Annotated in this window: 54 protein-coding genes and 5 tRNA genes (1 of these 59 running past the window's edge); 17 read left to right on the plus strand and 42 right to left on the minus strand. The window is 74.0% G+C overall.

Annotated features, from left to right (window positions below):
- The 16 genes from secF to NH342_RS02605 all read right to left on the minus strand — a co-directional run.
- A partial coding sequence (gene secF / locus NH342_RS02530; protein WP_253010943.1) for a protein translocase subunit SecF occupies positions 1-1,191 on the minus strand: 1,191 nt, incomplete at its 3' end.
- Positions 1,188-2,984: a protein translocase subunit SecD gene (gene secD / locus NH342_RS02535; protein WP_253010945.1), complete on the minus strand. Its 1,797-nt coding sequence runs from the start codon at positions 2,982-2,984 to the stop codon at positions 1,188-1,190. The genes secF and secD, both read right to left, overlap by 4 nt.
- Before the next feature lies 1 nt (position 2,985).
- Positions 2,986-3,360 carry a preprotein translocase subunit YajC gene (gene yajC / locus NH342_RS02540; protein WP_253010947.1) on the minus strand — a complete coding sequence of 125 codons (375 nt, stop codon included), beginning with the start codon at positions 3,358-3,360 and terminating at the stop codon, positions 2,986-2,988.
- Between the two features lie 153 nt (positions 3,361-3,513).
- The gene (gene ruvB / locus NH342_RS02545; protein WP_253010949.1) at positions 3,514-4,587 is read right to left on the minus strand and encodes a Holliday junction branch migration DNA helicase RuvB; all 1,074 of its coding nucleotides are present in this window, start codon (positions 4,585-4,587) and stop codon (positions 3,514-3,516) included.
- Entirely contained in the window at positions 4,584-5,234 is a 651-nt protein-coding gene (gene ruvA / locus NH342_RS02550; RefSeq protein WP_253010951.1) for a Holliday junction branch migration protein RuvA, read from the minus strand. The genes ruvB and ruvA overlap by 4 nt, the downstream gene beginning before the upstream one ends.
- Positions 5,231-5,839 carry a crossover junction endodeoxyribonuclease RuvC gene (gene ruvC, locus NH342_RS02555; protein ID WP_253010953.1) on the minus strand — a complete coding sequence of 203 codons (609 nt, stop codon included), beginning with the start codon at positions 5,837-5,839 and terminating at the stop codon, positions 5,231-5,233. Before ruvC ends, ruvA begins: the two co-directional genes overlap by 4 nt.
- A gap of 39 nt (positions 5,840-5,878) precedes the next feature.
- Positions 5,879-6,631, minus strand: coding sequence for a YebC/PmpR family DNA-binding transcriptional regulator (locus tag NH342_RS02560; RefSeq protein WP_253010955.1), 753 nt, complete (start codon positions 6,629-6,631; stop codon positions 5,879-5,881).
- Positions 6,628-7,266, minus strand: coding sequence for a pyridoxal 5'-phosphate synthase glutaminase subunit PdxT (gene pdxT / locus NH342_RS02565; RefSeq protein ID WP_253010957.1), 639 nt, complete (start codon positions 7,264-7,266; stop codon positions 6,628-6,630). The genes NH342_RS02560 and pdxT overlap by 4 nt, the downstream gene beginning before the upstream one ends.
- Positions 7,263-8,165, minus strand: coding sequence for a pyridoxal 5'-phosphate synthase lyase subunit PdxS (gene pdxS / locus NH342_RS02570; RefSeq protein ID WP_308200604.1), 903 nt, complete (start codon positions 8,163-8,165; stop codon positions 7,263-7,265). Before pdxS ends, pdxT begins: the two co-directional genes overlap by 4 nt.
- Before the next feature lie 53 nt (positions 8,166-8,218).
- Entirely contained in the window at positions 8,219-8,743 is a 525-nt protein-coding gene (locus NH342_RS02575; RefSeq protein ID WP_253010959.1) for a hypothetical protein, read from the minus strand.
- Between the two features lie 24 nt (positions 8,744-8,767).
- The gene (locus tag NH342_RS02580; protein WP_253010961.1) at positions 8,768-9,973 is read right to left on the minus strand and encodes a glycosyltransferase family 4 protein; all 1,206 of its coding nucleotides are present in this window, start codon (positions 9,971-9,973) and stop codon (positions 8,768-8,770) included.
- Positions 9,970-10,911, minus strand: a complete 942-nt coding sequence (locus NH342_RS02585; protein WP_253010963.1) for a phosphatidylinositol mannoside acyltransferase — start codon at positions 10,909-10,911, stop codon at positions 9,970-9,972. The genes NH342_RS02580 and NH342_RS02585 overlap by 4 nt, the downstream gene beginning before the upstream one ends.
- The gene (gene pgsA, locus NH342_RS02590) at positions 10,908-11,522 is read right to left on the minus strand and encodes a phosphatidylinositol phosphate synthase (RefSeq protein ID WP_253010965.1); all 615 of its coding nucleotides are present in this window, start codon (positions 11,520-11,522) and stop codon (positions 10,908-10,910) included. The genes NH342_RS02585 and pgsA overlap by 4 nt, the downstream gene beginning before the upstream one ends.
- On the minus strand, positions 11,522-12,046 hold the full coding sequence (locus NH342_RS02595; RefSeq protein WP_253010967.1) for an HIT domain-containing protein: 525 nt from the start codon (positions 12,044-12,046) through the stop codon (positions 11,522-11,524). Before NH342_RS02595 ends, pgsA begins: the two co-directional genes overlap by 1 nt.
- Positions 12,043-14,058, minus strand: coding sequence for a threonine--tRNA ligase (gene thrS, locus NH342_RS02600; protein WP_253010969.1), 2,016 nt, complete (start codon positions 14,056-14,058; stop codon positions 12,043-12,045). Before thrS ends, NH342_RS02595 begins: the two co-directional genes overlap by 4 nt.
- Positions 14,059-14,175: 117 nt before the next feature.
- Positions 14,176-14,547: an HNH endonuclease gene (locus NH342_RS02605; RefSeq protein WP_253010971.1), complete on the minus strand. Its 372-nt coding sequence runs from the start codon at positions 14,545-14,547 to the stop codon at positions 14,176-14,178.
- 59 nt (positions 14,548-14,606) lie between these two features.
- Here NH342_RS02605 and NH342_RS02610 point away from each other — a divergent pair, with 59 nt between their 5' ends.
- Entirely contained in the window at positions 14,607-15,176 is a 570-nt protein-coding gene (locus tag NH342_RS02610) for a dihydrofolate reductase family protein (RefSeq protein ID WP_253010973.1), read from the plus strand.
- 46 nt (positions 15,177-15,222) lie between these two features.
- Here NH342_RS02610 and NH342_RS02615 read toward each other — a convergent pair.
- The 4 genes from NH342_RS02615 to NH342_RS02630 form a co-directional block, all read right to left on the minus strand.
- Positions 15,223-15,294, minus strand: a tRNA-Val gene (locus tag NH342_RS02615).
- A gap of 32 nt (positions 15,295-15,326) precedes the next feature.
- Positions 15,327-15,716, minus strand: a complete 390-nt coding sequence (locus NH342_RS02620; RefSeq protein ID WP_256479239.1) for a TIGR02611 family protein — start codon at positions 15,714-15,716, stop codon at positions 15,327-15,329.
- 104 nt (positions 15,717-15,820) lie between these two features.
- Positions 15,821-16,648, minus strand: a complete 828-nt coding sequence (locus NH342_RS02625; RefSeq protein ID WP_253010977.1) for an anti-sigma factor domain-containing protein — start codon at positions 16,646-16,648, stop codon at positions 15,821-15,823.
- The gene (locus NH342_RS02630; RefSeq protein ID WP_253010979.1) at positions 16,645-17,268 is read right to left on the minus strand and encodes a sigma-70 family RNA polymerase sigma factor; all 624 of its coding nucleotides are present in this window, start codon (positions 17,266-17,268) and stop codon (positions 16,645-16,647) included. Before NH342_RS02630 ends, NH342_RS02625 begins: the two co-directional genes overlap by 4 nt.
- Positions 17,269-17,355: 87 nt before the next feature.
- Here NH342_RS02630 and NH342_RS02635 point away from each other — a divergent pair, with 87 nt between their 5' ends.
- The 4 genes from NH342_RS02635 (at position 17,356) to NH342_RS02650 (ending at position 18,251) form a co-directional block, all read left to right on the plus strand.
- Positions 17,356-17,862: an SsgA family sporulation/cell division regulator gene (locus NH342_RS02635; RefSeq protein WP_253010981.1), complete on the plus strand. Its 507-nt coding sequence runs from the start codon at positions 17,356-17,358 to the stop codon at positions 17,860-17,862.
- A gap of 92 nt (positions 17,863-17,954) precedes the next feature.
- Positions 17,955-18,026 (plus strand) — tRNA-Gly (locus NH342_RS02640).
- 39 nt (positions 18,027-18,065) lie between these two features.
- A tRNA-Cys gene (locus NH342_RS02645) sits at positions 18,066-18,136 on the plus strand.
- A gap of 40 nt (positions 18,137-18,176) precedes the next feature.
- Positions 18,177-18,251, plus strand: a tRNA-Val gene (locus NH342_RS02650).
- Positions 18,252-18,292: 41 nt separating this feature from the next.
- On the opposite strand, the gene coaE is transcribed toward NH342_RS02650, so the two are convergent.
- Entirely contained in the window at positions 18,293-18,889 is a 597-nt protein-coding gene (coaE, locus tag NH342_RS02655) for a dephospho-CoA kinase (protein WP_253010983.1), read from the minus strand.
- 174 nt (positions 18,890-19,063) lie between these two features.
- Between coaE and NH342_RS02660 the strand changes: the two genes are divergently transcribed.
- A complete protein-coding gene (locus NH342_RS02660) occupies positions 19,064-19,333 on the plus strand; it encodes a hypothetical protein (protein ID WP_253010985.1) in 270 nt (89 codons plus the stop codon).
- Between the two features lie 168 nt (positions 19,334-19,501).
- On the opposite strand, the gene rpsA is transcribed toward NH342_RS02660, so the two are convergent.
- A complete protein-coding gene (rpsA, locus tag NH342_RS02665; protein WP_253010987.1) occupies positions 19,502-20,983 on the minus strand; it encodes a 30S ribosomal protein S1 in 1,482 nt (493 codons plus the stop codon).
- 207 nt (positions 20,984-21,190) lie between these two features.
- Here rpsA and NH342_RS02670 point away from each other — a divergent pair, with 207 nt between their 5' ends.
- Positions 21,191-22,030, plus strand: coding sequence for a class I SAM-dependent methyltransferase (locus NH342_RS02670; protein ID WP_253010989.1), 840 nt, complete (start codon positions 21,191-21,193; stop codon positions 22,028-22,030).
- Here NH342_RS02670 and NH342_RS02675 read toward each other — a convergent pair.
- Complete coding sequence (locus NH342_RS02675; protein ID WP_253010991.1) at positions 21,987-23,657, minus strand: CocE/NonD family hydrolase; 1,671 nt, start codon at positions 23,655-23,657, stop codon at positions 21,987-21,989. The two genes, NH342_RS02670 and NH342_RS02675, sit on opposite strands and share 44 nt — an antisense overlap.
- A gap of 127 nt (positions 23,658-23,784) precedes the next feature.
- Positions 23,785-26,526, minus strand: coding sequence for a DNA polymerase I (gene polA / locus NH342_RS02680; protein ID WP_253010993.1), 2,742 nt, complete (start codon positions 26,524-26,526; stop codon positions 23,785-23,787).
- A 59-nt stretch (positions 26,527-26,585) separates the two neighbouring features.
- Between polA and NH342_RS02685 the strand changes: the two genes are divergently transcribed.
- From NH342_RS02685 to NH342_RS02715, 7 genes are all read left to right on the plus strand, one after another.
- The gene (locus NH342_RS02685) at positions 26,586-26,987 is read left to right on the plus strand and encodes a PaaI family thioesterase (protein ID WP_253010994.1); all 402 of its coding nucleotides are present in this window, start codon (positions 26,586-26,588) and stop codon (positions 26,985-26,987) included.
- A gap of 294 nt (positions 26,988-27,281) precedes the next feature.
- On the plus strand, positions 27,282-28,571 hold the full coding sequence (locus tag NH342_RS02690) for a branched-chain amino acid ABC transporter permease (protein WP_253010995.1): 1,290 nt from the start codon (positions 27,282-27,284) through the stop codon (positions 28,569-28,571).
- Between the two features lie 4 nt (positions 28,572-28,575).
- Entirely contained in the window at positions 28,576-29,574 is a 999-nt protein-coding gene (locus NH342_RS02695; RefSeq protein ID WP_253010996.1) for a branched-chain amino acid ABC transporter permease, read from the plus strand.
- Entirely contained in the window at positions 29,564-30,580 is a 1,017-nt protein-coding gene (locus tag NH342_RS02700) for an ABC transporter ATP-binding protein (protein ID WP_253010997.1), read from the plus strand. Before NH342_RS02695 ends, NH342_RS02700 begins: the two co-directional genes overlap by 11 nt.
- Positions 30,577-31,413, plus strand: coding sequence for an ABC transporter ATP-binding protein (locus NH342_RS02705; protein ID WP_253010998.1), 837 nt, complete (start codon positions 30,577-30,579; stop codon positions 31,411-31,413). The genes NH342_RS02700 and NH342_RS02705 overlap by 4 nt, the downstream gene beginning before the upstream one ends.
- Positions 31,414-31,517: 104 nt before the next feature.
- Complete coding sequence (locus tag NH342_RS02710; RefSeq protein ID WP_253010999.1) at positions 31,518-31,835, plus strand: hypothetical protein; 318 nt, start codon at positions 31,518-31,520, stop codon at positions 31,833-31,835.
- Positions 31,832-32,257: a DUF1772 domain-containing protein gene (locus tag NH342_RS02715; RefSeq protein WP_253011000.1), complete on the plus strand. Its 426-nt coding sequence runs from the start codon at positions 31,832-31,834 to the stop codon at positions 32,255-32,257. Before NH342_RS02710 ends, NH342_RS02715 begins: the two co-directional genes overlap by 4 nt.
- A 91-nt stretch (positions 32,258-32,348) precedes the next feature.
- Here the strand turns inward: NH342_RS02715 and NH342_RS02720 are convergent, their stop codons facing one another.
- Both NH342_RS02720 and NH342_RS02725 read right to left on the minus strand, forming a co-directional pair.
- A complete protein-coding gene (locus tag NH342_RS02720) occupies positions 32,349-33,683 on the minus strand; it encodes an ABC transporter substrate-binding protein (RefSeq protein ID WP_253011001.1) in 1,335 nt (444 codons plus the stop codon).
- A gap of 223 nt (positions 33,684-33,906) precedes the next feature.
- Complete coding sequence (locus tag NH342_RS02725; protein WP_253011003.1) at positions 33,907-34,506, minus strand: ANTAR domain-containing response regulator; 600 nt, start codon at positions 34,504-34,506, stop codon at positions 33,907-33,909.
- A 53-nt stretch (positions 34,507-34,559) separates the two neighbouring features.
- Between NH342_RS02725 and NH342_RS02730 the strand changes: the two genes are divergently transcribed.
- Positions 34,560-34,633 (plus strand) — tRNA-Leu (locus tag NH342_RS02730).
- A gap of 19 nt (positions 34,634-34,652) precedes the next feature.
- The gene (locus tag NH342_RS02735; protein ID WP_253011005.1) at positions 34,653-36,317 is read left to right on the plus strand and encodes an aminotransferase class V-fold PLP-dependent enzyme; all 1,665 of its coding nucleotides are present in this window, start codon (positions 34,653-34,655) and stop codon (positions 36,315-36,317) included.
- Here NH342_RS02735 and NH342_RS02740 read toward each other — a convergent pair.
- From NH342_RS02740 to NH342_RS02800, 13 genes are all read right to left on the minus strand, one after another.
- Positions 36,303-37,172 carry an acyl-CoA thioesterase II gene (locus tag NH342_RS02740; protein WP_253011006.1) on the minus strand — a complete coding sequence of 290 codons (870 nt, stop codon included), beginning with the start codon at positions 37,170-37,172 and terminating at the stop codon, positions 36,303-36,305. The two genes, NH342_RS02735 and NH342_RS02740, sit on opposite strands and share 15 nt — an antisense overlap.
- The gene (gene pyk / locus NH342_RS02745) at positions 37,165-38,580 is read right to left on the minus strand and encodes a pyruvate kinase (RefSeq protein ID WP_253011007.1); all 1,416 of its coding nucleotides are present in this window, start codon (positions 38,578-38,580) and stop codon (positions 37,165-37,167) included. Before pyk ends, NH342_RS02740 begins: the two co-directional genes overlap by 8 nt.
- Positions 38,581-38,676: 96 nt before the next feature.
- A complete protein-coding gene (locus NH342_RS02750) occupies positions 38,677-40,161 on the minus strand; it encodes a glutamate synthase subunit beta (RefSeq protein ID WP_253011008.1) in 1,485 nt (494 codons plus the stop codon).
- Positions 40,154-44,830 carry a glutamate synthase large subunit gene (gene gltB / locus NH342_RS02755; protein ID WP_253011009.1) on the minus strand — a complete coding sequence of 1,559 codons (4,677 nt, stop codon included), beginning with the start codon at positions 44,828-44,830 and terminating at the stop codon, positions 40,154-40,156. Before gltB ends, NH342_RS02750 begins: the two co-directional genes overlap by 8 nt.
- A 319-nt stretch (positions 44,831-45,149) precedes the next feature.
- A complete protein-coding gene (gene lgt / locus NH342_RS02760; protein WP_253011010.1) occupies positions 45,150-46,091 on the minus strand; it encodes a prolipoprotein diacylglyceryl transferase in 942 nt (313 codons plus the stop codon).
- Positions 46,088-46,900, minus strand: coding sequence for a tryptophan synthase subunit alpha (gene trpA, locus NH342_RS02765; protein WP_253011012.1), 813 nt, complete (start codon positions 46,898-46,900; stop codon positions 46,088-46,090). The genes lgt and trpA overlap by 4 nt, the downstream gene beginning before the upstream one ends.
- The gene (gene trpB / locus NH342_RS02770) at positions 46,897-48,216 is read right to left on the minus strand and encodes a tryptophan synthase subunit beta (protein WP_374209410.1); all 1,320 of its coding nucleotides are present in this window, start codon (positions 48,214-48,216) and stop codon (positions 46,897-46,899) included. Before trpB ends, trpA begins: the two co-directional genes overlap by 4 nt.
- A gap of 62 nt (positions 48,217-48,278) precedes the next feature.
- On the minus strand, positions 48,279-49,088 hold the full coding sequence (gene trpC / locus NH342_RS02775) for an indole-3-glycerol phosphate synthase TrpC (protein WP_253011014.1): 810 nt from the start codon (positions 49,086-49,088) through the stop codon (positions 48,279-48,281).
- A gap of 106 nt (positions 49,089-49,194) precedes the next feature.
- Positions 49,195-49,806, minus strand: coding sequence for a TIGR02234 family membrane protein (locus NH342_RS02780; protein WP_253011016.1), 612 nt, complete (start codon positions 49,804-49,806; stop codon positions 49,195-49,197).
- The gene (locus NH342_RS02785; protein ID WP_253011018.1) at positions 49,803-51,302 is read right to left on the minus strand and encodes an anthranilate synthase component I; all 1,500 of its coding nucleotides are present in this window, start codon (positions 51,300-51,302) and stop codon (positions 49,803-49,805) included. The genes NH342_RS02780 and NH342_RS02785 overlap by 4 nt, the downstream gene beginning before the upstream one ends.
- Entirely contained in the window at positions 51,289-51,642 is a 354-nt protein-coding gene (gene hisI, locus NH342_RS02790; RefSeq protein ID WP_253011020.1) for a phosphoribosyl-AMP cyclohydrolase, read from the minus strand. Before hisI ends, NH342_RS02785 begins: the two co-directional genes overlap by 14 nt.
- Before the next feature lie 21 nt (positions 51,643-51,663).
- The gene (locus NH342_RS02795; protein WP_253011022.1) at positions 51,664-53,322 is read right to left on the minus strand and encodes an FAD-binding dehydrogenase; all 1,659 of its coding nucleotides are present in this window, start codon (positions 53,320-53,322) and stop codon (positions 51,664-51,666) included.
- A 10-nt stretch (positions 53,323-53,332) separates the two neighbouring features.
- Entirely contained in the window at positions 53,333-53,803 is a 471-nt protein-coding gene (locus tag NH342_RS02800) for a hypothetical protein (protein ID WP_253011024.1), read from the minus strand.
- Positions 53,804-53,864: 61 nt separating this feature from the next.
- Between NH342_RS02800 and NH342_RS02805 the strand changes: the two genes are divergently transcribed.
- The gene (locus NH342_RS02805; RefSeq protein ID WP_253011026.1) at positions 53,865-54,269 is read left to right on the plus strand and encodes a cupin domain-containing protein; all 405 of its coding nucleotides are present in this window, start codon (positions 53,865-53,867) and stop codon (positions 54,267-54,269) included.
- A gap of 20 nt (positions 54,270-54,289) precedes the next feature.
- On the opposite strand, the gene NH342_RS02810 is transcribed toward NH342_RS02805, so the two are convergent.
- The 3 genes in view from NH342_RS02810 to NH342_RS02820 are tightly spaced (at most 48 nt apart) and all read right to left on the minus strand, a layout consistent with a single transcriptional unit that may run on beyond the window.
- Complete coding sequence (locus NH342_RS02810) at positions 54,290-54,709, minus strand: hypothetical protein (RefSeq protein WP_253011028.1); 420 nt, start codon at positions 54,707-54,709, stop codon at positions 54,290-54,292.
- A gap of 48 nt (positions 54,710-54,757) precedes the next feature.
- The gene (locus tag NH342_RS02815; protein WP_253011030.1) at positions 54,758-56,551 is read right to left on the minus strand and encodes an ABC transporter ATP-binding protein; all 1,794 of its coding nucleotides are present in this window, start codon (positions 56,549-56,551) and stop codon (positions 54,758-54,760) included.
- Positions 56,548-56,987, minus strand: partial view of an ABC transporter ATP-binding protein gene (locus NH342_RS02820; protein ID WP_253011032.1) — the 3' end only. The gene runs 1,456 nt beyond the window's last position; 440 of the gene's 1,896 nt are visible here — the last part of the coding sequence; the start codon falls outside the window, past its right edge — the gene reads right to left on this strand; its stop codon occupies positions 56,548-56,550. Before NH342_RS02820 ends, NH342_RS02815 begins: the two co-directional genes overlap by 4 nt.

The following is a 56,987-nucleotide window of genomic DNA, read 5'->3' on the forward strand; positions in this document are numbered from 1 at the left end:
CGCGACGGGGCCGGCGGGTGCACCGGTGCGGGCCGCGCGGGCGTCGGCGGCACGCCGGGCCTGCACCCGCTTGGCCAGCGCCTGCACACCGGGCTCGCGGGCCTTGAGGTCGGCCAGCACCGGCGTCGCCAGGAAGATCGAGCTGTAGGTGCCGGCCGCCAGCCCCACGGTGAGCACCAACGCCAGGTCCTGCAGCGTGCCGACGCCGAGCAGGCCGACGCCGATGACGAGCAGCCCGAGCACCGGCAGCAGCGCGATCACCGACGTGTTGATCGACCGCATCAGCGTCTGGTTGACCGCGAGGTTGGCCGCCTCGCCCCAGGTCATCCGGGCGCCCTTCTCCAGGTCCTTGACGTTCTCGTCGACCTTGTCGAAGACCACGACGGTGTCGTAGAGGCTGAACCCGAGGATGGTGAGGAACCCGATGACGGTGGACGGGGTGACCTCGAACCCGACCAGCGAGTAGATGCCGGCGGTGAGCACGATGTCGTGCACCAGGGCGGCGATCGCACCCACGGCCATCTTCGGCTGGAACCGGATGGCCAGGAAGACCACGACGGCGGCCAGGAAGACCACCAGGGCGATCAGCGCCTGGTCGGTGATGTCGCGACCCCAGTCGGCGCTCACCGCCTCGGAGGTGACCTGGCCGGCCGGCACGCCGGCGGCCTCGGCGATCGCCGCGGACACCGCGGACTCGGCGTCGTTGCCCAGCGCGCCGGTGCGCAGCAGGATCGTGTCGCCGCCGACGATCTGCGCCGTCGACACCTGCGCGCCGGCGCCCTCGGCGGCGTCCTGGACGGCCGTCAGCTGCTGGGAGGTGCCCGACACCCGGAAGCTGTTGCCGCCCTCGAAGTCGATGCCGAAGTTGAAGCCGCGGAACACCATCGAGGCGATGCAGACCAGCATCACCACGGCGGTGACCTTGTACCAGAACCGGCTGCGGCCGACGACGTCCAGGCCGGCCTCGCCGTTGTAGAGGCGGTGGGCCAGCGAGGCCCTGCGCCGCGGCGGGGCGGAGCGGCCGTCCTCGGTGGGCAGGCCGGCCTCGGCGAGCGCGGAGTCGTCGGCGTCGGCCGCGGCGTCCGCGCGCACCTCGTCGTCGGCCAGCGCGTCGTCGGTCAGCGCGTCCTCGGTCGGCGCGCCGTCGGTCAGCTCGTCGTCGGTGCGGCCCTCGCGGGGGGTGCCGGTCATCGGTCGCTCCTGTCGCTGCTGGTGCCCGCCGCCACGGTCGGGCGCTGGCCGGGTCGCGGTGCGGTCGCCGCGCGCCGGGTGACGTCGACCGAGCCCAGGCCGGAGAACCGGTTGGTGCCGAAGCCCTTGAACCGGCTCAGGACCGCCAGCAGCGGGTGGGTCACGAGGAAGACGACGACCAGGTCGAGCACCGTGGACAGACCCAGGGTGAACGCGAAGCCCTTCACGTCGCCGATGGCCAGCACGTAGAGGATCGCCGCGGCCAGGAAGCTGACCGCGTCGGCCGACAGGATCGTCCGGCGGGCCCGCACCCACGCCCGCGGGACCGCGCTGCGCAGCGTGCGGCCCTCGCGGATCTCGTCCTTGAGGCGTTCGAAGTACACGACGAAGGAGTCGGCCGTGATGCCGATGCTGACGATGAAGCCGGCGATGCCGGCCAGGCTGAGGGTGAACCCGATCTCGCGGCCCAGCAGCACCAGGCTGGCGTAGACCACGACCGCGGACAGCGCCAGGCTGGCGATCATGACCAGGCCGAGCAGGCGGTAGTAGAGGAGCGCGTAGACGAAGACCAGCGCGATGCCGATGGCGCCGGCGATGAGGCCGGCCCGCAGCTGGTCGGCGCCCACCTCGGTGGTGATCGTCTGCGCGGTGGCCTGGGTGAAGGTCAGCGGCAGCGCGCCGTACTCCAGCTGGTTGGCCAGCGTCTGCGCCTCGGTCTGGGTGAAGTTGCCGGTGATCTGGGTGCTGCCGCCGGTGATGGCGCTCTGCACGGTGGGGGCGGAGACGACCCGGCCGTCGAGCACGATGGCCACGGCGCCGCCGGCCTGCGCCGCCTGGGCGGTGTAGGTGGCCCAGGTCGAGGAGGCCTGGGAGTTGAAGTCGACGGTGACGATCCACTCGCCGGTCTGGGCCAGGGTGCCGGCGCTGGCCGAGGTGATGTCGGTGCCCTCGATGACGGCCGGGCCGAGCAGGTACTTGGCGGTGCCGTCCTCGGAGCAGGCGGCCAGGTAGGAGTCGGGCAGGTCGACGTCCCCGGCGCCGGTCTGGCTGGCCGAGCAGGTCAGGGTCGCGTACTCCGCGGTGGCCTGCTCCTGGGTCACCGCGGTGGGCGCGGCGGCGCCGTCGGAGGACGGCGCACCGGAGGTGGGGGCGGCGTCGGTGGTGGGCGCGGCGTCGGTGGTGGGCGCGGCCGGCGTCGTGGTGTCCCCGGCGGCGAGCACGTCGGTCGGCGCGGGCGCGAAGGAGTTCGGTGCCGCGGTCGTCGCGGCCGGGTCGGTGGTGGGGGTCGCGCCGCCGTCGGTGGGCGAGGCGGGGGCCGCGGTGTCGCCCGGTGCCGTGGTGGGTGCGGATCCGTCGGTCGGCGCGCTGCCGTCGGTGGGGGTGGCCGACGGGGTGGCCGAGGGGTCGGCCGGGGTGGCCGCCTCGGGACCCTGGACCACGGGCCGGAACCGCAGCTGCGCGGTCTGCCCGAGCTGGCGGGCCTGGTCGCCGTCCTCACCGGGCACCGAGATGACGATGTTGGAGTCGCCCTCGGTCACCACCTCGGCCTCGGCGACGCCGAGGCCGTTGACGCGCTGCTCGATGATCTGCCGCGCCAGCTCCAGGTCCTCGCGGCTGGGTGTGCCGCCACCGGGCACCTGCGCGGTGAGCGTCACCGTGGTGCCGCCCTGCAGGTCCAGGCCCAGCTGCGGGGTGCGCTGCGAGCCGGTGAAGAAGATCAGGCCGTACATGACGGCCACGACCAGGACGAACGCCGCGAAGTAGCGCGACGCCCGGAGCGGGCGGGCAGCCATCTCAGGCCCTGCGGTCGGTCGGGTCGCCGTCGCCGTCGACCGCGCCCTCGACGGTGTCGGTGCGCTCGTCGCGGGGCGGGACGACCTCGCCGGCCTGGGCGTCGAGGACCGCGCCGTCGGGCGTGCGGACCTCCATGACCGCCGGGCGGGCGAAGGTGGCGACGACGCCCGGGGCGATCTCGATGTCGACGGTGCCCTCGCCGAAGCCGGCGACGGTGCCGTGCAGGCCGCTGGTCAGCATGACCGGGGTGCCGACGCTCAGGGACTCCTGCAGCTTCTGGGCGTTGGCGGCCATCTTCTTGCGCTGCCGGGCGGGCAGCACGATGAGCAGCGCGAAGGCCAGCACCAGCAGGATGAGCGGGAAGAACTGCTCCACGGTTGTCGTGCCTCTCCACCGCACCCGGTTCGGCGCGGTTGTGCGGCCACCGGGTGGCGGCCGCTTCGGGGACTGGAGGCTGCGGCGCGCCCGCGGGCGCGACCGCAGCAGGGCGCGCGCCACCCAGGGGCGGGCACACCAGCGCCGAGCAGTCTAGGCGTCGAACAGGGTGGGGGGTGCAGGCTGGTCGCCGGGCGCGCCCTGCGGGATGCCGCCGCGCAGCCACACGCCCTCGGGCACGGGCAGCCCCAGGTGCGCCCAGGCGGCCTCGGTGGCGACCCGGCCGCGGGGGGTGCGGGCCAGCAGCCCGGCCCGCACGAGGAAGGGCTCGCAGACCTCCTCGACGGTGTGCGGCTCCTCCCCCACGGCCACCGCCAGCGTCGCCACACCGACCGGCCCGCCGTTGAACTTGACCACCAGGGCGTGCAGCACCTCGCGGTCCAAGCGGTCCAGGCCGAGCTCGTCGACGTCGTAGAGGGCCAGCGCGGCGCGGGCGACGGGCTGGGTGATCCGGCCGTCGGCGCGCACCTCGGCGTAGTCGCGGACCCGGCGCAGCAACCGGTTGGCGATCCGTGGCGTGCCGCGGGAGCGGCCGGCGATCTCGGCCGACCCGTCCTCGTCGATGGCCACCCCCAGCAGGTCGGCGCTGCGGCGCAGCACCGACTGCAGGTCGGCGGTCGAGTAGAACTCCATCTGGCCGACGAAGCCGAACCGGTCGCGCAGCGGGCCGGTCAGGAGCCCGGCCCGGGTGGTGGCCCCGACCAGGGTGAACGGCGAGATCTCCAGCGGGATCGCGGTGGCACCGGGCCCCTTGCCGACGACGACGTCGACCCGGAAGTCCTCCATGGCCATGTAGAGCAGTTCCTCGGCGGGCCGGGCGATGCGGTGGATCTCGTCGATGAACAGCACGTCGCCCTCGCCGAGGTTGGACAGCATCGCCGCCAGGTCACCCGACCGCTCGATCGCCGGGCCGGAGGTGATCTTCACGGCGGTGCCGAGCTCGGCGCCGATGATGAGCGCCAGGGACGTCTTGCCCAGCCCGGGCGGGCCGGACAGCAGCACGTGGTCCGGCGGCCGGCCGCGCCGCTTGGCGCCCTCGAGCACCAGGTCCAGCTGCCGGGCGACCTTGGGCTGGCCGACGAACTCGGCCAGGGAGTGCGGGCGCAGCGCGGACTCGACGACCCGCTCCTCGTCACCGGCCCACGGCGAGGCGTCGGACCCGGTCACGACCGGCCCAGCAGCCGGAGGGCCTGCCGGAGGAGCACGGCGATGTCCACCGAGCCGGTGGCGGCGACCTGCTCCTCCACGACCGGGGCGAGCTGGGCCAGGGCGCCCTCGGCCTCGCGCACGGTCCAGCCCAGGCCGACCAGCGCGGTGGTGAGCTGGTCGCGCCAGGGCGCGACGGGGGCGACCGCGGCCGAGCCGGTGGCGCCGGCGGCGGCCGCGACGGCGTCCAGGCTGACGTCGCCGGTGGGGGCGCCCAGCCGGTCGCGCAGCTCCAGCACCAGCCGCTCGGCGCCCTTCTTCCCGATGCCGGGCACCTGCATCAGCGCCTTGAGGTCACCGGTGGCCACGGCGCGGCGCACGTCGCGCGGCGGGTGGATGGCCAGCACCGCCTGGGCCAGGCGCGGGCCCACGCCGTTGGCGGTCTGCAGCAGCTCGAACAGCTGGCGCTCGTCGTCGTCGGCGAACCCGTAGAGGGTGAGGGAGTCCTCGCGGACCACCAGGCTGGTGGCCAGCCGGGCGCTCTCCCCCACCTGCAGCCGGGCGATGGTGCCCGGCGTGCACTGCACGGCCAGGCCGATGCCGCCGACCTCGACGACCGCACCGTCGGGGCTGACCGCCGCCACCCGGCCGGCGACGCTGGCGATCACCGCCCGCTCCCGATGCCCTGCCAGCGGCCCGGCCGCACGGCCGAGCGGGTGGCCACCGACAGCGGCGCCGCACCGACCCCCGAGCCGACCCCGGCGCCGGCGGCCAGCGCGGCGACCCGCAGCCGGTCCTGGGTGGGCCCGCGCCACACGTGGCAGACGGCCAGGGCGAGGGCGTCGGCGGCGTCGGCCGGCTTCGGCGGCGAGTCCAGCCCGAGCACCCGGGTGACCATCAGCGTGACCTGCTCCTTGTCGGCCCGGCCGCTGCCGGAGATGGCGGCCTTGACCTCGCTCGGGGTGTGCCAGTGCACCGGCCGGCTGGCCTGCGCGGCGGCCAGGGCGGCGACGCCGGCGGCCTGCGCGGTGCCGGTCGCCGTCCCCTTGTTGTTCTGCTGGAAGACCCGCTCGACGGCGACCACGTCGGGCCGGTGCTCCCGGAGGAGCGCGGTGAGCGCGGTGTGCAGCTCGAGCAGCCGCAGCTCCAGGGCCAGGGTGTGGTCGCTGCGGACGACGCCGACGCCCACCGCGGTGGGCCGGGCACCGGGGCGGCCGTCGACCACGCCCCAGCCGCACCGGGTCAACCCCGGGTCGATCCCGAGCACGCGCACGAGCCACCCCCCTCGCTGTACGAACAAGCGTTCGACAGCTTAGGCGTCGATGGTCTCCATGACCTCGTCCGACACGTCGTAGTTGGCGTAGACGTTCTGCACGTCGTCGCAGTCCTCGAGCGCGTCGATCAGCTTGAACACCTTGGCCGCGGCGTCGGCGTCCAGCTCCACCTGCACGCTGGGCACGAACCCGGCCTCGGCGGAGTCGTAGTCGATGCCGGCGTCCTGCAGCGCGGTGCGGACGGCCACCAGGTCGGTGGGCTCGCACACGACCTCGAAGGTGTCGCCGAGGTCGCGCACCTCCTCGGCTCCGGCGTCGAGGACGGCGAGCATGACGTCGTCCTCGGTGGTGCCGGCGGCCGGGACCACGACGACGCCCTTGCGGCTGAACAGGTAGGACACCGACCCCGGGTCGGCCATCGAGCCGCCGTTGCGGGTCATGGCGGTGCGGACCTCCATGGCCGAGCGGTTCTTGTTGTCCGTCAGGCACTCGATGAGCACCGCGACCCCGGCCGCGGCGTAGCCCTCGTAGGTGATCGTGGAGTACTCGACCCCACCGGCCTCCAGGCCGGCGCCGCGCTTGACCGCGCGGTCGATGTTGTCGTTGGGCACCGAGGACTTCTTCGCCCGCTGGACGGCGTCGTAGAGCGTCGGGTTGCCGTTGACGTCACCGCCGCCGGTGCGGGCCGCGACCTCGATGTTCTTGATCAGCTTGGCGAAGAGCTTGCCCCGCTTGGCGTCGATGCCCGCCTTCTTGTGCTTCGTCGTCGCCCATTTGGAGTGGCCGCTCATGCTGTCTCCTCGCTCGCAGGTCGTCGTCCGCCCAGACGCTCGCGCACCAGATCCACGAAGAACCGGTGCATGCGGGTGTCGCCGGTGAGCTCCGGGTGGAAGCTGGTGGCGACCACGTCGCCCTGGCGGACCGCGACGATCCTACCGTCGGCCGCCCCGCCGGAGACCCGGCCGAGGACCTGCACCCCGGCGCCGGCCTCCTCCACCCACGGCGCGCGGATGAACACCGCGTGCACCGGACCGCCCACCAGGCCCGCGACGTCGACCTCGGACTCGAAGCTGTCGACCTGCCGGCCGAAGGCGTTGCGCCGCACCGTGACGTCCAGCCCGCCGATGGTCCGCTGGTCGGGCGGGGCGTCCAGCAGCCGCTCGGCGAGCAGGATCATCCCGGCGCAGGACCCGTAGGCGGGCAGGCCGCCGCGCACCGCCGCGCGCAGCGGCTCCAGCAGGCCCCAGCGGTCGGCGAGCTTGGCCATCGTCGTGGACTCACCGCCGGGCAGCACGAGGCCGTCGACGCCGGCCAGCTCCCCGGGCCGCCGGACCGCGACGGTGCGCGCACCCTGCTGCTCCAGGACCGCCCGGTGCTCCCGGACGTCGCCCTGCAGCGCCAGCACCCCGATGGTCGGGGCGCTCACCACCCGCGGGAGCTGTACTTCTGGTCCGCCGGCAGGGTGTCGACGTTGATGCCGACCATGGCCTCGCCCAGCCCGCGGCTGACCTTGGCGATGACCGCCGGGTCGTCGTGGAACGTGGTGGCCTGCACGATCGCCGCGGCGCGCTGCGCGGGGTCGCCGGACTTGAAGATGCCCGAGCCGACGAACACGCCCTCGGCGCCCAGCTGCATCATCATCGCCGCGTCGGCCGGGGTGGCGATGCCGCCGGCGGTGAACAGCACGACCGGCAGCTTGCCGGTGCGGGCGACCTCGGCCACCAACTCGTAGGGGGCCTGCAGCTCCTTGGCCGCGACGTACAGCTCGGTCTCGTCCATGGTCGTCAGGCGGCGGATGCCCGCGCGGAGCGCACGCATGTGCCGGGTGGCCTCGACGACGTTCCCGGTGCCGGCCTCGCCCTTGGAGCGGATCATCGCCGCGCCCTCGGAGATCCGGCGCAGCGCCTCGCCGAGGTTGGTCGCGCCGCACACGAAGGGCACGGTGAAGTCGGTCTTGACGATGTGGTGGGCCTCGTCGGCCGGGGTCAGCACCTCGGACTCGTCGACGTAGTCCACGCCCAGGGACTGCAGCACCTGGGCCTCGACGAAGTGGCCGATGCGGGCCTTGGCCATCACCGGGATGGAGACCGCGTCGATGATCCCCTGGATCATGTCCGGGTCGCTCATCCGGGCGATGCCGCCCTGCGCGCGGATGTCGGCCGGCACCCGCTCCAGCGCCATGACCGCGACGGCGCCGGCGTCCTCGGCGATGCGGGCCTGCGCGGCGTCGACGACGTCCATGATGACGCCGCCCTTGAGCTGCTCGGCCATGCCGCGCTTCACGCGGTCGGTGCCGGTGCTGGGGGTGACGGGGGTCTCGGACACGGTGCGCCTCGCTGGTTCGACTCCGGTTGCGGTCGACCCATCGTAGGAGCGGGTCAGTCGCGTCCGGCGGGCCCGGTGCCGACCACGGCGTCCAGGCCGTCGTCGATGTCGAAGAACCGGGGCAGCGGGCGGCCCGCGTGCAGCCGGAGCGCGCGGGGCCCGGGGCGGCGGCGCAGGGTCCGGGTGTCGCGGACGGCGTCGTTGTAGAACCGACGGGCCAGGCCGACCCGCCACCCGGCGTCGTCCAGCTCGGCGGCGCGCAGCGGCTCGGGCAGCTCGCGCACCAGCCGGCCCAGGGCGTTCTCGGTCACCTCGCGGTCCCCGCCGGCGGGCCGACCGGCCTGCGCCGCCGCACCGGCCAGCGCCTCGGCGTGCAGTGCTCCCAACACCCCGGCGTGCTCGCGCGCCACCGCACCGGCCAGCTCGGCCCGGCGGGCGAGCGCGCCGTCGAGGGCCGACCACGCCCGGTCGACCCGGCCCTCCAGCCGGCGCAGCCGGGCGAGGGTGAACACCGCCCAGGCGGCCAGCAGCACGACGACGACGCCGACGGCGAGCAGCACCCACTCCGTCGACGTCACCCCGGGGACGCTACCGGCGCGCGGTCAGGACCGGCGCAGCCACCGCGGCAGGAACCCCTCCGTCCGGGTGGGGAGCGGTTCGGCCGGTACGGGGTCCTCGTCGGCGCCGTGCGCGGTGACCTCGCCGCCGGGCCGGACGACGGTCTCGTAGACGGCGACCACCCGGGCGGCCAGGGTCGCCCAGTCGAAGTCCACGGCGCGCTCCCGCCCGGCGGTGGTCAGCGCATCCCGCCGGGCCGGGTCACCGAGCAGGTCGACCAGCTCCCGGGCCAGCGCTGTCGCGTCGCCGCGGCGCACCAGCACCCCGGCGGTGCCGTCGGCCAGCACCCGGGCGAAGGCGTCCAGGTCGGCGGCCACCACGGGCGCGCCGGCGGCCATGGCCTCCACCAGGACCACCCCGAAGCTCTCCCCCAGCAGGTTGGGCGCGCAGTAGACGTCGACGGTGCGCAGGAACGCCGCCTTGTCGGCCTCGTCCAGCTCGCCGAGCAGGGTGACCGCGGGCTCCAGGTCGGGGCCGACCAGCGCCCGCAGCTCGTCGGGGTCGCCGCGGCCGGCGACCAGCAGCCGGGCACCGGGCAGCTCGCGGACGACGGTGCGCATGGCCTCCAGCAGCACCGGCAGGCCCTTGCGCGGCTCGTCGTAGCGGCCCAGGAAGCCGACGGTCGGGCCGTCGTGCTCGGCGGCGGGCAGCCGCGGCCCCTCGGCGAAGGCGGCCACCTGCACGCCGTTGGGGATGACGACGGCGTCGCTGCCCAGGTGCTCGACCTGCAGGCGGCGGGCGAAGTCCGAGACCGCGATGCGGCCGGCGATCCGCTCCAGCCACGGCCGGACCACCGGTCCCCACGCGGCCAGCCACTTCGACCGCACCGACGCGGCGTGGAAGGTGGCCACGATCGGCCCGTCGGCGATCATGCAGACCAGCAGGGACACCGACGGCGGCGCGGGTTCGTGCACGTGCACGACGTCGAAGTGGCCCTCGCGCAACCAGCGCCGGGTGCGCGCGGCCGACAGCACGCCGAACTGGATGCTGGCCATCGAGCCGTTGTAGGGGATCGGCAGGGTGCGGCCGGCCCAGGTGGCCCCGGCCGGGACGGACGACTCGTGCTCGGCGGGGGTGAGCACGTCGACGTGGTGGCCCATCGCGCGCAGCGTCTGCGCCAGGTCGCGCACGTGGTACTGCACGCCGCCGGGGACGTCCCAGTTGTACGGGCAGACCAGCCCGACCCTCACGACGGCGCCACGGCGCGGCTCGCCCGCTCCGGGTCCGGCGGGACGTCGGCCCAGATCCGGCCCAGCTGGTGCCAGTCGACGGGGCGGGCGGCGATGCTCGCCGCGAAGGCGTCCGCGACGCCCTGCATGCCCGCGTGCACCCGGTCGCGCAGCCTCCCCGGCCCGTGCACGTCGACCTCGGGGTGCACGGTGTGCCGCCAGCCCCCGCCGTCGAAGTGCGACACCACGGGCAGCAGCGCGGCGCCGCTGCGCGCGGCCAGCAACGCCGGGCCCCCGGGCATCGTGGTGGCGCGGCCGAAGAAGGTGACCGGGATGCCCGAGGCCGACAGGTCGCGGTCCACCAGCAGGCAGGCCGACTTCCCGGCGGCCAGCCACTGCGCCAGCACCGCCGAGCTCGGCCGCTCCCCGCCGGTCAGCGGCACGACCCGGAAACCCAGGGACTCCCGGTAGGCCAGGAACCGCTCGTACAGGGCCTCCGGCCGCAGCCGCTCGGCCACCGTCATGAACGGCCCGCCCAGCCAGTCGACGAACCAGACCCCGGCGGCGTCCCAGTTGCCGCTGTGCGGCAGCGCGAGGACGACGGGCCGGCCCGCGGCCCGTGCGGCGTCCAGGTGCTCGCTGCCCACGACGGTGGTCCCGGCGAGCAGCCGCGGCACGCCGAGCGTGGGCAGCCGGAAGGCCTCCATCCAGTACCGGGCGTAGGACCGCACGGCGTCGCGGGTCAGCGTGTCCAGCGGCGGGCCGGAGAGCCCCGTGACCACGCGCAGGTTGGCCCGCAGCTGCCGGGTGCCCCTCCCGTCGCGGCCGGCCGCCCACCGGCCCGCGCGGTCGAACGCCGTCCGCGCCAGGGGCTCGGGCAGGGCCTTGACCGCGCCCCAGCCCGCGGCGTAGCCGGCGTCGACCAGCGCTTCGCCGAGCCGGTTGCCCAGCCCGCTCACGGCAGCGTGCGGCCCTGCGACTGCCGGTGCACCTCGGCGAAGCGCTGCCCGACGGTGATCGTGCTGCCGACCAGCAGCACCCACAGGCAGACCTGCAGGGCGTAGGGGATGCCGATGCCGGTGAAGCCGGTGCCGACCAGCACCAGGATCAGCCGCTCGGTGCGCTCGACGAGGCCGACGTCGCAGGTCAGGCCCATGCCCTCGGCGCGGGCCTTGACGTAGGAGGTGAGCACGCCCAGCACCAGGCAGGTCAGGGCGAGCCACACGACCATGCGGTTGTCGCCCTCGCCGGAGTACCACCAGGCCAGGGCCGCGAAGATGGCGGCGTCGGCGGCGCGGTCGCCGGTGGAGTCCAGCACCGCGCCGAACACCGACCCGCCGCCGCGGGCCCGGGCCAGGGCGCCGTCGAGCATGTCCAGCAGCACGAACAGGGTGACCGCGACCGCGCCCCACCACAGCCAGCCGTTGCCGACCAGGAAGACCGCCGACGCCACCGCGCCGACGGTGCCGAGCAGGGTGACGGTGTCGGCGGTGATCCCGGCCCGCAGGAGGGTGCGGACGACGGGTGCCCAGACGCGGGCGACCGCCGGCCGCAGGTTGACCCCCAGCATCAGGCGGCCGGCCAGGCGTCGGCGAGCAGCCCCCGGGTGTCGGTGAGGACCTGCGGCAGCACCCGGGTCAGGCCCAGGACCGGCATGAAGTTGGTGTCCCCGCCCCAGCGCGGCACGGCGTGCTGGTGCAGGTGGTCGGCGATGCCGGCACCGGCGACCGCGCCCTGGTTCATCCCGACGTTGAACCCGTGCGCGCCGCTGACCTGCCGGACCACCCGCATCGCGGTCTGGGTGAACGCGCCGAGCTCGGCGACCTCGGGGTCGGTCAGGTCGGTGTAGTCGGCGACGTGCCGGTAGGGCACGACCATGAGGTGACCGGCGTTGTAGGGGAACTTGTTGAGCACCGCGAACACCAGCTCGCCGCGGGCGACGACCAGACCGTCCTCGTCGCCCATGCGCGGGATCAGGCAGAACGGGCAGTCGTGGTCACCGGTCGGCTTGCCCTCGCCCTGGATGTAGGCCATCCGGTACGGGGTCCACAGCCGCTCGAAGACCGTCGTCGGCCCGCCGGCGTCGGGGTTCACGCGGTGCTCCCCTGCTCGGCCGGGGCCGTCGGGTCGTTGTTGCGCCGGTCGGCCACCCAGGCGGCGACCGCCTCGACGGCGTCGGCGACCGGGACGCCGTTGCGCTGGCTGCCGTCGCGGTAGCGGAAGGACACCGCACCGGCCTCGGCGTCGGTGGCCCCGGCGATGAGCACGAAGGGCACCTTCTGCTTGGAGGCGGTGCGGATCTTCTTCTGCATCCGGTCGTCGGAGTCGTCGACCTCCACCCGGATGCCGCGGGCCCGCAGCTGGCGGGCGACGCCCTCGAGGTAGGGCACCTGCTCGTCGGTGATCGGGATGCCGAGCACCTGCACCGGGGCGAGCCACGCCGGGAAGGCGCCGGCGTAGTGCTCGGTGAGCACCCCGAAGAACCGCTCGATGGAGCCGAACTTCGCCGAGTGGATCATCACCGGCTGCTGCCGGGTGCCGTCGGCGGCGCTGTACTCCAGGCCGAAGCGGGCGGGCTGGTTGAAGTCGTACTGGATGGTCGACATCTGCCAGGTGCGGCCGATGGCGTCGCGGGCCTGCACGGAGATCTTCGGCCCGTAGAACGCCGCGCCGCCCGGGTCGGGGACCAGCTCCAGGCCGGTCTCCTCCGCTGCCTCCCGCAGCACCGCGGTGGCGACCTCCCACTCCTCGTCGGAGCCGATAAACTTCTCCGACTCACCCCGGGTCGACAGCTCCAGGTAGTAGTCGTCGAGCCCGAAGTCCTTCAGCAGCCCGAGGACGAAGGCCAGCAGGTGCCGGATCTCCCCCGGCGCCCCCTCGGGGGTGGTGTAGGAGTGCGAGTCGTCCTGGGTCAGCCCGCGCACCCGGGTCAGGCCGTGCACCACGCCGGACTTCTCGTACCGGTACACCGAGCCGAACTCGAACAAGCGCAGCGGCAGCTCCCGGTAGGACCGCCCGCGCGACCGGAAGATCAGGTTGTGCATCGGGCAGTTCATGGCCTTGAGGTAGTACTTCGAGTTCTCCAGGTCCATGGCCGGGAACATGGTGTCCTCGTAGTACGGCAGGTGGCCCGAGGTCTCGAACAGCCCGCCCTTGGAGATGTGCGGGCTGCCGACGTAGGAGAAGCCCTCCTCGATGTGCCGGCGGCGGACGTAGTCCTCCATCTCGCGCTTGACCACCCCGCCCTTGGGGTGGAAGACGGCCAGACCGGAGCCGATCTCGTCGGGGAAGCTGAACAGGTCCAGCTCGGTGCCCAGCCGGCGGTGGTCGCGGCGCTCGGCCTCGGCCAGGTGGTCCTGGTGGGCCTTGAGCGCGTCCTTGGACTCCCACGCCGTGCCGTACACCCGCTGCAGCTGCGGGTTCCGCTCGCTGCCGCGCCAGTAGGCGGCCGCCACCCGGGTGAGCGCGAACGCCGGGATGCTCGAGGTGCGCGGCAGGTGCGGCCCGCGGCACAGGTCGGTCCAGACCCGCTCACCCGACCTGGGGTCGAGGTTGTCGTACATGGTCAGCTGGGCGCCGCCGACCTCGACGTCGGCGCCCTCGGCGGCGTCACCGGCCCCACCCTTCAGGCCGATCAGCTCGAGCTTGTACGGCTCGTGGGCGAGCTCCGCCCGGGCGTCGTCGTCGGAGATCTCCCGGCGGGCGAAGAACTGGCCCTCGCGGACGATGGCCTGCATCCGCTTCTCGATCGCCTGCAGGTCCTCGGGGGTGAAGGGCTTCTCGGGGTCGACGTCGTAGTAGAAGCCGTTCTCCACCGGCGGGCCGATGCCCAGCCGGGTGCCGGGGAAGAGGTCCTGCACGGCCTGGGCGAGCACGTGCGCGGTGGAGTGCCGGATGACCGCGCGGCCGTCCGGGCTGGACGCGGGGACCGGCTCCACCTCGGTGTCGACGTCGGGGGTCCAGGCCAGGTCCTTCAGCTCGCCGCCCACCCGGACCACCACCGCCGCGTCGGCGCCCTTCAGCGGCACCCCGGCGTCCTTGAGCGCCTGGGTCGCCGTGGTGCCACCCGGGACCTTCACGGTGGCGACGGCGGGCGCTGCGGGCACGGCTGGCACGGCGGGACTCCTCGGGAGGTGCGGGGTGCGCCGCGGGGGCGCGAGGCACCGCCGAGAGTACGGCCCGGGGGTGACCGCCCCACCTGCATTCCTCCCCGGCGGGCGGGGTCAGCCGGCCCGCAGCCGCCGCAGTTGGGCGTCCAGGTGCGGGCGGGCGCGCCGCTGGCCCCCGCGCACCGCCACCGCCGCGGCCAGGGGCTCCAGGGCCCGGGCGACCCGCCCGGCGTCCGGGGTCCACCCGCGGGCCCGGCACTCGGCCAGCCACTCGACTGCTCCGCGGTGCCCGCGGGCGGCGTTGCAGCGGCTGCACGCGGCGACCTCGTTCTCCGCCCAGGACGGCCCGCCGCGCACCCGGGGCACCACGTGCTCGGTGGTGGGCCGCACGTGCCGGTCGAAGGCCCGGCCGCACCAGACGCAGGTCGGCCCGTCCCGCTCGAGCGCGGCGGCCAGCCGGGCGGCGCGGTCGGGCTGGGCGGTCATGCCGACCATGGTCCGCCGGGTGCACCGATGATTCTCCCCGAGCGCGGGCGTCCTCCCCCGTGACAGCCCCCCGGACCGAGGAGCGGATGACCATGGGCAGCATCAAGGTGCACGAGTTCACCACCGTCGACGGCGTCGTGGACGCCCCGATGTGGACGATGGACTTCGGCTTCCCCGACGACCTGGCCGCCGCGATCGGCGCGCTCACCGCCGGCGCGGACGGCATCCTGCTGGGCCGCGCGACCTACGAGATGTTCGGCCCGGCGTGGTCCACCCGCACGGTCGCCGACGACCCGGGAGCGCCGTTCTTCAACGACACGACCAAGTACGTCGTCTCCGGGTCGCTGACCGACCCCGGATGGGGCCCGGCGGAGGTGCTCCCCTACGACGTCGACCGGCTGCGGGCGCTGCAGGCCGAGCACGACCTGTACGTCAGCGGCAGCGCGACGCTGGTGCGGGCGCTGCTGGCCGACGGCCTGGTCGACGAGCTGCACCTGTTCGTCTACCCGGTCGCGGTGCGCACCGGGATCCGGTTGTTCCCCGAGGGCGGGGACGCCGCCCGGCTGGCCCTGCTGGAGGCGACCAGGTTGAGCAACGGCGTGGCGCACCTGGTCTACGGCCCGGCCTGAGACGCCGACGGCCCCCGTCCTCGGGGAGGACGGGGGCCGTTCGGGGTGGGCGATACTGGGATCGAACCAGTGACCTCTTCGGTGTGAACGAAGCGCTCTACCGCTGAGCCAATCGCCCGGCTGCGGTGCGGCGACCAGTGTGCCAGACGCTCAGCGCCACACCGGCACCCACCCCGGCACCCACGAGGGGACGCCGAGGACGTGCAGCACGACCACGACCACCACGTAGACGAACGCCGCGGTGGCCAGGGCCACCAGCACCCGCACCCACACCGGCTGGCGGCCCAGCCAGTCGGTCCAGCGCTTGACGTTGCGCTTGGTGAACTCCAGCAGCCGCTCGGCCCAGGTGTACTCCGTGGCGAGCACGAACAGCGCCGCGATGACGGTCAGCCACCCGGGCCCGGGCAGCGGGATGGTGACGAGGCCGAAGACCAGCAGCAGCGCGCCGACCACGCCCACGCCGACCCGGTAGGCGGTGTCGGTCGTCTTGTTGGCGGCCAGCCGCCTGCGCCACCGACGCCGCCCGATGCGCTCGCGCAGGCTGACGACGTCGTCGCCGTCGTAGCGGGTGCGCCGCTGCTCCTCGGTCTCCCGGGGCCGGCGGGCCGCGGGCGCGGCGTCCCTCGTCCGGTTCTCGGTCTCGCTCAGCTGGTCACCTGTCCTCGGGCCACGACGTCGGTCGGCTCGCTGGGAGCCTGCCGGCCGGGCTCGAGGCTGATGGCGTACGCCGAGTAGTCGTCCAGCCCGGTCGCGTCGGAGCCTACGGTCCGCAGGTCCGTCGCGTCGGTCACCACGTCGAACGTCCCGATCGCCACCGGGCCGTCGTCGGTGAGCCCCCACAGCACGTAGGTGCTGTCCGCCGTGTCGTTGGTGGTCATGCCCTCGGTGACCACCTGCGCCTGGCCGTCGTGCGCGACGACGGTGGCGACGGTGGTGCCGTCGCTCTCCATCCGGGCCACCGACATCTGGCCCGGCGCGAGCAGCGCGGAGATCATCGACGCCTGGCTGGCCGCCGTGGCCCGGGCTGCGTCCCGGTCCTGGGTCAGCGCCACCGTCCAGGCACCCAGGCCCAGGACGGCGGCCACCCCGGCCGCGACGAGCAGCTGCGGCGCGCGGCGCCAGCCGGTGCGCCGCACCCGCAGGTCCACCGGCGCGGGCAGCGCGATGACCGCGGGCACACCGGTGCTCGCCGGCTCCGGCCGGTGCACCTGCTCGGTGGCGGCCACCGCAGCACGCAACCGCTCGCGGAGCTCGTCGGAGGGCTCGGCCGGCGGCAGGTCGGACGCCAGGGCGGCCATCACCTCGGTGGTGTCGGAGACGGTGCCTCGGCAGCGCGCGCAGCCGGCCAGGTGCGCCGTGAACGCCGTCTCGTCCTCGGGCTCGAGGGCGTGCATCGCCCACCCCACGGCCAGCTCGTCCCACTCCTGGTGCTCGTCGCGGCGTCGGGCGTCGCGCCGCTCGGCCCCGCTCACCGGGCACCCCCCTCGACCGCGAGGGAGCCCACGGCGCCGCCCAGGGTCTCCTTGAGCCGGCGCATCCCGGCCAGCATCCGGGTCTTCACCGTGCCCAGCGGGGTACCGGTGAGGGCGGCCACCTCGCGCTGGGTGTAGCCGCCGTAGTAGGCCAGCGTCAACGCCTCGCGCTGGGGGGCGGGCAGCGACTGCAGGGCGCTGCGCACCCGCTCGGAGACCACCCGCTCGGCGGCCTCGTCCTCGACGTCGCGCCGGGCGACGGGCTCGGACATCCGCAGGTCGTCCTCGGCCCGGGTCTGCCGGCGGCGGTGGGACTCCTCGCGCCGGACGGCGTCGACGGCCTTGTGGTGCACCATGGCCAGCAGCCAGGAGGCGACGCTCCCCCGCGCGGTGTCGAAGGCGCCGGGGTCCTTCCAGACGGCGAGGAAGACGTCCTGCAGGACGTCCTCGGCCAGCACGTCGTCGGCCAGCACCCGGCGGGCCAGGGCGAAGGCCGGACGCCGGAAGCGCTCGTAGAAGTCGTCGACGGCGCCCCGGTCGCCCGCCTGCAGCCGGCGGACCAGCTCGGCGTCGGCGGCGGCGTCGTCCGCTCGCCGGGCAGGCCTGGTCACGAGTCCCATGGTCACACGTCGGGTTCGCAGCCGGGGCGCTCCGCGGTTCGGTCGTGCCCGCGCGTCACCTCTCCGGGGGGTGCTCGTTGGATCGGCATGGGGAGACCTGCGGTGCCCGGGTGCTCGGCCCGGGCCGTGCTGCAGCTGGTGGGGCCGACGTCCTGGACCGAGGTCCCGGCGGTGCTGGAGTACGACCCGGGCGACCCCTTCGCCGTGCGGATCCGCTTCGGCGCCCGCCCGTCCCGGCCGGCCGTCGACGAGCGGCGGGCGCGGCACCCCGCCGCGACCGGGCGCCGCGCCGGCGAGGACGGGGGTGTCGAGTGGATGGTCGCCCGCGACCTGCTGCGCGCCGGGCTCTCCCACCCGGCCGGGGAGGGCGACGTGCGGCTGTGGCCGGCCCGCACGGCTGCCGACGTGCTGTTCCTGGAGCTGCGGGCCCCGTCCGGGCACGCGCTGTTCGAGCTGTCCCGGGCGGTGCTGGCCGGCTTCGTCGCCGACACCGAGCGGCTGGTGCCCACCGGCCGGGAGACCGAGGTGCTCGACGTGGACGACGGACTGCTGGCGCTGCTGCAGGGGGAGGGGCCCGAGACCGGCGGCCGCTGACCGTCTGACCTGCGGGGACACCGGGGACCCACCTCGTGGGGACCCCCCCGTGCGAACCCCCGCGGACGGTCGGTTAGAGTTGTCCACGCACTGCGGATGTGGCTCAGTGGTAGAGCATCACCTTGCCAAGGTGAGGGTCGCGGGTTCGAATCCCGTCATCCGCTCGGAACCGGGCGCTGGTCTCACGACCGGCGCTCATGTGCGGTGGAGTGGCCGAGAGGCGAGGCAACGGCCTGCAAAGCCGTCTACACGGGTTCAAATCCCGTCTCCACCTCGACGGCCCCCGGGTTCGATCGAGGGGGGTCGGGCAGCACGGGCGATTGGCGCAGCGGTAGCGCGCTTCCCTGACACGGAAGAGGTCACTGGTTCGATCCCAGTATCGCCCACCAGCACGACGGCCCCGGAGCAGCTGCTCCGGGGCCGTCGTCGTTCACCGGTCGGCGGGGGCGACCCGCGTGCGCCAGAACGCCTCGACCTGCGCGGCCAGCTCCTCCCGGGTGCCGTCGTTGTGCAGCAGGACGTCGGCGACGGCGGCCCGCTCCTCGTCGGTGGCCTGCCCGGCGATCCGCGCCCGCGCGTCGGCCTCCGTCATCCCCCGCTGCTCCAGCCGGGACAGCCGCACCGGCAGCGAGGCCTGCACCACCACCACCAGGTCGTAGGAGCCGGCCTGCCCGGTCTCCACGAGCAGCGGCACGTCCTGGACCACCACGGCGTCCGGCGGGGCCGCGGCGACCAGCTCAGCGGCCCGTGCGCGCACCAGGGGGTGCACCAGTGAGTCGAGCCGGGCGCGTTGCTGCGGGTCGGCGAATACCACCGCGGCCAGCGCCGGGCGGTCCAGCGCCCCGTCAAGGCCGAGCACGCCGTCCCCGAACGCCTCCACGACCGCAGCCAGGCCCGGTGTCCCGGGGGCCACCACCTCCCGGGCGAGGACGTCGGCGTCCACCAGCACCGCGCCGTGCTCGACGAGCAGGGTGGCCACGGTGCTCTTGCCCGACCCGATGCCCCCGGTCAACCCGATCCTCAGCATGGGCCGAACCCTCGCACACGAGGCCGCTCGACCACCTGCGGTCACGATCCGGTCACGACCGGCTCGTGTGCCCCAGCAGTCCGGCGCGTCGCACCAGTCACACGCGCCCCACGACCTAGGTTCTGCTCCGACGCCCCACGGATCGGGGCGCCACGCAGAGAGGCAGGCACCACGATGTCCCGTTCCACGACGCCGGAGCCCGCGGCCACGGCGGGCCGCCCCGCCCCGGGCCGGCACCGCTTCGACGTCCCGGGCGGCGTGCGCTGCGCCGACCTCCCCGCCGTCGCCGCGCGTCTGCAGCGGTCGTCCGCGCCCCGCACCGGCCTGCTCACGCTGCTGCGTGCGCTGCTGCCCTCGGTGCCCGCCGGCCGGCACACCTGGGACTTCCTGAACAACGCCGGTGGCCGTCCCCGGTCGGCGTTCGCGATCATCCTCAGCCTCTGAACCCCGGGCCGGCGCTGCCGGTCCGCCGTCCCCGTCCGGTCCGCACCGGACGGGGACGTCGGCGTGCCCTGGGCCGACCGGGCACGCCGAACGGCGGAGCGCCGCCCACCCCGGAGGGTGGACGGCGCTCCGTCGGTCGTGCGGTCCCGCGCGGTCAGCGCGGTGCGGTCACTCGCCGCCGGCGAGCTTGGCCCGCAGGGCCGCCAGCGCCTCGTCGGAGGCCAGCGTGCCGCCGCCGGAGGACGAGGTGGTGGACGAGCCGGCCTCGACCGGGGCGTCGCTGGAGTAGCTGCCACCGGCCGCAGCCTCGGCGTCGGCCTCGCGGGCCGCGACGATCTGCTTCTGGTGCGCCTCGAAGCGGGCCTGGGCCTCGGCGTACTGCCGCTCCCACGTCTCGCGGGCCTCGTCGTAGCCCTCGAGCCACTCGCCGGTCTCGGCGTCGAAGCCCTCGGGGTAGACGTAGTTGCCCTGCTCGTCGTAGGACGCGGCCATGCCGTAGGCGGCCGGGTCGAACTGGTCGTCCTCGGCGATGACGCCCTCGTTGGCCTGCTTCAGCGACAGCGAGATGCGGCGGCGGTCCAGGTCGATGTCGATGACCTTGACCAGGATCTCGTCGCCGACCTGGGCGACCTGCTCGGGGATCTCGACGTGGCGCTCGGCCAGCTCCGAGATGTGCACCAGACCCTCGATGCCCTCGTCGACGCGCACGAACGCACCGAAGGGCACCAGCTTGGTGACCTTGCCGGGCACGACCTGCCCGATCTGGTGCGTACGGGCGAACTGGCGCCACGGGTCCTCCTGCGTCGCCTTCAGCGACAGGGAGACCCGCTCGCGGTCCAGGTCGACGTCGAGGACCTCGACGGTGACCTCCTGACCGACCTCGACGACCTCGGAGGGGTGGTCGATGTGCTTCCAGGACAGCTCGGAGACGTGCACCAGGCCGTCGACGCCACCCAGGTCCACGAACGCACCGAAGTTGACGATCGAGGAGACCTGGCCGCTGCGGACCTGGCCCTTGGCGAGCTTGTTGAGGAACTCGCTGCGCACCTCGGACTGGGTCTGCTCCAGCCACTGGCGGCGGGACAGCACCACGTTGTTGCGGTTCTTGTCCAGCTCGATGATCTTCGCCTCGAGCTCGCGGCCCACGTAGGGCTGCAGGTCGCGGACGCGACGCATCTCGACCAGCGAGGCGGGGAGGAACCCGCGCAGGCCGATGTCGAGGATCAGGCCGCCCTTGACGACCTCGATGACGGTGCCGGTGACGACCTCGTCGGCTTCCTTCTTCGCCTCGATCGTGCCCCAGGCGCGCTCGTACTGCGCGCGCTTCTTGGACAGGATCAGCCGGCCTTCCTTGTCCTCCTTCTGGAGGACGAGGGCTTCCACCTCGTCGCCGACGGTGACGACCTCGTTGGGGTCGACGTCGTGCTTGATGGACAGCTCGCGCGAGGGGATGACGCCCTCGGTCTTGTAGCCGATGTCCAGCAGCACCTCGTCGCGGTCGACCTTGACGATGACGCCCTCGACGATGTCGCCGTCGTTGAAGTACTTGATCGTCTGGTCGATGGCCGCGAGGAAGTCCTCTTCGGTGCCGATGTCGTTCACGGCGACCTGCGGGGTGGTGCTGTCGGGACGGACCTGGGTGGAGGTCATGTGGTCGAGTGCTCCGGACGGGGGGTGTGGAGGGACAGGGACGACCCACGACCGACCGGCCGTGGACCACGGGAGAGGCTCGGGAGAGAACCCGCACGGGAGGGGGCTCAGCGCACAGACCTCTGGCGCCCCGCCATCGTACGCACCCGGCCGGGGCAGGGTCCACCGCCCTCCGGCCCTGCGCCGGCGCCGTGCCAGGATGCCCGGATGGCCGCCGTCCCGCTCCCCCTGGCCGATGACGGCTACCCCCGGGCCGGCGGGGTGGAGCGGCGCGCGGTGTCCGACGCGGAGTCGGTGCGGGCCAACCGCGGCTGGTGGGACGCAGCAGCACCGGCCTACCTGGCCGAGCACGGCGCCGACCTCGGCGACGCCGACTTCCTCTGGGGGCCCGAGGGGCTGCGGGAGCACGACGCGCACCTGCTGGGGGACGTCGCCGGGCGGCGGGTGCTGGAGGTGGGTTGCGGCTCCGCCCCCTGCGCCCGCTGGCTCACCGCGGCAGGAGCGCAGGTGGTGGCGCTGGACCTGTCGGCGGGGATGCTGGCCCGGGCGCGGGAGCTGAACGCGACCACCGGCCTGTCGCCCGCCCTGCTGCAGGCCGACGTGGGTGCGCTGCCCCTGGCCGAGGACGCCGTGGACCTGGCCTGCTCGGCGTTCGGCGGGCTGCCGTTCGTCGCCGACGTCCGGGGGGCGCTGCGCGAGGTGGCCCGGGTGCTGCGGCCCGGTGGCCGCTTCGTGGCCTCGGTGAACCACCCGCTGCGCTGGCCGTTCCCCGACTCCCCCGACCCGGCCGACCTGTCCGTGGTGGGCTCCTACTTCGACCGGACGCCGTACGTGGAGACCGACGGCGCGGGCACGGTGACCTACGTCGAGCACCACCGCACCGTGGGCGACTGGGTGCGCGACGTGGTGGCCGCCGGGTTCGTGCTCACCGACCTGCTCGAGCCGGAGTGGACGCCGGGCCGTACGCAGACGTGGGGGCAGTGGTCACCGGCGCGGGGGGCGCTCATCCCCGGGACGCTGGTCCTGGTGTGCGACCTGCCGGGCTGACCGGCAGCAGCAGCCGCGACGCCCCGCCCGCGACGGAGACCGTGCGGGTGGACCGCACGGTGCGCACCGCTGTCTCCGGTGGCTCCCCGGTACCGGTGTTGCGCGCCCAGTGCGGGTGGGAGGAGCCGGCCACGACCAGCCGGAGCCGGGACCCCGCGGGGAACCGGTGGGCGACGGCGTCCAGCTCCAGGCGCAGCGTGCCGCCGGCCGGGTCCGTGCCCGGGTCGCCGGGGACCAGCCGCAGGTAGCCGTCGCTGACGTTGCGGGACCGGCCACGGCGGTCGACCCGGGACAGCCGGACGGCGACGTCGACGTGGCCGACGTCGCTGCCGTGGTGCAGCTCCAGGACGGGCCGGCCCAGGACCTCGAGGTCGGCCGGGAGCGGCTCGGAGAACCAGGCGGCGACGTCGTCGCGGCCGGCCAGCGCGGTGTCGTCGGCGTAGCCGCCGCTGCGGTTGTCCAGCAGCCGGCCGCCGACGCTCGGGGTGGGCTCGGCGGGGTCGGCGACGAAGGTGGCGGGGGGTGCGTCCTCCCCGGGGGCCGTGTCGGACAGGCGCCCGCCGCCGGCGAGGAAGACCGTCCGCTGCTCGGTGGCCGGCGGCCAGTCCGGCATCCACCGCCACTCCCCTGCCCCGGTGACGTGGACGTGCACGCGCGCCGGGCGGGACCGCGGACCCGTCCCGGCCAGGTGCTCGCCGAGCCAGTCCAGCGACTCACGGGTGATGAGCCCGCCGCCGCGGGAGAGGGTCTCGGTGTGGGTCCAGGGACCCACCGTGAGCGCGACGTCCGCGCCGGCGTCCCTCAACCTCAGGTACTGGTCGAGGGTCTGCTCCAGGAACAGGTCCTGCCAGCCGCCGATCAGCAGGACCGGGACACCGGACCGGTCCAGGGCCCGGTCGAGCTGGACGGGGGTCCACCACGGGTCGCTGCGGTCGGGGTGGGCCACCCAGTCGCGGTACCAGCGCCCGCGGCCGGCGAGCAGCCGCTCCCCGGCGTCCCCGAGCGGGAGGGCGTCCAGCGCGGGCCCGAGCCGGCGGGGCCCGGTGACCTGGCGGAGGAGGCCACGCAGCCGGCCGGGGTCCTCCTGGTGGGCGACCAGGTCGCTCCAGCCGAGGAAGTCGTTGACGGTGAAGGCACCGGTGCCCCAGGTGGCGCGGGAGAAGTCGTGCGGCCCGACGAGGACGACGGAGGCCGCGAGGTCCTCGGGCGGGTCGGCGAGCAGGGCCCACTGCGTGAAGCCGAGGTAGGACAGGCCGACGGTGCCGAAGCTGCCGGTGTACCAGGGTTGGGCGCGCAGCCAGGCGACGGTGTCGGCGCCGTCGTCGACCTCGCGGAACATCGGCTGGAACTCGTCGCCGGACCCGTAGGTGCCCCGCACGCTCTGGAACACCACCTGGTAGCCGCGGGCGGCGAAGGCGGTGGCGAAGAACAGCGAGAAGGGGAACCCCCGGCCGTAGGGTCCGCGCACCAGCAGCGTGCCCCGCACCGGGCCGTCGGGTGAGTACCGGTCGGCGACCAGCTGCACGCCGTCCCGCATCGGCACCCTCAACCCGCGCTCGACGGTGTAGGCGGAGGTCGCCGGCGGCAACCCCAGCACCCGGGACGCCACCCGGTCCACAAGCCTCATGCCCGCATCCTCCCCCTCATCCGGACCTGCTGCGGAGCAGGTGCATCCACTGCAGCGACCCTTCCTCCGGGCCGTGGCAGGGAGGAAGGGTCCGCGGGACGGGTCGACCCACCCCGTGGACGCCGACTCAGTGCGCCGCGGCGTCCCAGCTCTGGCCCACACCCACCGAGACGTCCAGGGCCACCGACAGGTCGGCTGCGCCGGCCATCTGGGTGCGGACCAGCTCCTCCAGCTCCTCGCGCTCCCCCGGGGCGACCTCCAGCACGAGCTCGTCGTGCACCTGCAGCAGCATCCGGCTGGCCAGGCCGCGCTCGGCGATCGCACGCTCGACGTCGAGCATCGCGACCTTGATGACGTCGGCGGCCGAACCCTGGATGGGGGCGTTGAGCGCCATCCGCTCGGCCATGTCGCGGCGCTGCTTGTTGTCGCTGGTGAGGTCGGGCAGGTACCGGCGGCGGCCCATGGTCGTCTGGGTGTACCCGGTCTGCCGGGCGTCGTCGACGACGGTGTCGAGGTAGTCGCGGATGCCGCCGAAGCGCTCGAAGTAGGCCTGCATCTGCACGCGGGCCTCCTCCGGGGTGATCTTCAGCTGCTGGGACAGGCCGTAGGCGCTCAACCCGTAGGCCAGGCCGTAGCTCATCGCCTTGATCCGGCGGCGCATCTCGGGGTCGACCTGCTCGAGGGGGATGTCGAAGGCGCGGGCGGCGACGAAGGTGTGCAGGTCCTCCCCCGACGTGAACGCCTCGATCAGCCCGGCGTCCTCGGACAGGTGGGCCATGATCCGCATCTCGATCTGGCTGTAGTCGGCGGTCATCAGCGACTCGTAGCCCGCGCCGACCACGAACGCCTGCCGGATGCGGCGGCCCTCGGCCGACCGGATCGGGATGTTCTGCAGGTTGGGGTCGGTGGAGGACAGCCGGCCGGTGGCGGCGATGGTCTGCTGGAACGTGGTGTGGATGCGTCCGGCGTCGTCGACCATCGGGATGAGGCCGTCGATGACGGTGCGCAGCCGGGTGACGTCGCGGTGCCGCAGCAGCGCCTCGAGGAACGGGTGCGGGCTGGTCTCCTGCAGCCAGGCCAGCGCGTCGGCGTCGGTGGTGTAGCCGGTCTTGTTCTTCTTGGTCTTGGGCAGGCCGAGCTGGTCGAACAGCACCGCCTGCAGCTGCTTGGGCGAACCCAGGTTGATCTCGGTGCCGATGGCCTCGTAGGCGTCGGCCGCGGCCTCGGCGACCTTGCCGGCGAACTCCGACTGCAGGTCGTGCAGCAGCTCCAGGTCGGCGGCGATGCCGCGGGCCTCCATGCGCGCGAGCACCTTGGTCAGCGGCAGCTCCAGGCCGGTGAGCAGCTGGTCGCCGCCCTTCTGCCCCAGCAGCTGCTCGAGGGCGTCGGAGAGGTCGTTGACGGCGACGGCCTTGCGGGCGTCGGACACGGCGGCCTCGCGGGCCAGGTCGGCCTCGGTGGGGCCCATCCCGTCGAGGGTGAGCTGCTGGTCGGCGGGGGCCGCCTCGGCGAGCTCGCGCCGCAGGTAGCGGACGGACAGGTCGGCGAGGTCGAAGGACCGCTGCCCGGGCAGGGCGAGGTAGGCGGCGAGCGCGGTGTCGCTGACCTCGCCCTCGAGCTCCCACCCCCGGGCCCACACGGCCAGCAGCGGGCCCTTCTCCTCGTGCACGACCTTGGGCACGGCGGGGTCGGCCAGCCAGGCGGCCAGGGCCTGCTCGTCGGCGGTGTCGAGGTCGGGGCCGAGGTCGACGAAGACGGTGTGGTCGTCGGCGGCGGCCAGCGCGATGCCGGTCAGCTCCCCGGTGCCCCGGCCCCAGCGCCCGCGGAAGACGACGCCGGTGTGCCCGGCCCGCCCGTGCGAGTCCAGCCAGCCGGCCAGCTCCCCGGCGGCCACCTCGTCGACGGTGACCTCGAACCCGCCGTCGACCTCGGGCTCGGCGCTGGACAGCGTGGCGAAGAGCCGGTCGCGCAGCACCCGGAACTGCAGGTTGTCGAAGAGGGTGTGCACCTCGTTGCGGTCCCACGGCCGGACGGCGAGGTCGGTGGGGTGCAGCTCGAGGGCGACCGTGCGGTCGAGCTCGGTGAGCCGCCGGTTCTGCAGCACCGAGGACAGGTGCTCGCGCAGCTTCTCCCCCACCTTGCCCTTGACGGTGTCGACCTGGTCGACCAGCGCGTCGAGGGAGCCGTACTCGCGGACCCACTTGGCGGCGGTCTTCTCCCCCACGCTCGGGATGCCGGGCAGGTTGTCGGAGGGGTCGCCGCGCAGGGCCGCGAAGTCGGGGTACTGCACCGGGCTCAGGCCGTACTTCTCCTCGACCGCCTCCGGGGTGAACCGGGTCAGGTCGGAGACCCCCTTGCGGGGGTAGAGCACCGTGACGTGCTCGCCCACCAGCTGCAGCGCGTCGCGGTCACCTGTGCAGATGAGCACGTCCATGCCGGACTCGACGGCCTGCACGGTCAGGGTGGCGATGACGTCGTCGGCCTCGTACCCCTCGGCGGTGAGCACCGGGACGTGCAGGGCGGCCAGCACCTCCTGGATCAAGGAGACCTGACCGCGGAAGTCGGTGGGGCTCTCGGAGCGGTTGGCCTTGTACTCGGCGTAGATCTCGCTGCGGAAGGTCTTGCGGCCGACGTCGAAGGCCACGGCCAGGTGCGTCGGCGACTCGTCGCGCAGCACGTTGATCAGCATCGAGGTGAAGCCGTAGACGGCGTTGGTGGGCTGCCCGGTGGTGGTGGAGAAGTTCTCCACCGGCAGCGCGAAGAAGGCCCGGTAGGCCAGGGAGTGGCCGTCGAGCAGCAGCAGCCGCGGACGCCGGCCCTCGGGGGCCGCGGTGGATGGGGAGGCCGTCTCGGACACCGGTGCGCTCATCGCGGCCATCGTATGGCTGGGGTACGACAAGGCCCGGGCCGCTGGTTAGCGTGCCCGACGTGAGCACTCCCCGCCCCGACTGGGCGCCCGCCGACCTCAGCCCCCTGGACGCCAAGCTGGGCATCGAGATCGTGGACTTCGACCCCGACCGGCTGGTGGCCACGATGCCGGTGGCGGGCAACGAGCAGCCCTTCGGCCTGCTGCACGGCGGAGCCACCTGCGCGCTCGCCGAGACCGTCGGCTCCTGGGCGGGCGCGCTGCACGCGGGGCCGGGCGGCCAGGTGGTCGGCGTCGAGCTGAACGTGAGCTACCTGCGGGGGGCCACCGGGGGGACGGTCACCGCGGTCTGCACCCCGGTGCGGCGGGGCCGGACGCTGGCCACCTTCCTCATCCAGGTCACCGACGACGCGGGCCGGCCCACGGCCAGCGCGCGGCTGACCACGATGGTGCGCAGCCGCTGATCCATCCCCGAGGGCCCGAGCGCGCCCGGGTCGCACCGGCTGAGCCCGGTCCGGTAGGTCGCAGTTGTGTCACGGGACACGTCCGGGGACCCAGGACCGTCACACAGGTGGGCTAGGGTCCGCACCCGATCGTCCTGCGGTCACCGGCCGTCCACCGGGCCACCCCCGGCCGGGCACCGGCGTCCGCACCCCCCCACCGACGGCCCAGGAGGTCGAGTGACCCACGCACCCCACCGTGCCCAGGCGCACGGTGCCCGGACGGGCCCCCCGGGCCCCCGAGCACGGGGCCGGCGGGTGATCACCCGCACGGCCGACCGGGCCCGGCGACCGCTCGCCCTCACGCTCCTGCTCGCCGCGCTGGCCGCGGTCTTCGCGGTGCTGCTGCCCGCGGGCGTCGCCGCCGCCGAGGGCGAATCGGTGCGCGGCACCCTGCAGACCAGCCGGTCGGGCCCGATCGAGGGCGTCGAGGTCACCGTCACGACCCCCGGCGGCGACGAGGTCGGCACCGCCGAGACCGACGAGAACGGCCGCTGGGAGGTGGAGCTGCCGGGGCCGGGCCAGTACGTGGTCTCCATCGACGGCGACGCCCTGCCCGACGGCGTCGAGCTCAACGGCGAGGCCAGCCGCACGGTCACCGTCGACACCGGCCGCAACCAGCCGGTGAACATCGGGCTCAACGACGGCTCACGCAACTCCGGGGGCGGCAACGTCCGAGCCGTCCAGCTGTTCGTCGACGGCCTGCGGTTCGGGTTGATCATCGCCGTCTGCGCCGTCGGCCTGTCGCTCATCTTCGGCACCACCGGGCTGACCAACTTCGCGCACGGCGAGCTGGTCACCATCGGCGCCGTCGTGGCCTGGTACATCAACGTGCAGGGCGGGGTGCCGCTGATCGCGGCCACGCTCATCGCGATGGTGGCCGGCGCCGGGGTCGGGGCGCTCAACGAGCTCGCGCTCTGGCGGCCGCTGCGCCGGCGGGGCACCGGCCTGGTGGCCGCGCTGGTGGTCTCGATCGGGCTGTCGCTGCTGCTGCGCTACGCCATCCAGATCGTCTACGGCGGGTTCAGCAACCCCTACGCCGAGTACCAGTCGCAGCGGGCCGTCGACTACGGGGTCTTCACCCTGACCAACCGGGCGCTGGCCACCATCGTCATCGCGGTCGTCGTCCTGGTGCTGGTCGCCCTCATGCTGCAGCGCACCAAGATCGGCAAGGCGATGCGTGCGGTGTCGGACAACCGGGACCTGGCCGCCTCCTCCGGCATCGACGTCAACCGGGTGATCCTGGTCGTCTGGATGATGGGCGGCGCGCTGGCGGCGCTGGGCGGCGTCCTGCTCGGCCTGTCCGACCAGGTGCAGTGGGACATGGGCTTCCGCCTGCTGCTGCTCATGTTCGCCGGCGTCACCCTCGGTGGCCTGGGCACCGCCTACGGCGCCCTGGTCGGCAGCGTCATCATCGGTGTGTTCGTCCAGATGTCCACCCTGGTCATCCCGGACGACACCAAGTACGTCGGAGGTCTGCTCCTCTTGATCGTCATCCTCGTCATCCGGCCCCAGGGCATCCTGGGCAGCCGGGCCCGGATCGGTTGAGCCGATGAGCGACCTGATCGACGCCCTGCTCATCGGCGTGAAGGCCGGCCTGGGGTTCCAGGCCATCTTCTTCGCGCTGCTGGCCATCGGGATCAACGTCCACTTCGGCTACACCGGCCTGCTCAACTTCGGCCAGATCGCCTTCGCCATGCTCGGCGGCTTCGGCATCGCCATCTCCGTCAGCCAGTGGGGCCTGCCCTTCTGGGTCGGCGTGCTGGTGGGCATCGCGGCCGCGGTGGTGCTGGCCCTGCTGCTCGGCCTGCCCACGCTGCGGCTGCGCGCGGACTACCTGGCCATCGTCACCATCGCCACGGCCGAGGGGTTGCGGCTGCTGTTCCGGTCGGTCTCGGCCACGCCGGTCACCAACGGCACCCGCGGCCTGTCGGCGTTCAACCAGAGCTTCATCGCGCTGGCCCCGTGGGACACCCAGCGCCGCTACCGCATCCTGGGCACGTCCTGGAGCGGCGGTGAGCTGTGGGTGGCCCTCGTCGGCTGGATCATGGTGGCGCTGGCCTGCCTGCTGGTGTGGGCGCTGGTGCGCAGCCCGTGGGGCCGCGTGCTCAAGGCCATCCGCGAGGACGAGGACGCCGTCCGCGCCCTGGGCAAGAACGTCTACAGCTACAAGATGCAGGCCCTGGTGCTGGGCGCGGTCTTCGGTGCGCTCGGCGGCATGGTCTACGCCGTCGGCACCGGGTCGGCCATCCCCGACCAGTACCAGAACGCCAACACGTTCCTCGCCTACGCCGCCCTCATCCTGGGTGGCGCCGCGCGGGTGCTCGGCCCGGTCGTCGGGTCGATCATCCTGCTGTTCATCCTGCAGTTCGCCGACACCTTCCTGCGGGCACTGATCAGCAACGGCGTCATCCCCGACGCCCTGCTGTCCTCCACCGACGTCGCCCAGATCCGGTTCGTGCTGGTCGGGGTCGGGTTGATGCTGCTGCTGGTCTTCCGGCCGCAGGGCATCTTCGGAGACCGACGAGAGGTGATGCTCGATGCCCGCTGACCCGAACACCGGCTCGACCGCCGCGTCGCACGCCGCGCCCCCGGCCCGGCTGGCGCAGAAGGCGCTGGCCGACCTGCCCTGGGAGGTCGGCGTCGCCAAGCCCGACGCCACGCTGGTCGTGGACAAGGTCACCCGCACCTTCGGCGGCCTCACCGCGGTGTCGGTGGACCACCTGGAGATCCAGCGCGGCGGCATCACCGGGCTGATCGGTCCCAACGGGGCCGGCAAGACCACGCTGTTCAACCTGCTCACCGGGTTCGACCAGCCCAACACCGGCACCTGGACCTTCGACGGCAGGTCGCTGGGCCGGATGTCCCCGCACCAGGTCGCCCGGCTCGGCGTGGTGCGCACCTTCCAGCTGACCAAGGCGCTGTCCCGGCTCACCGTGCTGCAGAACATGCTGCTCGGCGCCCAGGGCCAGTCCGGGGAGTCCTTCCTCAAGGCCCTGGTGCCCGGCACCTGGAAGGGCCAGGAGAAGGCCAACACCGAGAAGGCGATGGAGCTGCTGCGGCGGTTCAAGCTCGACGCCAAGAAGGACGACTTCGCCGGCATCCTCTCCGGCGGACAGCGCAAGCTGCTGGAGATGGCCCGCGCGCTGATGAGCGACCCCAAGGTCGTCATGCTCGACGAGCCGATGGCCGGGGTGAACCCGGCGCTGACGCAGTCCCTGCTCGGCCACGTCAAGGACCTCCGCGAGGAGGGCATGACGGTCGTGTTCGTGGAGCACGACATGGACGTCGTCCGCGACATCAGCGACTGGGTGGTCGTGATGGCCGCCGGCAAGGTCATCGCCGAGGGCCCGCCGGAGTCCATCTCCCAGAACAAGGCCGTCGTCGACGCCTACCTGGGCGCCCACCACGACGCCCCGCTGACCAACGAGGAGGAGGATCGCGTCCTGGCCGAGGCCGAGGCCGCCATCGCCCGCGAGGAGGGCGTCGCCCCCGGCGGGACCACCGACCCCTCGTCCCGCGGGACCATCTCCAGCGAGAAGGGCCAGGACCGATGAGCGACCCCGTGCTCGACCCCGACGCCGAGTCCACCCCCACCGCCGCGACCGAGGAGCTCTCGCCCGCGGAGAAGGCAGCCACCCGGGAGGAGCACCTCAAGCTCGCCGAGGGCGCCCTGGTGCGGGCCGACGACCTCGTCGCCGGGTACGTCCCCGGGGTCAACATCCTGCGGGGCTGCGACTTCTACCTGCAGGACGGCGAGCTGGTCGGCATCATCGGCCCCAACGGCGCCGGCAAGTCCACCCTGCTCAAGACGCTGTTCGGGCTGATCCCCGTCCGGTCGGGCGCGGTGACGCTGCGCGGGGAGAACATCACCTCGGCCCCGGCGCACAAGCTGGTGCAGCTGGGCGTGGGGTACGTGCCGCAGAACAACAACGTGTTCCCCTCCCTCACCATCGCCGAGAACATGCAGATGGGCGTCTACCTGCGGCCCAAGACGTTCAAGGAGCGGTTCGACTACGTCATCGACCTGTTCCCGCTGCTGGGGGAGCGTCGCAACGGCAAGGCCGGGGCGCTGTCCGGCGGCGAGCGGCAGATGGTGGCCATGGGCCGGGCGCTGATGATGGACCCGTCGGTGCTGCTGCTCGACGAGCCGTCGGCCGGGCTGTCGCCGGCCTACCAGGACGAGGTGTTCATCCGCTGCCGGCGGATCAACGCCACGGGCGTCTCGATCATCATGGTCGAGCAGAACGCCCGCCGGTGCCTGCAGATCTGCGACCGCGGCTACGTCCTCGACCAGGGCCGCAACGCCTACACCGACAAGGGCAAGGCGCTGATGAACGACCCCAAGGTCGTCGAGCTCTACCTGGGCACCCTGGCCAAGGCCCAGTAGCACCCGCACCCAGCCCGACCGGTGCCGGTCGTCCCCAGCGCGGGACGACCGGCGCCGTGCTGTCATGGGTCGTGCCCCCCGGCCCCGCACCCCGACCCCTCCCGGTGACCCGGGAGCAGCTGCTGGCCCGCTACCGGGACCTCGTGCTGCACCGGCTCCCCGCCCGGGCCCGCGCGGAGGGCTGGGTGGTCACCGCCGACCACTGCTTCGGGCGCATCGTGCTCGACCACGCCGTCGGCGGCTGCTGGTACGGCGTGCTGGACCGAGGCCGCTCCCCCGCCTTCGAGCAGCTGGACGACGGCCGGCTCGCCGCCGCGGTCGCCCTCGCCGAGCGGGTGGAGGCCGAGGGCGACCCGCTGCTGCGCGAGCTGGACGCGCGGAGCCTGGCGTGGCGGGGCACGCCGGTGAAGGCGCGGCGGTGAGCGTCCTCGCCGTCGCCCACCTGGCGCTGGTGGCCGCCTACGCCGGGTTCCAGTGGACCGTGCGGGTCGTGGTCTACCCGCAGATGGCCGGGGTCGGTGAGGGGTTCGCGGCCTACGAGCGGGCCCACCAGCAGCGGATCAGCCGGGTCGTGGGACCGCTGTTCGCCGGCCAGGGGGTCACCACCGTCTGGCTGCTGGTCCTCGTCGTCCGCGGGTCCGCCCCGGCGCTCCCCGTGCTGGCCGGCGCGGTCTGCCTGGCCGTGGTCCTCGCCACCACCTGGCTGGGGGCGGTGCCCCAGCACCGGGTGCTCGACCGCGGCTGGGACGACCAGGCACACCGCCGGCTGCTGCGGGTGGACTCCACCAGGGTGGCCGCCGCGACCGCCGGGCTCGTCGCGGCGGTCTGGCTGGCCCTCGCCTGAGACGCAGAGCGGCCCGGCTCCCTCACGGGGGCCGGGCCGCTCTGTCGTGCGTGGATCAGGTCAGCGCTGCACTGACCTCAGCGCTCAGCGCTCAGCGCTGGGGGCCGATGCCCTGGGCGTTGAGACCCTGGATGATCCGCGAGGACTCCTCGAACCCGATGACCACGATCGCGTCGGGGTTGAAGTCCACCATCTGCTGCACCTCGGAGTCGAAGTTGGCAGCCTGCGGGTCGTAGGTGATCGACACGATGCTGTCCTCGGACAGACCGTCGCTGATCAGGTTGTTGCGGGTGTTCTCGGCCAGACCCGTGCCGTACGGGTCGTTCAGCGCCAGGATGCCCACCGTGTTGTTGCCGTCGGCCCCGATGAGGTCGGCGAGCGCACGGGCCTGCAGCGTGTCCGGGGGCGCGGTGCGGAAGTACAGCCCCTGGTCGTTGTAGGTGGTGAACTGGTCGGAGGTGTTGGCCGGGGAGAACTCCAGCACACCGGCGCCGGTGATGGCGTCGATGACGGTCAGGCTCACGCCCGAGGACGCCGCACCGATGATCGCGTTGACGCCGGACTGCAGCAGGCGGTCGACGGTCTGGGTCGCGGTGTCGGTCGAGGTGTCACCGGAGTCGCCCTCGACGAGCTGGACCGGCTGGCCCAGCACGCCGCCGGCGGCGTTGATGTCGTTGATCGCCAGCTGCACGCCGGCGACCTCCGGCGGGCCGAGGAAGGCCAGGTTGCCGGTCAGCGGCAGCAGCGTGCCGATGACCAGCGGGTCGCCGGTCGCGCCGGGCGCGGCGTAGGCGGGGCCCTCGTCGGTGGTCGCGTTGGCCTCGTCGCCGGCGATGACGTAGTCGGTGAGGCTGTCGTCGATCTGGTTGTCCTCGCCGAACTGCAGCAGACCGAAGGACGCCTGCGCGGGCTCACCGGCGTCGGTGAAGCTCAGCGGGCCGGTGATGCCGTCGTAGTCGACGTTCCCGCCGGAGTTGATGATGTCCAGGCAGCCCTGGAAGTCGGTGCAGGCGTCGCCGCCGACGGTGATGCCGTTGACGTAGGGCCCGAAGGTGGTGGCCTGGTTGCTGCCCGCCGCCTGCGCCGCGAGAGCGGTGATGATCACCGCGTCGTAGGACTCACCGGCGTAGTTGAAGTCCTGCAGGTTCGGGTCGACCTGGAGCAGGCGGTCGGTGAAGTCGCCGGACAGCTCGGTGAGGGGCGTGGTGCCCTTCATGCCGGCCAGCGCGCCCTCCTCGCTGAAGTCGTTGCCCAGGGCGTTGCCCATGTTGCCGTCGGTGCCGTAGACGTTGACCTGCTTGCTGCCGCCGTCGTTACCGCCGCTGCTGCCCGACGCGTCGCTGTCGCTGCCGCCGCCACAGGCGGTCGCAGCGAGCAGGACCGCACCGGACACGGCGACGGCGCGGGCGAAGGTGCCAGTGCGCATCAAGTGACTCCCAGTGTGGTGGATCGTGCCTCCGCCGGGCCGATCCGGGCGCGGTGGCACCCGTACCTGTCCGGTCAGTGGCAGGAACCTAACCGTCAACCGGGACCGCATCGGCCCTTCCGACCGCACCGTGATGCGGTTGTGACCTCAGCAACGCCCCCGACGCACGGCAGACACACCGGCCCCAGCCGGGACGACCCGGGCGGGAGCGGGCCGAGCCGGGTCAGGACGATGCGGCCTCCGGGCCGGCCTCGCCGGTGAGCACCCGCTGCGCCAACGCCTTCATCGACGTCCGCTCGTTCATCGCGGTGCGCTGGATCCAGCGGAACGCCTCGGCCTCGGTGATGCCCCGGTCGGCCATCAGCTTGCCCTTGGCCTGCTCGACCACCTTGCGGGCCTCCAGCCGCTCCTTCAGGTCACCGACCTCGGCGTCCAGGGCGGCCATCTCGGCGAAACGGCCGACTGCCACCTCGATGGCCGGCACCAGGTCGGCCTTGGAGAACGGCTTGACCAGGTAGGCCATCGCACCGGCGTCGCGGGCCCGCTCGACCAGCTCGCGCTGGGAGAAGGCGGTCAGGACGATCACCGGGGCGATCCGGGCCGCCGCGATCTGCTCCGCGGCGCTCAGCCCGTCCAGCACCGGCATCTGCACGTCGAGGACGACGAGGTCGGGGCGGAGCTCGCGGGCGGAGTCGACCGCGGCCTGGCCGTCGCCGACCTCGCCGACGACGACGTACCCCTCCTCCTCCAGCATCTCCTTGAGGTCGAGGCGGATCAGTGCCTCGTCCTCGGCGATGAGGACCCGGGTCGGCTGCGCGCTCACGTGGCTCACCCTATCGATGCCCGCCGGCCACCGCGCCGTACTCTCCGCCACGGGCCCCCGTACCCCAACTGGCAGAGGGAGCGGATTCAAAACCCGCACAGTGTCCGTTCGAATCGGACCGGGGGCACCGCCTAGGTTGGACAGCCGTGAGCGGCCACATGACACCTGACGAGTTCCGACGGTTCGGCCACCAGGTGGTCGACTGGGCCGCCGACCACATGGCCCGGGTGGAGTCCCTGCCGGTGCGGTCCCGGGTCTCCCCCGGTGACGTCCGGGCCGCGCTGCCGGCGTCCGCCCCCGAGCAGGGCCTGGGTCCCGAGGGCATCGACGCCGTCCTCGCCGACCTGGAGCGCATCGTCGTCCCCGGGCTCACCCACTGGCAGCACCCCGGCTTCTACGGCTACTTCCCGGCCAACACCTCGGGCCCCTCGGTGCTGGGCGACCTGGTCAGCTCGGTGCTCGGCGTGCAGGGCATGTCCTGGATCACCAGCCCGGCCTGCACCGAGCTCGAGCAGCACGTCATGGACTGGTTCGTGGAGCTGCTCGGGCTGCCCGAGGCCTTCACCCACGGCAGCACCGGCGGCGGCGTCGTGCAGGACTCCAGCTCCGGGGCCAACCTCGTCGCGCTGCTGGCCGCGCTGCACCGGGCCACCGGCGGGCGCACCGTGCGCAGCGGTGTCGAGCCGGGGGCGATGACCGTCTACGTGTCCGCGCAGACGCACTCGAGCATGGAGAAGGCCGCCCGCATCGCGGGCCTGGGCACCGACGCCGTCCGGGTCGTGCCGGTCGACGGCGACCTGGCGATGCGGCCCGAGGAGCTGGCCCGCAGGCTCGACTCCGACGTCGCCCGCGGCTTCACCCCGGTGCTGGTCTGCGCCACCGCGGGGACGACGTCCACCGGCGCGTTCGACCCGCTGGCGGCCCTCGGGCCGATCTGCCGGGACCGCGGGGTCTGGCTGCACGTGGACGCCGCCTGGGCCGGTGTCGCTGCCGTCGCGCCCGAGCTGCGGAACCTGCAGGACGGCGTGGAGTGGGCCGACAGCTACACCACCGACGCGCACAAGTGGCTGCTCACCGGTTTCGACGCCACCCTGTTCTTCACCGCCGACCGGGCCGCGCTGACCGGGGCGCTGGCGATCCTGCCGGAGTACCTCCGCAACCCGGCCACCGACAGCGGCGCGGTGGTCGACTTCCGCGACTGGCAGATCGAGCTCGGCCGCCGGTTCCGGGCGCTCAAGCTGTGGACCGTGCTGCGCTGGTACGGCGCCGAGGGCCTGCGCGAGCACGTCCGCGGGCACGTGGCGCTGGCCCAGGAGCTCGCCGGCTGGGCCGCCGCCGACGACCGCTTCGACGTGGTGGCGCCGCACCCGCTGTCGCTGGTGTGCCTCAAGCCGCGGTGGGCCCGGGGCGTGGACGCCGACGTCGCCACGATGACCCTGCTGGAGCGGCTGGTGGACGGCGGCGAGGTGTTCCTGACCCACACCACCGTCTCCGGCGAGGTGGTGCTGCGGGTGTCCATCGGCGCACCGGCGACGCAGCGCCGGCACGTGGAACGGCTGTGGACGCTGCTGGGCCAGGCCCACGACTGGCTGGCCGCGGACTTCGCCGAGGCCGCCGCCGAGGCCGAGCGCGTGGCCGCGGCCGACCGCGCGGAGCGCGAGCACACCGCTCGGGAGCTGGCCGCCCAGGCCGAGCGGGCGGCGGCCGCGGCCGAGGAGCCCCAGCCGGTCGAGCTGCAGACGGTGCCCGAGGTCGACCCGGGGGTCACCGCGGCCGACGCTGCGGACGGGGACGGCTCAGCCGCGCAGTGACCGGATGAGGCCCTCCTGGGCCACGGTGGCCACGTGCGTGCCGTCGGCGGCCCAGATCTGGCCCAGGCACATCGCCCGCCCGGCCACCGCGGCCGGGCTGTCGGTCTCGTAGAGGAACCACTCGTCGGCCCGGACCGGCCGGTGGAACCACACCGCGTGGTCCAGGCTGGCGCCCACGGTCTCCCCGCTCCAGCCACCGCCCACCCGGGCCAGCCCGGCCGAGAGCAGGGTCAGGTCGGAGACGAAGGTCAGCGCGGCGGCGTGCACCCCGGCGTCGTCGGGCAGCCGGCCGTGCACCCGGAACCAGCCACGGCTCTGGGTGTGCGGGGGCTGCTTCGGGGTGGGGTCGAAGGGGTCCTCGAGGTAACGCTGCTCCACCGCGACCGCCAGGGCCCGCGCGCCGGTGGCCCGGCCCGGGTGGGCAGCCGCGACCTCGTCGATCCCCGGCAGCCCGTCCGGGCCGGGGACCTGCGGCATCGGCAGCGAGTGCTCGACGACCGGCGACTCACCGGCGGTGAAGTCGGCGGTGAGGGCGAAGATCGCGACGTCCTCGCCCGTGCGGGTCTGCCGGGCCAGCACCCGGCGGGTGCTGAAGCTGCGGCCCTCCCGGATCCGGTCGACCTCGAACCGGATCTCGGTGTGCGGGTCACCCGGGCGCAGGAAGTAGGAGTGCAGGGAGTGCACCCCGCGGCCCGCCGGGACGGTTCGGGTCGCGGCGGTCAGCGCCTGCGCCGCCACCTGGCCGCCGAAGATCCGCTGCAGCGGGGTCTCCGGCGTCCAGCCGACGAACAGGTCGGGCTCGCGCTCCTCCAGCGAGAGCACCTCCATCAGCGCCGCCGCGGGCGAGTCAGGCATGGGTGCCGATCTCGTGCACCCGGATCAGGTTGGTCGAGCCCTGCACGTTGGGCGGGGACCCGGCGACGACCACCACCCGGTCGCCCTCCTTGAGCCGGCCGATCGACATGAGCGAGAAGTCGACCTGGCCGACCATGTCGTCGGTGTGCCCGACCTGCGGCACCAGGAAGGTCTCCACGCCCCACGACAGCGCCATCCGGCTGCGCACCCGGGGGTCGGTGGTGAAGGCCAGGATGGGCAGCCGGGTGTGCAGCGCGGCCAGCCGGCGCACGGTGTCACCGGTGAGGGTGAAGGCGGCCAGCGCGTCGACGTCGAGGGCCTCGCCCACCTCGCGGGCGGCCCGCACGATGGCGCCGGACCGGGACCGGGACCGCCGCTCGAGCTCGGGCACCCGCACCGCGTCGGTCTCGACGGCGTCGATGATCCGCTCCATCGTGCGCACCGCGGCGATGGGGAACTTCCCGACCGAGGTCTCCCCCGACAGCATCACCGCGTCGGCGCCGTCCAGGACGGCGTTGGCGACGTCGGAGGCCTCGGCACGCGTGGGCCGGGAGGAGGTGATCATCGACTCCAGCATCTGGGTGGCGACGATGACCGGCTTGTTGCGCTCGCGCGCGGCCTGCACGGCACGCTTCTGCACCAGCGGGACCTGCTCCAGCGGCAGCTCCACGCCCAGGTCGCCGCGGGCGACCATGATGCCGTCGAACGCCTCGACGATGGCCTCGAGGTTCTCCACCGCCTCGGGCTTCTCCAGCTTGGCGATGACGGGGACCTCGACGTCCTCCTGGCGCATGATCTCGCGGACCAGCTCGACGTCCTCGGCCCGGCGGACGAAGGACAGCGCCACGAAGTCCACCGACAGGCTGAGCGCGAAGCGCAGGTCGGCGGCGTCCTTCTCGCTCAGCGCCGGGACGCTGACGGCGACGCCGGGCAGCGACAGGCCCTTGTTGTTGCTGACCGTGCCGCCCTCGAGGACCAGGCACCACACGTCGGGCCCGTCGACCTCGACGACGGTGAGCGCCAGGTTGCCGTCGTCGACCAGCAGCCGGTCACCGACGCGGACGTCGTTGGCCAGGTTCTTGTAGGTGGTGCCGACCCGCTCGGCGGTGCCCTCGACGTCCTCGACGGTGATGCACACCCGCGAGCCGGTCTCCCAGGTCACCGGGCCGTCGGCGAACCGGCCGAGGCGGATCTTGGGGCCCTGCAGGTCGGCGAGGACGGCGACGGCGTGGCCGACCTTGTCCGAGGCCTGCCGGACCAGGTGGTAGTTGCGCTCGTGGTCGGCGTGCTCGCCGTGGCTGAAGTTCAGCCGGGCGACGTCCATCCCGGACTCGACGAGGGCGGTGATCTGCTCGGCGGACCCGACGGCGGGCCCCAGCGTGCAGACGATCTTGGCGCGACGGCTCATGCCGCTCACGCTAGTGCAGACGACGACACCCCCGGGACGCCGGGCGACCAGGTCCAGGGGGTGTCGCGGGAGACGTCTGGAACGTCTACGTGCAGGTCAGCGCAGTGCGACGGCCGTCGGGGTGATCGGCCGCGGCAGCAGCGACGAGCCGGTCAGCCAGGTGTCCACGGCACCGGCGGCGGCGCGGCCCTCGGCGATCGCCCAGACGATGAGCGACTGGCCGCGACCCATGTCACCGGCGACGAACACGCCCGGGACGGTGGACATGAACTCCGCGTCGCGGACCACGTTGCCGCGGCCGTCGACCTCGACGCCGAGGCCCTCGACGAGGCCCTCCTTCTGCGCGCCGGTGAAGCCCATGGCCAGGAAGACCAGGTCGGCGGGGAGCTCGCGCTCGGTGCCCTCGACCTTCTGGAACTTCCCGTCGACCATCTCGACGTCGTGCACCAGCACGGCCTTGACGTGGCCGTCGCCGTCGTCGACGAACCGCTCGGTGTTGACGGCGTAGATGCGGTCGCCGCCCTCCTCGTGGGCCGATGAGACCCGCATGATCATCGGGTAGGTCGGCCACGGGTTCTTGGCGCCCCGCGACGAGGGCGGCTCGGGCATGATCTCCAGCTGGGCCACCGAGGCCGCGCCCTGCCGGTGCGAGGTGCCCAGGCAGTCGGCGCCGGTGTCGCCGCCGCCGATGATCACCACGTGCTTGCCGGCGGCGTTGATCGGCGGGTCGTCGAGCTGGCCCAGGCCCTGGCGGTTGCCGTAGGGCAGGAACTCCATGGCCAGGTGGATGCCCTCGAGCTCCCGCCCGGGGGCCGGCAGGTCGCGGCCGATCGTGGCACCCCCGGACAGGACGACGGCGTCGAAGTCCTCGCGCAGCTGCTCGACCGACAAGTCCGAGCCCGGCGCCCCGACCTCCACACCGGTGACGAACCGGGTGCCCTCGGCGCGCATCTGGTCCAGCCGCCGGTCCAGGTGGCGCTTCTCCATCTTGAACTCGGGGATGCCGTAGCGCATGAGCCCGCCGATGGCGTCGGCCCGCTCGTAGACGGTGACCTCGTGCCCGGCGCGGGTGAGCTGCTGTGCGGCGGCCAGCCCGGCCGGGCCGGACCCCACGACGGCGACCTTCTTGCCGGTGCGCTCGGCCGGCGGCTGCGGCACGACCCAGCCCTCGGCGAACGCCCGGTCGATGATCTCGACCTCGACCTGCTTGATGGTCACCGGCGCCTCGGTCAGGTTCAGCACGCACGAGCCCTCGCACGGCGCCGGGCACAGCCGCCCGGTGAACTCCGGGAAGTTGTTCGTGGCGTGCAGCCGCTCGATCGCCTCCCGCCAGTCGTCCCGGCGCACCAGGTCGTTCCACTCGGGGATGAGGTTGCCCAGCGGGCAGCCGTGGTGGCAGAAGGGGATGCCGCAGTCCATGCAGCGCGCGGCCTGGGTGCGCAGCGCCGCGGTGGAGAAGGCCTCCTCGCCGCCGGCCTGGCGCTCGAGGTAGACCTCCTTCCAGTCGCGGATGCGGACGTCGACCGGCCGGCGCGGCGGGGTGGCCCGCTCGTACTTCAGGAACCCGGTGCTGTCAGCCACGTGCCGCCTCCATCACAGCTCGATCCACGTCGTACCCGGCGGCCTCGGCGGCCCGCCGGGCCTCCAGGGCGCGGCGGTAGTCCCGCGGCATGATCACGCTGAACCGCTCGGACCAGCGGCCCCAGTCGGCCAGCAGCGAGGCGGCCACCGTCGAGCCGGTCTCCTCGCGGTAGCGCGCGAGCACCTCGCGCAGCCACTGCGAGTCCTCCCCGGACAGTGCCTCGACGTCGACCATCTCACCGTTGACCCGGTGGGTGGCCAGGTCGAGCACGTAGGCGATGCCGCCGCTCATGCCCGCGGCCACGTTGCGACCGGTCTCGCCGAGGATGACCGCACGACCGCCTGTCATGTACTCGCAGGCGTGGTCGCCCACGCCCTCGACGACGGCCAGCGCGCCGGAGTTGCGCACGCAGAAACGCTCGCCGACCCGGCCGCGCAGGAAGATCTCCCCGCCGGTGGCGCCGTAGCCGATGACGTTGCCGGCGATGACGGCGTCCTCGGCGGCGAAGCTGGCCTCCGGCGCCGGGCGGACGACGATGCGCCCGCCGGACAGGCCCTTGCCGACGTAGTCGTTGGCGTCGCCGAGCAGCCGCATCGTGATGCCGCGCGGCACGAACGCGCCGAAGGACTGGCCGGCCGACCCCTCGAAGGTCAGGTCGATGGTGCCGTCGGGCAGGCCCTGCCCGCCGTAGCGGCGGGTGACCATCGCGCCGAGCATGGTGCCGACCGTGCGGTTGACGTTGCGCACCGGCAGCTGCAGGCTCACCGGCCGCGCGTCGAGCAGCGCACCCTCGCACAGCTGGATCAGCGTCTGGTCCAGCGCCACGTCCAGGCCGTGGTCCTGGCCGCGCACCCGGCGGCGCGGGGCGCCCTCGGGCAGCTCGGGCAGGGCCAGCACCGGGGCGAGGTCCAGCCCGGCGGCCTTCCAGTGGTCGACCGCGGCGCGGGTCTCGAGCACCTCGACCTGGCCGACGGCCTCCTCGATCGAGCGGAAGCCCAGCTGCGCGAGCAGCTCGCGCACCTGCTGGGCCAGGAACTCGAAGAAGGTGACGACGAACTCCGGCTGCCCGGTGAACCGCTTGCGCAGCTCCGGGTTCTGGGTGGCGACGCCGACCGGGCAGGTGTCCAGGTGGCAGACGCGCATCATCACGCAGCCGCTGACCACCAGGGGTGCGGTGGCGAAGCCGAATTCCTCACCGCCCAGCAGGGCGGCGACGACGACGTCCCGGCCGGTCTTCATCTGGCCGTCGACCTGCACCGTGATGCGGTCGCGCAGCCCGTTGACCAGCAGCGTCTGCTGGGTCTCGGCCAGCCCGAGCTCCCACGGGGAGCCGGCGTGCTTGAGCGAGGTCAGCGGGGCGGCACCGGTGCCCCCGTCGTGCCCGGAGATCAGGACGACGTCGGCGTGCGCCTTGGACACCCCCGCCGCGACCGTGCCCACGCCGACCTCGGACACCAGCTTGACGTGGACGCGCGCCTCGTCGTTGGCGTTCTTCAGGTCGTGGATGAGCTGCTTGAGGTCCTCGATCGAGTAGATGTCGTGGTGCGGCGGCGGGGAGATCAGGCCGACACCGGGGGTGGAGTGCCGGGTCCGGGCCACCCACGGGTAGACCTTGGAGCCGGGCAGCTGCCCGCCCTCGCCGGGCTTGGCGCCCTGGGCCATCTTGATCTGGATGTCGTCGGCGTTGACCAGGTACTCGCTGGTGACGCCGAACCGGCCGCTGGCCACCTGCTTGATCGCCGAGCGGCGCAGGTCGCCGTTCTCGTCGGGGGTGAAGCGGTCGGGGTCTTCGCCGCCCTCGCCGGTGTTGGACTTCCCGCCCAGGCGGTTCATCGCGATGGCCAGGGTCTGGTGCGCCTCCTGCGAGATGGAGCCGTAGCTCATCGCGCCGGTGGAGAACCGCTTGACGATCTCGCTGACCGGCTCGACCTCCTCGACCGGCACCGGCGGGCGGACGCCGTCCTTGAAGGTGAACAGCCCGCGCAGGGTGGAGGCGTCGCGGGAGAGCTGGTCGACCGCGTCGGTGTACTTCTGGAACACCTCGTACTGCCGCGAGCGGGTGGCGTGCTGCAGCAGGAACACCGTCTCGGGGTTGAACAGGTGGATCTCGCCCTCGCGGCGCCACTGGTACTCACCGCCCACGGTGAGCTTGCGGTGCGCGACCTCCGTCGGGTTGGCCGGGTAGGCGCGGCGGTGGCGCATGGCCACCTCCTCGGCCAGCACGTCCAGCCCGACGCCACCCAGGGTCGACGACGTCCCGGTGAAGTACTTCTCCACGACGTCGTGGGAGAGGCCGACGGCCTCGAAGATCTGCGCCATCGTGTACGAGCCGACGGTGCTGATGCCCATCTTGCTCATGACCTTCAGGACGCCCTTGCCCATGGCCTTGACCACGTTGCGCACGGCCTGGGCCGGCTGCACGCCGGTGAGCAGGCCGTCGCGGATCAGGTCCTCGACGCTCTCGAAGGCCAGGTAGGGGTTGACCGCGGCGGCGCCGTAGCCCAGCAGCAGCGCGACGTGGTGCACCTCGCGGCAGTCGCCGGACTCCACGACCAGGCCGACCTCCATCCGGGTGCGCTCGCGCACCAGGTGGTGGTGGACCGCGGCGGTCATCAGCAGCGACGGGATGGGGGCGCGCTTCTCGTCGCAGTCGCGGTCGGAGAGCACGATGACCCGCGCGCCGGCGGCGATGGCCTTGCTGACCTTCGTCTGCAGGTCGGCGATCGCCTGCTCCAGGGCCGCGCCGCCGCCGTCGACGTCGAAGTGGCCGGTGATCCGGACGGCGGCGAAGCCGGGCAGGTCGCCGTCGTCGTCGATGTGCAGGATCTTGGCCAGCTCGTCGTTGTCGATGACCGGGTAGGGCAGCACGACCTGCCGGCAGGACGCCGGGGTGGGTGCCAGCAGGTTCTGCTCGGGCCCGAAGGTGCGGCCCAGGCTCGTCACCAGCTCCTCGCGGATGGCGTCCAGCGGCGGGTTGGTCACCTGGGCGAACAGCTGGCCGAAGTAGTCGTAGAGCAACCGGGACCGGTCGCTCAGCGCCGCGACGGGGGTGTCGGTGCCCATGGAGCCGATCGGCTCGGCGCCGCTGGCGGCCATCGGCTGCAGCAGCACCCGCAGCTGCTCCTCGGTGTAGCCGAACAGCAGCTGCCGGCGGACCACGGACTCGTGGCTGGGCCGGGAGCGGCGGCGCTCGGGCAGCGACGGCAGGTGGATCAGGCCGGCGTGCAGCCAGTCGTCGTAGGGCTGCTCGGCGGCCAGCGCGCCCTTGACCTCGTCGTCGGGGACGAGCCGGCCCTGCGCGGTGTCCAGCAGGAACATCCGGCCGGGCTTGAGCCGGCCCTTGGCGACGACGTCGGCGGCCGGGATGTCCAGCACGCCGACCTCGGAGGCCAGCACGACCACGTCGTCCTTGGTCCGCCACCAGCGCCCGGGGCGCAGGCCGTTGCGGTCCAGGACGGCGCCGATGAGCGTGCCGTCGGTGAAGCAGACGCAGGCCGGCCCGTCCCAGGGCTCCATGACGGCGGAGTGGAAGCGGTAGAAGGCGCGGCGGGCGGCGTCCATCTCGGCGTGGTTCTCCCACGCCTCGGGGATCATCATGAGCACCGCGTGCGGCAGCGAGCGGCCCGACAGGTGCAGCAGCTCCAGCACCTCGTCGAAGGTGGCCGAGTCGCTGAAGTCGGCGGCGGTGACCGGGAAGATGCGCTCCAGGCCGAGCTCGGAGGCGGGGCCGGCCGGGCCGTCGAACAAGTCGGTGGCCAGCTTGGCCTCGCGGGCCCGCATGCGGTTGCGGTTGCCCTTGATGGTGTTGATCTCGCCGTTGTGCGCGATGGCCCGGAACGGGTGGGCCAGCGGCCAGCTCGGGAAGGTGTTGGTGGAGAACCGGCTGTGCACCAGGGCGATCGCCGAGCTGTACCGCTCGTCGGTCAGGTCGGGGAAGAACGCCGGCAGCTGGTCGGTGGTCAGCATGCCCTTGTAGGTGACGGTGCGGGAGGACAGCGACGCGAAGTACAGCGAGCTGCCCGCCTCCTCGGCCGCCCGCTCGGCGCGCTTGCGCAGCACGAAGGAGCGCCGCTCCAGCCGGGTGACGCCGTTCGGGGCCTGCCGGCCGCCGAATGCGGACTCGTCGGCCCGGGCGGCGGTGGCCTCGGCGACGAAGACCTGGGCGAAGTGCGGCATGACCGCGAGTGCCGTCGGGCCGATGTCGGCGCCCTCGGGGTCGACGGGCAACTCGCGCCAGCCCAGGACCACCAGGCCTTCCTCGGCGGCGATCCGGGCGACGTCGGCGACCCGGTCGGCGCGCTGGGCCTCGTCCCGGGGCAGGAAGGCGACACCGACGGCGTACTCCCCCGCCGGCGGCAGGTCGAAGTCGACGACGGCGCGCAGCAGCACGTCGGGGACCTGGGTGAGGATCCCGGCACCGTCCCCGGAGTTGGGCTCGGAACCGGCGGCGCCGCGGTGGTCCAGGTTGTGCAGCGCGGTGAGCCCCATGGAGACGATCGACCGGCTGCGGCGGCCCTGTGCGTCGGCGACGAAGGCGACGCCGCAGGCGTCGTGCTCGTGGGCCGGGTCGTAGAGGCCGCTGGCGGACGGGACGGCGGAGAAGGGCACCCGGGTGGCAGGTGCGGCGGCCCGCGCGGTGGCCTGGGTCGGCGTGCTGGAGGTGGACATCTCACTCCCGTCGTCGGCGCTGCCCGGGTCGTCCGGTGGCCGGATCGTCCGCGGGGGGCCTGGTGGGGCCCGGCCGGGTGGTCAGGGGCGGGCAGGGGACTGGCTCACCGGGTGGTTCGGTGTGTCGACGGGCAGGGTGGCCGGACCGCCGGGGTGCCGCGCGGTCCGTGGGGCCGCTCAGGGGCTGTCGTGGCGCGGGGCGTCACTGGCCCGGTTCCGACGTTCGTCGGCCACCCGGGATCGCCGGGAGGCTGCGCGCCGAGAGTACACAGGACCGACACCCGGGCGACACGCTCGCCAGGTGAGGCGAACGTCTCCCTCAGGGGTCGCTGCGACCGTCGGCGGCGGGCGGGTCGGCAGCCGGTTCGGAAACGGTGTTCACGCTGGTCCCGCCTTCCCCCTCCGGCCCGGACCCGGGGGCGGCGGCCGCGGCGTCGGCGCCCCGGGTGAGGTGCTCGCGCGGCTTCCCGCGCTGCACGACCAGGTAGCCGACGGCGCACAGCCCCACCACGACCGAGGTGAAGACGTTCAGCCGCAGGCCCAGGAAGTGCTCGGCGGTGTCGATGCGCAGCATCTCGATCCAGCCGCGGCCCAGGCAGTACAGCGCCACGTAGAGGGCGAACACCCGCCCGTGCGAGAGCTGGGAGCGGCGGTCGGCCCAGACCACGACGGCGGCCGCGGCCAGGTTCCACAGCAGCTCGTACAGGAAGGTGGGCTGGAAGGTGGCGAACTGCTCGAACCCGGCCGGCCGGAACTGCGGTGCGATCTCCAGGCCCCAGGGCAGGTCGGTTGGCCGGCCGAAGAGCTCCTGGTTGAAGTAGTTCCCCAGCCGGCCGACCGCCTGGGCGACGAGCAGGCCGGGGGCCAGCGCGTCGGCGAACACCGGCAGCGGGATCCCGCGGCGCCGGCAGGCGATCCAGGCGCCCACGCCGCCCAGGGCGATGGCGCCCCAGATGCCGAGGCCGCCCTCCCAGATGAAGAGCGCCCGCACCGGGTCGCCGTCGGCGCCCCAGTAGGGCTCGGGGGTGGTGATGACGTGGTAGAGCCGGCCGCCGACGATGCCGAAGGGCACTGCCCACACCGCGATGTCCAGCACGTCGCCGGGGGCACCGCCGCGCGCCACGAACCGCTTCTCGGCGATCCAGGCCGCCAGCACGATGCCGGCGATGATGCACAGCGCGTAGGCCCGCAGCGGGAACGGACCGATGTGCCACACCCCCTGCGCGGGGCTGGGGATCGAGGCCAGCAGGTCGGCGGTCACCGGCGCCGCACCCCCGCCGCGAGGTCCTCGGACAGCCGCCGCACGCCGTCGGGGCCGTGGCCGTCCAGCAGCTGGCGCACGTAGGCCGAGCCGACGATGACGCCGTCGGCGAAGGCGGCGACCTGGGCGGCCTGCTCGCCGTCGCTCACGCCCAGCCCCACGCAGACCGGGACGTCGGAGCCCACGCCGCGGGTGCGGTCGACCAGCACCTGCGCGGTGTCGCCGACGGTGGCCCGGGTTCCGGTGACACCCATGGTGGAGGCCGCGTAGACGAAGCCCCGGCTGGCCCCGACGGTGGCGGCGAGCCGGGCGTCGGTCGAGGACGGCGCGACCAGGAACACCCGGTCCAGGCCGGCCTCGTCGCTGGCGGCGATCCACTCGCCGGCCTCGTCGGGGATGAGGTCGGGGGTGATGGCGCCCGCTCCCCCGGCGGCGGCCAGGTCGGTGGCGAACTTCTCGACGCCGTAGCGCTCGATGGGGTTCCAGTAGCTCATCACCACCGGGACCGCACCGGCCTGCGCGACCGCGGCCACCGCGGTCAGCACGTCGGCCATGCCGGTGCCGGCCCGCACGGCGACGTCCACGGCCTCCTGGATGGTGGGGCCGTCCATGCCCGGGTCGGAGTAGGGGACGCCGATCTCCACGACGTCCGCGCCGCCCTCGACCGCGGCGACCATGGCCTCGATCGAGGTGGGCACGTCGGGGTAGCCGACCGGCAGGTAGGCGATGAGAGCCGACCGGCCCTCCGCGGTCGCCGCGCCGATCCGTTCCTGGAGGGCGCTCCTGGGGTGGCTGGGCGGGACGGTCACAGCGCGTCGCCGTCCTGCACGGTGGTGGTGTCCGCGTCGCCCAGCGGCTCGCCGGGGTCACCGCCGCGGCCGGCCTCGACCGCGCGGTCGTCGCCGTCTGTGGGGGCGGTGTCGCGGCCCAGGCCGAACCAGGCGCTGGCGGTCTCGACGTCCTTGTCCCCGCGGCCGGACAGGTTGACCAGCAGCAGGGCGTCCGGACCGAGCTCCTTGCCCAGGGTCACCGCGCCGGCGAGGGCGTGCGCGCTCTCGATCGCCGGGATGATGCCCTCGGTGCGGCACAGCAGCGCGAAGGCCTCCATGGCCTGGCTGTCGGTGACCGGCCGGTACTCCGCCCGGCCCAGGTCGTGCAGGTAGCTGTGCTCGGGCCCGACGCCGGGGTAGTCCAGGCCCGCGGAGATGGAGTGCGACTCCACGGTCTGGCCGTTGGCGTCCTGCAGCAGGTAGGACCGGGCGCCGTGCAGCACGCCGGGCTCGCCGCCGGTGATCGAGGAGGCGTGCCGGCCGGTCTCCACGCCGTCGCCGCCGGCCTCCAGGCCCACCAGCCGGACGCCGGCGTCGGGCACGAACGCGGTGAAGATGCCGATGGCGTTGGAGCCGCCGCCCACGCAGGCGAGGACGGCGTCGGGCAGCCGGCCCTCGCGCTGCAGCACCTGGGCCCGGGCCTCGTCGCCGATGACCCGCTGGAAGTCGCGCACCATCGCCGGGAACGGGTGCGGGCCGGCGACGGTGCCGAAGACGTAGTTGGTGGTCCCGACGTTGGTCACCCAGTCGCGGAAGGCCTCGTTGATGGCGTCCTTGAGGGTGCGCGAGCCGGTGGTGACCGGGACGACCTCGGCGCCGAGCAGCCGCATGCGGGCGACGTTGAGCGCCTGCCGGCGGGTGTCCTCCTCGCCCATGTAGACCACGCACTCCAGGCCCAGCAGGGCCGCGGCGGTGGCGGTGGCGACGCCGTGCTGGCCGGCGCCGGTCTCGGCGATGACCCGCTTCTTCCCGATCCGCTGGGTCAGGAGGGCCTGGCCCAGCACGTTGTTGATCTTGTGCGAGCCGGTGTGGTTGAGGTCCTCGCGCTTGAGCAGCACCCGGGCACCGCCGCAGTGCTCGGCGAAGCGGGGCACCTCGGTGATCGGGGAGGGCCGGCCGGTGTAGTCACGGTGCAGCCGCTCGAACTCGGCGAGGAACACCGGGTCGACGCGCATGGCCTCGTAGGCCTCGGTCAGGTCGTCCAGCGCCGCGATCAGCGCCTCGGGCACGAAGCGGCCGCCGAACCGGCCGAAGTGGCCGGTCGCGTCCGGCCACTCCGGGCGCGGGCGCAGCAGGCTCGCGTCGGGCGGGGGCACGGGGACGGTGGTGGTCACGCCCCCAGTGTGGCCCGCTGACGTCAGCGGGTGGCGCGGGGGGTGGCCGGGTGCGACCCGGCCGTGACCAGGTCGGCGACCGCCTGGCGGGCGTCGGGCGCGGTGACCAGACCCTCGCCGACCAGCACCGCGTCGGCCCCGGCGCCGGCGTACTTGATCAGGTCGCGCGGGCCGCGGACACCGGAGGCGGCCACCTTGACGACCTCGGTCGGCAGCCCGGGGGCGATCCGCTCGAAGGTCTCGTGGTGCATCTCCAGCGTGGTCAGGTCGCGGGCGTTCACCCCGATCACCGATGCCCCGGCCTCCAGCGCCCGCGAGGCCTCCTCCTCGGTGTGCACCTCGACCAGGGCGGTCATGCCGAGGGACTCGATGCGCTCCCGCAGGCCGACCAGGGCGTTCTGCTCCAGGGCCCCCACGATCAGCAGCACGACGTCGGCACCGATCGCCCGGGCCTCGTGCACCTGGTAGCTGGACACCACGAAGTCCTTGCACAGCACGGGGACGTCGACGGCGGCCCGGACGGCGGCGAGGTCGGCCTGGCTGCCGTGGAAGCGGCGCCGCTCGGTGAGCACGCTGATCACCCGGGCGCCGCCGTCGGCGTAGCGGGCGGCCAGGGAGGCGGGGTCGTCGATGGGGGCCAGCGCGCCCTTGGAGGGGCTGGTCCGCTTGACCTCGGCGATGACGCCGACGCCGGGGGCGCGCAGCGCGGCCAGGGCGTCCAGGGCCGGGCGGGCGTCGCGGGCGGCGGCGGCCACCTCCTCGAGCGGGGTGACCGCCTGGCGGGCGGCGACGTCCTCGCGGACGCCGGCGACGATGTCCATGAGGACGTTCACGACCGGTGCTCCGGGTCGACGGCGGACTCGTTCATGGGCTGCTCCCTCACCGGTCGGATCGGTGACGACACTCTAGAGACGTGGCACCGGGGGCAGGTCCGGAGGGTCACCGTCCCGGGTCGTCGTCGGTGGGGTCGGTGCCGCCGTCCAGCGCCTTCCAGGCCGCCTGGTGCCGGTCCTCGTCGGTCTGCGGACGGCGGGGTGCCGGCCCGGTCGTCGTGCCGGTGCGCTGGTAGCGCTGCCCCATGCCGGGCCACCCGCGGCCGCGCAGCACGACCAGCAGACCGGCCGCGACACCGAGCACCCCGGCCAGCAGGGCCAGCACCGGCCAGCCCACCGACGGGTCGACGGCGACCGTCGCACGGTCGAGCCCCACCTGGGTCCGCAGGTCCGCCGGGTCGACGGTGACCGCGCCGGTGAGGGTGCGCACCGCCGCCGTCCCGAGCGCGATGCCCGCGGCGACGACCAGCACGCCCAGGACGACCCGGCCCCAGCTGCGGACGGCGAACAGCGCCACGGCGGCGGCCAGCAGCAGCAGGCCGGCGGCGGGCACCAACGGGGCCAGCGTGCTCCCGGTGAGCGCGGCGTCGACCGGCGGCAGCGGGGCCGGCCGGGTGACGGTGACCGCGGCCCAGGACTGCCCGGCGGAGGACAGGGCCAGCCCGCCGGCCGCGGCGCACGCCAGCACCGCGGCGGTCAGCTCCCGGCGGCGGTTCACAGCTCGCGCAGCCCCTCGGCGGTGGCGATGGCCGACAGCACCGCGCGGGCCTTGTGCCGGGTCTCGGCCTCCTCGGCCGCCGGGTCGCTGTCGGCCACGATGCCCGCGCCGGCCTGCACGTGCGCGGTGCCGGCGTGCAGCACGGCGGTGCGGATGGCGATGGCCATGTCCATGTCGCCGCTGGCGTCGACGTAGCCGACCGTGCCGGCGTACAGCGCCCGCCGGGTGGGCTCGAGGGACTCGATGACCTCCATCGCCCGCGGCTTGGGCGCCCCGGAGACGGTGCCGGCGGGGAAGGTCGCGTCGAACACGTCCAGGGCGTCGCGGCCAGCGGCGAGCCGGCCGGCGACGGTGGAGACCAGGTGCATCACGTGGCTGTACCGCTCGATGCGCATGAAGTCCGCGACCTCGACGGTGCCGGGCTCGCAGACCCGGCCCAGGTCGTTGCGGGCCAGGTCCACCAGCATCACGTGCTCGGCGCGCTCCTTGGGGTCGGCGAGCAGCTCCTCGGTGAGCCGGGCGTCCTCCTCCGGGGTCGCCCCGCGGGGGCGCGTGCCGGCCGGCGGGTGCACGACCGCGGCGTCGCCGGTGACGGTGACCAGCGCCTCCGGCGAGGACCCGACGACGTCGAAGGGCGACTCCCGACCGGCGAAGCGCAGCAGGTACATGTACGGCGAGGGGTTGGACGCCCGCAGCACCCGGTAGAGGTCCAAGGCGTCGACGTCGGTGGGCCGGCTGAACCGCTGGGCCAGCACGGTCTGGAACACGTCGCCGGCCCGCACGTGCTCGCGCACCGCCTCGACCGCCTCCCGGTAGCCCTCCGGCGTCATGGTGCTGGTGACCCGGTCGTAGACGGTGGCGGGGTCGGCGGTGACGACGGCGGCCACCCCGGGCGGGGCGGCCTGGGTGAGGTCGTCGGCCATCGCGTCGAGCCGGGCGACCGCGTCGTCGTGGGCCTCGCGGGTGCGGCTGAACGCGTTCGCGATGAGCAGCACCGTCGCGTCGTGGTGGTCCAGCACGGCCAGGTCGGTGACCAGGCTCAGCGCCAGCTCGGGCATGCCCAGGTCGTCGCGCGCGGTCTCCGGCAGCCGCTCCAGCCGCCGGACGACGTCGTAGCCCAGGTAGCCGACCAGGCCGCCGGTCAGTGGCGGCAGCCCGGCCGCGCGCGGCGTGCGCAGCCGCCGGGCCACGGTGCGGACGGCGGCCAGCGGGTCGGCCGGCAGGTCGTCGGTGATGCCGGGCAGGTCCTGGCCCAGCCACTGGGTCGCACCGTCCACCTCGGTGAGCACGCCGGCGCTGCGCACCCCGACGAAGCTGTACCGCGACCACTGCTTGCCCTGCTCGGCGGACTCCAGCAGCACCGTGCCCGGCCGGTTGCCGGCCAGCTTGCGGTACACCCCCACCGCGGTCTCGGAGTCGGCCAGCAGCCGGCGGGTGACCGGGACGACGGGCCCGTCGCCGAGGGCGTCGAACGGGGTGGTCTCACCCAGCCGCACCGGGCACCCCCAGCGGGCGGTGGAAGCAGCTGCGCTCGCCGGTGTGGCAGGCGGGCCCGGTCTGGTCGACCTGCAGCAGCAGGGCGTCGCCGTCGCAGTCCAGCCGGACCTCGCGGACGGCCTGCCGGTGGCCGCTGGTGGCGCCCTTGACCCAGTACTCCCCCCGGCTGCGCGACCAGTAGGTGGCCTCGCCGGTGGCCAGGGTGCGGCGCAGCGCCTCGTCGTCCATCCAGGCCAGCATCAGCACCTCGCCGGTGTCGTGCTGCTGGGCGACCGCGGCGACCAGACCGTCGGGGGTGCGGGCGAGCAGGTCGGCGACCTCGGGGTCCAGGGCAGGCACGTGGTCCAGTGTCCCGCGCGGCTACAACGCGGCGGCCACCGCCCGCCCGGCGACCCGGCCGGAGAAGATGCAGCCGCCCAGGAAGGTGCCCTCCAGCGACCGGTAGCCGTGCACGCCGCCGCCCCCGAACCCGGACACCTCGCCGGCGGCGTAGAGCCCGCCGAACACCTCGCCGCCGGGCTGCAGCACCCGGCCGGACAGGTCGGTCTCCAGCCCGCCGAGCGTCTTGCGGGTGAGCAGGTTCAGCCGCACCGCGATCAGCGGCCCGTTCGCGGGGTCGAGCATGCGGTGCGGCGGCACGACCCGGATGAGCTTGTCGCCGAGGAACCGCCGGGCCGCGCGGATGGCGGTGACCTGGCCGTCCTTGGAGAAGGCGTTGGCCATCTCCCGGTCGCGGGCGACGACCTCGGCCTCGACGACCGCGGGGTCCAGCCGCGGGGTGCCGCCGGTGATGCGGTTCATGCCCTCGACCAGCTCGGCGACGGTCGTCGCGGTCACGAAGTCCGCGCCCTTGTCCAGGAACGCCTGCACCGGCGCCGGCGCGCCGGGCCGCACCCGCGACAGCAGCAGCTTCAGGTCCTTGCCGGTGAGGTCGGGGTTCTGCTCGGAGCCGGAGAGGGTGAACTCCTTCTCCACGATCTTCTGGTCCAGCACGAACCAGGTGTGCTCGTACCCGGTGGTGCCGATGTGGGCCAGCGTGCCGAGGGTGTCGAAGCCGGGGTAGAGCGGGACGGGCAGCCGCGTGCCGGTGGCGTCCAGCCACAGCGAGGACGGGCCGGGCAGGATGCGGATGCCGTGCCGGGCCCAGATCGGCGAGTGGTTCTCGATGCCCTCGGTGTAGTGCCACATCCGGTCGGGGTTGACCACGCTGGCGCCGGCGGCCTGCGCGGCCAGCAACCCGGACCCGTCGACGTGCGCGGGCACGCCGGACAGCAGCCGCTGCGGCGCGGGGCCCAGCCGGGCCGGCCAGTTGCGGCGGACCAGCTCGTGGTTGGCGCCGATGCCGCCGGTGGTGAGGACGACGGCCTGCGCGGCCACCTCGAACTCCCCCGCCGCGGTGCGGGAGGTGGCCTCGCCGCGCGGCGCGTCGGAGGGCTCGAGCACCTCGCCGCGCACGCCGGTGACCGCGCCGCCGCTGGTGACCAGGCCGGTGACCCGGTGCCGGAAGCGGAACTCCACCAGCCCGCGGGCCGCGGCCTCGCGCACCCGCCGCTCGAAGGGGGCGACGACCCCGGGGCCGGTGCCCCAGACGATGTGGAAGCGGGGGACGGAGTTGCCGTGGCCGGTGGCGGTGTAGCCGCCGCGCTCGGCCCAGCCGACGACCGGGAAGAACCGCACGCCCTGCTGGTGCAGCCAGGACCGCTTCTCCCCCGCGGCGAACTGCAGGTAGGCCTCGGCCCACTGCCGGGGCCAGTGGTCCTCGGCGCGGTCGAAGCCGGCGGTGCCGAACCAGTCCTGCCGGGCCAGCTCCAGGGAGTCGCGCACCCGCAGCCGGCGCTGCTCCGGGGAGTCGACCAGGAACAGGCCACCGAAGCTCCAGAACGCCTGTCCGCCCAGGTTCTGCTCGGGCTCGGCGTCCAGCAGCAGCACCCGCTTGCCCGCGTCGGCGAGCTCGGCGGTGGCGACGAGGCCGGCCAGGCCCGCCCCCACGACGACGACGTCGGCTGTGTCGGTGGTCACGGGTCCGAGGTTAGCGAGCGGGCCGGGTGGTCCAGGCCCGCACCGACCGCTGCGCGGCGAGCACCAGCCCGCCCAGCGGACCCAGCGCCAGCAGCATCGCCCACCAGGTCGCCGAGCCCGCCCCCAGCAACCCGAACAGGACGGCCACGGCCAGCAGCCCCAGCAGCGGCACCGTGCAGCCGACCAGCAGCACCAGCCAGCCCCGTCCCCGGCCGAGGAAGGTGAGCACGGCCCCGGCCAGCGGCACCAGGGCGAGGGCGACCAGGACGACGGCCAGCCAGCGCGGCGCGGCGACCAGGTCGGCGTCGGGGGCGACCAGCAGCCAGGTCAGGTAGAGCACCTCCGCGGTGACCAGCACCCCGAACACGGCCGCGCAGGCGGCGGCGACCGGCCGCTCGGGCAGCACGGGGGTACGGGCGGGGGTGGGCCGGGCCGCGCGGGGCGAGCGCCGCACGGGTGCGGGACGGGACGACTTCGCCATGGGCCCGCAGCCTAGGTCGCGCACCTGCATGATCCACATCGGTGCGGGGCAAGGGGTGGCCATGGCAGCCAAGGACATCGTGCACTTCGACATCGCGACCGTCGCCGAGAAGAGCGCCGACTTCCGTCGGGTGCTCTGGACCGGCGAGCACACCCAGCTGGTGATCATGACGATCCCGCCGGGCGGGGAGATCGGCGAGGAGGTCCACGACGAGAACGACCAGATCCTGAGCTTCGTCAGTGGCGTCGGCAAGGCCGTGATCGAGGGCTCGACGAAGACGGTCAAGCCGGGCGAGATCGTCGTCGTCCCGGCCGGGACCAGGCACAACTTCGTCAACGACGGGCCCAACCCCTGGGTGCTCTACACCGTCTACGGCCCGGCCGACCACGCCGACGGCGCGGTGCACCGCACCAAGGAGGAGGCCGACGAGCTCGAGGAGTCCGGCCAGGACGAGCCGCCGGCCTGAGGCGGGCGGGCCGTCCGGGGTCAGCCCCGGGCGGCCCGCTCCACGCCCCGCGCGGTCACCCAGGCACGCACCACCGGCAGCGAGGCCAGCAGCGCCGCGACCAGCGGCCCGGCCACGAGCACGACGACCGAGCCGGGATCGTCGGACGCCGCGCCCTGGGTGAGCGCCCAGACCACCAGCACCAGGGTCAGCACCGACCCGACCACCAGCACCCGCCACGACCGGCCGATGAGCAGCAGCAGCACGATGCCGACCAGCACGGTCACCGCCACCGCGCCCGGCACGAGCCCGAAGACCAGGCCCTGCCAGACCTGGGACGCCAGGCCGAACACCCCGCCGATGAAGGCGAACACCGCCACCGGCAGCGCCCCGAGCAGTGCGCAGAGCGCGGCCACCCCCGCGGGGATCGGCGGGACCTTGCGGGGAGCGGGCTGCACCATGCCGCGCACGGTAGGTGCTGTCCCGCGCGCGCGGGGGCACGCGCGCCGTCAGACCCGGCTGACCGCGCCGCCCGAGGAGCGCCGCCACGAGGCGTGCAGCCCCGCGTAGACCCCCGGCTCGTCGACCAGCTCGGCGTGGCTGCCGCGCTGCACCACCCGGCCGGCGTCCACCACGAGCACCTCGTCGGCCCGCTCGGCGGTGGAGAGCCGGTGGGCGATGGTGATCGTCGTCCGGCCGGTGGTCAGGGTGTCCAGCGCCCGGGTGAGCCGGGCCTCGGTGGCCGGGTCGACCGCGCTGGTGGCCTCGTCGAGCACCAGCAGGTCGGGGTCGGCCACGTAGGCCCGGGCGACGGCGACCAGCTGCCGCTCCCCCGCCGACAGCGACTCCCCGCGCTGGCCGACCTGGGTGGCCACGCCCTCGGGCAGGCCCTCCACCCACTCGCCCAGGCCCAGCTCGTCGAAGGCGGCGGCGACGTGGGAGTCGGTCATCCCGGGCTTGCCGTAGCGGACGTTGTCGGCCACCGAGGCGTCGAACAGGAAGCCGTCCTGGGGCACCATGACCACCCGCTCGCGCAGCGAGGAGAACGCCACCCGGTCCAGCGGGACGCCGCCGACCAGCACCCGGCCCTGCGCGGGGTCCATCAGCCGGGTGAGCAGCTTGGCGAAGGTGGTCTTGCCCGAGCCGGTCTCGCCCACCACGGCCACCCGGGTGCGGGGCGCGATCTCCAGGTCGACGTCGTCCAGCGCGGCGCGGGCTCCGGGGGCGTACCGGAAGGTGACGTGGTCGAACCGGACACCCAGCGCACCCGGGGGCAGCTGCGCGCCGTCCCGGGGGTCCTGCACGTCGGGCTCGGTGTCGAGCACGTCCAGCACCCGCCGGAACCCGGCGACGGCGTTCTGCGCCTCGTTGAGCACCTCGCTGGCGGTCTGCACCGGCGCCACGAACAGGGTGACCAGGAACAGGAACGCGACCAGGGTGCCGGCCGAGATCTGCCCGCCGACGCCGAGCAGCACGCCGACCACGACCACCGCTGCGTTGGCGACGGCGGCGACGAACTCGCCGCTGACGTAGACCCCGGCGGTGGTGCGCTGGGCCTGCACCGAGGCCCGGTAGTGCCGGTCGATGGCGGTGTCGATGCGGGCGGCGGTGCGGGCCCGGACGCCGTAGGCGCGCACGGTCGGGGCACCGACGACGCTCTCCCCCACCGCGGCCAGCACGTCCCCGACCCGCTCGCGGACCGTGCCGTAGACCTCGGCCAGCCGCTTCGCGAACCACTTCACGGCGTAGACCAGCGGCACGAAGCAGACCAGCACCAGCAGGGTCAGCTGCCAGCTGTAGAAGAACATCACGGCGGTGGCGACGACGAGCTGGCCGATGCTGACCAGGCCCAGCACACCGCCCCACTGCATGAAGACCGACAGCTGGTCGACGTCGCTGGTGACCCGGGAGACCAGGTTGCCGCGGCGCTCGCCCTGCTGGTGCAGCACCGAGAGGTCGTGCACGTGCCGGAACGCCCGCACCCGCAGGTTCGCCAGCGCGGTCTCGGTGGTGCGGAACAGCCGGACGTTCATCCGGTAGACCGCGAACGCGGTGACCAGCACGACGACGGCGCAGACCGCCACGAGCTCGCGGACCAGCGGGATGTCCGGGCCGCCGTCGGCACCCAGGCCGCGGTCGAGGGTCTGCTGCACCGCGACGGGCACGACGACGCGGCCGGCGGTGGCGACCAGGGCCAGCAGGAAGGTCACCGGCAGGCCGCGGCGGAACTCGGGCATCATCCGCAGCCCGCGGCGCAGGGTGGCGGTGGCGGACTCGGTGGCCCGCTCGGTCACGGCGGTCATGCCTGCGCCCCGGCGGGCTCGGGCTCGGCGGCGGTGATCTCGTCCGGCGGCTGGTAGGCCTGCACCAGCCTGGCGTAGCCGGGCACCTGCGCGAGCAGCTCGGCGTGGCCACCACGGGCGACCAGCCGACCGCGGTCGATCCACAGCACCTCGTCGGCCAGGCCGATCGTGGCCTGCCGGTAGGCCACCACCACCACGGTGGCGGGGGCGTCGCTGGTGCGCAGCGCGTCGAGGATGCGGGCCTCGACGCTGGGGTCGACGGCGCTGGTGGCGTCGTCCATGACGAGCAGCCGCGGACGCCGGACGACGGCGCGGGCCAGCGCCAGGCGCTGCCGCTGCCCGCCGGACAGGCTGGCGCCCCGCTCGCCGACCTTGGTGTCCAGGCCCTCGGGCAGCCGGTCGACGAAGTCCTCGGCGGCAGCGACCCGCAGCGCCT

The organism is Klenkia sp. PcliD-1-E, assembly GCF_024124375.1.
In the GTDB taxonomy this organism is placed as follows: Bacteria; Actinomycetota; Actinomycetes; order Mycobacteriales; family Geodermatophilaceae; genus Klenkia.

Excerpts from the sequence above, each read along its gene's own strand:
- NH342_RS02720 (WP_253011001.1), bottom strand. The coding sequence starts at position 33,683 with ATGCGCACTGGCACCTTCGCCCGCGCCGTCGCCGTGTCCGGTGCGGTC.
- NH342_RS02740 (WP_253011006.1), bottom strand. The coding sequence starts at position 37,172 with ATGCCTGACTCGCCCGCGGCGGCGCTGATGGAGGTGCTCTCGCTGGAG.
- NH342_RS02675 (WP_253010991.1), bottom strand. The coding sequence starts at position 23,657 with ATGAGGCTTGTGGACCGGGTGGCGTCCCGGGTGCTGGGGTTGCCGCCG.
- secD (WP_253010945.1), bottom strand. The coding sequence starts at position 2,984 with ATGGCTGCCCGCCCGCTCCGGGCGTCGCGCTACTTCGCGGCGTTCGTC.
- gltB (WP_253011009.1), bottom strand. The coding sequence starts at position 44,830 with ATGTCCACCTCCAGCACGCCGACCCAGGCCACCGCGCGGGCCGCCGCA.
- NH342_RS02815 (WP_253011030.1), bottom strand. The coding sequence starts at position 56,551 with ATGACCGCCGTGACCGAGCGGGCCACCGAGTCCGCCACCGCCACCCTG.
- NH342_RS02660 (WP_253010985.1), top strand. The coding sequence starts at position 19,064 with ATGTCCCGTTCCACGACGCCGGAGCCCGCGGCCACGGCGGGCCGCCCC.
- NH342_RS02670 (WP_253010989.1), top strand. The coding sequence starts at position 21,191 with ATGGCCGCCGTCCCGCTCCCCCTGGCCGATGACGGCTACCCCCGGGCC.
- NH342_RS02560 (WP_253010955.1), bottom strand. The coding sequence starts at position 6,631 with ATGAGCGGCCACTCCAAATGGGCGACGACGAAGCACAAGAAGGCGGGC.
- NH342_RS02695 (WP_253010996.1), top strand. The coding sequence starts at position 28,576 with ATGAGCGACCTGATCGACGCCCTGCTCATCGGCGTGAAGGCCGGCCTG.
- NH342_RS02700 (WP_253010997.1), top strand. The coding sequence starts at position 29,564 with ATGCCCGCTGACCCGAACACCGGCTCGACCGCCGCGTCGCACGCCGCG.
- NH342_RS02705 (WP_253010998.1), top strand. The coding sequence starts at position 30,577 with ATGAGCGACCCCGTGCTCGACCCCGACGCCGAGTCCACCCCCACCGCC.
- pyk (WP_253011007.1), bottom strand. The coding sequence starts at position 38,580 with ATGAGCCGTCGCGCCAAGATCGTCTGCACGCTGGGGCCCGCCGTCGGG.
- NH342_RS02630 (WP_253010979.1), bottom strand. The coding sequence starts at position 17,268 with ATGGGACTCGTGACCAGGCCTGCCCGGCGAGCGGACGACGCCGCCGCC.
- NH342_RS02635 (WP_253010981.1), top strand. The coding sequence starts at position 17,356 with ATGGGGAGACCTGCGGTGCCCGGGTGCTCGGCCCGGGCCGTGCTGCAG.
- NH342_RS02805 (WP_253011026.1), top strand. The coding sequence starts at position 53,865 with ATGGCAGCCAAGGACATCGTGCACTTCGACATCGCGACCGTCGCCGAG.
- polA (WP_253010993.1), bottom strand. The coding sequence starts at position 26,526 with ATGAGCGCACCGGTGTCCGAGACGGCCTCCCCATCCACCGCGGCCCCC.
- pgsA (WP_253010965.1), bottom strand. The coding sequence starts at position 11,522 with ATGCTGGGGGTCAACCTGCGGCCGGCGGTCGCCCGCGTCTGGGCACCC.
- rpsA (WP_253010987.1), bottom strand. The coding sequence starts at position 20,983 with ATGACCTCCACCCAGGTCCGTCCCGACAGCACCACCCCGCAGGTCGCC.
- NH342_RS02800 (WP_253011024.1), bottom strand. The coding sequence starts at position 53,803 with ATGGCGAAGTCGTCCCGTCCCGCACCCGTGCGGCGCTCGCCCCGCGCG.
- coaE (WP_253010983.1), bottom strand. The coding sequence starts at position 18,889 with ATGCTGAGGATCGGGTTGACCGGGGGCATCGGGTCGGGCAAGAGCACC.
- NH342_RS02810 (WP_253011028.1), bottom strand. The coding sequence starts at position 54,709 with ATGGTGCAGCCCGCTCCCCGCAAGGTCCCGCCGATCCCCGCGGGGGTG.
- NH342_RS02605 (WP_253010971.1), bottom strand. The coding sequence starts at position 14,547 with ATGACCGCCCAGCCCGACCGCGCCGCCCGGCTGGCCGCCGCGCTCGAG.